Below are 52,146 nucleotides of genomic sequence, written 5' to 3' on the forward strand. Positions count from 1 at the left end.
ACGTGGCCGGCTACTACACCACGGACGGCACCGGCTCGGGCTACAAGCCGATCACACCGACCCGGCTGATGGACACGCGCGAAGGACTGGGCGTACCAAAGGCGAAGGTCGGCGCGGCAGGAACCGTCACCCTCCAGGTCACCGGCACCGCCGGAATCCCGGCCACCGGGGTCACGGCCGTCGTCCTGAACGTCACCGCCACCTCCCCCACCGCCCCCAGCTTCGTCTCCGTCTACCCCAACGGCACCACCCGCACCAGCGCCTCCAACCTCAACTTCACCGCCGGACAGACCATCCCCAACCTCGTCGTCGTCCCCGTCATCAACGGAAAGGTCAGCTTCTACAACCACGCCGGAACAGTCGACCTCATCGCCGACGTAGCCGGCTACTACACGTCGTAACGCCGCGTGTCGTGCCGACACGGCACGGCACGGCACGACCCCGGACCTCCGGTCCGCCAACCCGAGCCAACGGCCCGCCCACACGGCGGGCCGTTTGGCGTTAAGGGGGCCAGCCCCGCATCGCTCCAGACGGCCGCCAGGCCGACCAACTAGGCGGCGGCTGTGTCGGTGTCCGGCGGGCAGTCGCGGCAGCGGCCCGGTTCGGGGGCTCGGTAGGCGCGGTCGCAGCCGTCGCAGTTCTGGAGCGGGTCCGGCCGTCTGACCGGCCGCACGGGCGGGGCCGCCGGGAGGTGGGGCGGGAGCTGCGTCTTGAGGCGGTACGCGATCAGGGCCGCCGGGCGGCGCAGGTCGGCGGGAAGGTCCGCGCTCAGGACATGGCGTACGGCCTCGGGCGCGGCCCCGCGCTCCAGCCAGGCCGAGACCCCGGGCGCGAGCTGCTTCACGTCGCGGTCGGCGAGCAACAGCCGGGGGTCCTCGCACCGCAGCACCGCGAGCAGGTCCGCGGCCTCCGGCCGGACCCGCGCGGGTGCGGGTGCCGCCACCGGCTCCGGTGGGGGCGCGGGCTCGGGCGCGGGCTCCTCCGGCGGCGGGAGCGGGGGCGGCGGCGGGGGCTCGGGCGGCGCTCCGCGCGGGCGGTTGTAGGACACCGTCCGGGTCACGACCTGCCCGGTGTCCAGCCGTACGCGGCTGCGCTCCAGGTACCCGTACGCCTCCAGCTCCCGCAGAGCGGAGGCGATCCGCACCTCCCCCTCCGGGAACCGTTCGGCGAGCCGCTTGATGCCGACGCGGGCACCGGTCGGCAGCGACTGGATGTGGAGCGCGAGCCCGATCGCGACCAGCGACAACTCACGGTGCTGGGCGAGGTGGTTGCCCACCACGGTGTATTGATCGGCGTGCCGGACGTTGACGTGAATGACACCGGATTGGGGGGTCCCGGCAGGAACACGGGACGACGCGCGCGAGGGCGCGCTAAGCTTCTGAAGAGCCATTGGGAAGCCGCTTACTTCCTAGTTGGTCAGGCCCTCGACCGGGATGCCAGTCCCGCCGGGGGCCGTCTCATGTCTGATGTTGTGCGGCGAGCATATGCCCGCCAACCCACCCGAAATCCAGCCCAGTTGGCACAGTTCACCCATGTGAGTGAGTGGGGAGCCGGAGGGGTGGGTTGGTGGGTTGGATTTCCCTCCGGGCTTTCAAGCAGTGACGTCCGAGCGCACCGGGTCACGGGCCCCCGCGTCACGGTTCCCCCCGCCCCACCCGGGCACATCCAATTCCGCCCAGACCGCCTTGCACGGCGGTAGCCCCTGGTCCACACCCCAGCGGTCCGCGATCGCGTCCACCAGCACCAGCCCCCTCCCACCCTCCGCGTCCCCGTCCGCGTCGCGGATACCCGGGATGCGGTCGCCACGGGTATCGACCACCTCGATGCGGAGCCTGCCGTCGGCCAGGGCGAGGACGAGGCGGAAGTCCCGTCCGCGAACCCGGCCGTGGGTCACCGCATTGGCCGCCAGCTCGGCCACGATGAGCGCGGGCCCTTCGGTCGGCAGACCCCAGGAAGCGAGCGTCTCGATGGTCAGCTGCCGAGCCTGCCGGGCGCCGCGCGGGGTGGCGGCGAGCTGGGCGCCGAATCGGCCTGGGGAGTACCAGATGTGCGTAGTCACGTCACTCAGCGTGGTGCCGCGTGCGTACCGTGAGAAGCGGAAACGCCCGCGCGTCCGGCCTTTGTCCGGCGCTTGTCCGGTGCTGTCCCGGCTGTCCCGCGCGGCCTCCGGGCAGAGGGCGTTGAGGACATCGGTACGTCGGAGGTGGGCGCGCATGAGCGTGGACAGTGACGGTACGGAAGACGCGGGCTGGGACGTCGACCCCGAGGACGAACAGGGAGTCGCGGTACTGGCTGTCTTGGGGCGCCAGCTCCGCGCATGGCGAGAGGAAGCGGGCATGCGGGCCGCCGACCTCGGCACGGCCATCGGGTACGGGGAGGACCTCGTCCGCAAGGTCGAAGCGGGCAAGCGCATCCCCCGCCCCGAGTACCTGGACAGGGCGGACGAAGCGCTGCGCGCGGGCGGAAAGATCGCAGCGATGAAGGCGGACATGGAGCCGATCCGCTACCCGAAGACCGTCCGGAACCTCGCCAAAATGGAGGCCAAGGCCGTCGAACTCTCGGCCTACGGGAACCACAACATCCACGGCCTGCTGCAGACCGACGACTATGCCCGGGCCCTCTTCGAAATGTGGCAGCCGCCTCAGACGAAGGAGCAGGTGGAGCGTGGTGTGGCTGCACGCATGGCCCGCCGGTCCATCTTCGACCGCTCCCCCGCACCTGCCCTCAGTTTCGTCCAGGAAGAGGTGACCCTTCGGCGGCGTATCGGAGGGACAATGGTGATGCGCAGGCAACTTGAACGCCTTCTGGAGGTGGCTCAGTTGCGGCATGTGACGATCCAGGTGATGCCAACGGACTGCGAAGAGCACGCCGGAATGGGCGGGTTGATCCAGGTGCTGAAGTTCGCGGACGGGACGGCGGTGGGACGCTCGGAAGGAGCGTTCAACGGTCGGCCCGTCTCGAATCCGCGGCAGCTCCGGATACTGGAGCAGTGCCATGCCATGATCCGCTCTCAGGCCCTCGGTCCACGGGAGTCGGTCGCATTTATCGAGCAAGTGCTGGGAGAGACATGATCCACCAACCCGAGCTGGAGTGGTTCAAGAGCAGCTACAGCGACAGCGGCGACATCAACGACTGCGTCGAAGTGGCCCACACCCCCGCCACGATCCGCGTCCGCGACTCCAAGGACATCGCACTGCCCCACCTCACCTTCGCACCTGGGGCATGGTCGAAGTTCGTGGGATGCGCCTCATGACCGCCGCCCCCGAGCTGGAGTGGTTCAGGAGCAGCTACAGCGACAGCAGCGACATCAACGACTGCGTCGAGGTGGCCCGCACCCCCGCCACCATCCACGTCCGCGACTCCAAGGACCTCCAGATTCCCGCCCTCGGCTTCGCCCCTCACGCCTGGGCGGGATTCGTAGCGCACACCTCCGGCCACTGACACGCACGCGCCGGCATGAGACTCCGACACGAGAACATCGACCTGCCGCAGGACCAGGGCTGCCTGCGGTGGGTGCTCGGCGTGCCGCTCGTCCTGGTCTACGTCCCGGCGGTGTACTTCTGCGGCATCGCCCTGGCCATGCGGCCGGACTCGCCGTACGACCAACTGCGCGAGGACGTCCGGTTCACCGCCGGCGTCTCGCTCACCCTCTGTCTCCTGGGGCTGCTGATCACCATCACCCCGGTGTACCGGCGGACCATGGGCCGCTGGTGGTTCGCCGTACCGTTCCTGCTGGCGACGGTCGCGTACGTCCGCGCGCAGACCGCCTGACGACGCTCCAGGTCGCCGCTTCGCAGGCAGCCCGCTACGGTCGAATTGCCCCGTTCTCTGGAAGGGGATGCCCATGCGGACCAAGCGATCCCTCGCCCTGCTGGTGGCCCCGGCCCTCGCGGCCTCGGCCCTGGCGTTCACACCGGCAGCGGTGTCACGAGCCCCCGCCGCGACCGTCCCTCTTACGGCGATGGCCGTGCCAGGGACCGTGAGCCTCCCCGTCGTGACCCAGTGGGAGTACGCGACCGTGCCGCTGACCGCGCACGCGACCAAGCAGACTCTGGACACGTGGGGCTCGGACGGCTGGGAGCTCGTCGCAGTGCTGCCCAGTCCGGACAACCCGGATCAGCTCGTGGCCTATCTCAAGCGCCCGGTCGAATCGTCCTGACTCCACCTCGGCCACGGTTCGAGACGGGCGCCCCCGAACCCGGATTCCTCCCACGCATTTCCTCGCCACTCTCTTCGGTCGGTGGTGACTCCCGCGCTGTAGACGTCCCGCATCTCCAAGGGGGCCGCCGTGTGCCGGGCGGGGTCCGGGAGTTCAGAGAAGTCCGGTGCGTTCTGCGTCATCTCGAGCCTTCCTCGGGATCGGCGCGCGGCCACCACAACATCACGCCGGTCCTAGGTCTTTGGTGCCGGTGCGATCGGGTCCGTGGTCGGATTCGCCGGGCTTCGGCCATGGTTAGCGTCGCACCATGCGAATAGGACTACTTGGCACCGGAAACGTCGCTCGGGCACTGGCCCAGGGGTGGAGCGCCGCAGGACACGACGTGCTTCTCGGTTCGCGCCTGCCCGAGGAGCGGACGGACCTCGGTCTGCCCGTGGCGGGCCTGAGCGAGACAGCCGCCCACGCAGAGGTACTGGTCAACGCCACCCCGGGGGGTGTTTCCGTGGAGCTGCTGCGCTCCATCGGGGCGCCGGCGCTGGCCGGCACCCTGCTGATCGATGTCGGGGTCGGTCTCTCCGACGACTACAGCGAGCTCTCGCATCCCAACAGCAGCCTGGGTGAACAGATCCAGGAAGCCTTCCCCCTGACCCCCGTCGTCAAGACGCTGTGCACCATGGACTCCACCGTGATGACCGCCCCGGACGCGCTCCAGGGCCCGAGCACCGTTTTCCTCTCCGGCGACGATGCCGAAGCGAAACGGACCACCGGCCGGCTGCTCACCGACCTCGGCTGGCCGCCCTCCTCCCAGCTGGACATCGGCGGCATCGTCACCGCGCGCGGACAGGAGCACTTCGCCCTGCTCTTCATGGGCATCGCGGGCGGTCTGGGGGCCCACACGTTCAACATCCACGTGGTCACCCGCCCGTCGGCGGCCTAGGACAACGCCACAGCCCCCGCCCGGACGGGGGCGGGGGCTGCGGCGAGTGCGGCGGCCGGACGATCGGCCGGGCGGCGGATCAGGCGACCGCGGGGACCGGCTGCGGCGCGGCGTCGGACGGGGCCGGGTCGTCCAGCGGGGAGGCCGAGGCGGAGGCGTAGGCCTCCTTGTCCAGGATTCCCTCGCGGGCCGAGACGATGACCGGGACCACGGCCTGGCCGGCCACGTTGGTGGCCGTGCGGATCATGTCCAGGATCGGGTCGATCGCCATCAGCAGGCCGACGCCCGCCAGCGGGAGGCCCAGCGTGGAGAGGGTCAGCGTCAGCATGACCGTCGCGCCCGTCAGACCGGCCGTCGCGGCCGAGCCGATGACCGAGACGAAGACGATGAGCAGGTACTCCTTGATGCCCAGCTGCACGTCGAAGATCTGCGCGATGAAGATCGCGGCGAGCGCCGGGTAGATCGCGGCGCAGCCGTCCATCTTGGTGGTGGCGCCGAACGGGACGGCGAAGGAGGCGTACTCCTTCGGGACGCCGAGGCGCTCGGTGACCTTCTGGGTGACCGGCATGGTGCCGACCGAGGAGCGGGAGACGAAGGCCAGCTGGATGGCCGGCCAGGCGCCCTTGAAGAACTGGAGCGGGTTGACCTTGGCGACCGTCGCGAGCAGCAGCGGGTAGACGACGAACATCACGAGGGCGCAGCCGATGTAGATGTCGGCGGTGAAGGTCGCGTACTTGCCGATCAGGTCCCAGCCGTACGTGGCGATCGCGGTGCCGATCAGGCCGATGGTGCCGATCGGGGCGAGGCGGATGACCCACCACAGGGCCTTCTGGAGCAGCTCCAGGACGGACTCGGCCAGGTCCAGGACCGGCTTCGCCTTGCTACCCAGCTGGAGGGCGGCGATACCGGCGACGACGGCCAGGAAGACGATCTGGAGGACCTTGAGCTCGGTGAACGGCGTGACGATGTCCGTCGGCACGATCCCGGTCAGGAAGTCGATCCAGGAGCCGGTCTTCTTCGGGTCCTTGCCGTCGGCCGCGGTGAGGCCGGTCCCGGAGCCCGGGTCGGTCAGCAGGCCGATCGCGATGCCGATGCCGACCGCGATCAGCGAGGTGATCATGAACCAGAGCAGGGTGCGGGTGGCGAGCCGCGCGGCGTTGTTCACCTTCCGCAGGTTCGTGATCGACACCAGGATCGCGAAGAAGACGAGCGGGGCGATGGCCAGCTTCAGCAGCTGGACGAAGATGTCGCCGGTCTTCTCCAGCGTGGTGGCGAGCCAGCTGATGTCCTGGCTGCGGGCTATCCACCCGAAGAGGACACCGAGGGCGAGACCGGCGACGATCTGGGCCCAGAAGGGGAAGGTGAACGAGGCCTTGGCAGGGGCCTGGGGGGTCGCGGACACGGACACTCTCCGGAGGTGGCGCACGAAAGACAGGGGGGAAGTACTGCGGTGGTGATGCGGTGCGGCAACAGCCGGGAAAGGCCGGCCGGGACCACCGGGACCGCTGCTGTATCGATTCAGCTCAACAGCAACAGGCCGCGGACGCGCGGCGGCAGAGGTCGACGTGCAGGCGCATCACGAGCACGAGGCTCGTGGTCATCGGGCGCGCAGCTGGGGTCAACATGTTGAACACGCTAACACCCCTCCTTTGAGAATCTCAAAGGGGCACTTTGAGACAACGGCGCACGAGGCCCTCTTGCGCCGAGCCGGAAAACACCAACGCCCCAGCGCTGCGGGCGGTATTCCCGGGGCTGGGGCGGTTCGTGTGTGATGAAGCCAACTGGGGCCGACGGTGCGACTGGGGCCGAACGGAGCCGACGGAGTCGACCGGGCGTTACGAGCTCGCGCGCGCCCCGTCGTCGACCTGGTCCTCCTGGCTGCGGTTCGCGGCGAGCTTCTGCTTCGCACCCGCGACGCGCCCGGCGATCTGCTGCGACATCTCGTCGCGCTGCTTGCGCAGGAGGACGAAGGAGAGCGGGGCGGAGAGCATGAGGGCGAGCAGCACGACCCAGGCGGCGTTGGCGTCCCCGAGCCCGGCCGGCACCCAGCCGACCTGGACGAGGATCGCGACGGCGACGAGGCATCCGACGAAGATGCCCAGGCGCATCGCGGTGTAGCGGATCGTTGCGCTCGGCTTGCGGGACACGGTGACCCCTTCTCTCTCGTCGTGGTCGTACGGCGGGTCGTACGGCGGCTGGTGCCCGTCCAGTGAAGCACGCCGGGACCCCGCCACGGCCCTCCGGGGTACGGCGACGGCCCGTACGGCGGCCCGTACGGCGGCCCCTACGGCAGCCCGTACGCCGACTGGCGCGGCCACCACCTCTCCCGGCACCCATCCCGCTGCCGTAGGTCAGTACAGCGGCAGCAGCATCGTGATGTCGTCGCGGTCGTCGCCCGGGGCCACCCGGACGGCGCCGGGGACGCGGCCGACCTCCTTGTAGCCGCAGGCCGCGTAGAAGTGCTCCAGGCCGAGCCCGCCGCGGCAGGTGAGGCGGATCGCGTCGATGCCCCCGATGGAGCGGGCCGCGGCCTCCGTCGCGGCCATGAGCTCGCGCCCGTAGCCCTTGCCCTGGTGGCGCGGATGGACCATCACCGTGTAGGCCCACAGCCAGTGCAGCTGGAGCCGGTGCGCGTTGTGCGTGAGGAAGGCGGTCGCGGCGACCGAGCCGTCCCCGTCGTGTCCGACGAGCAGTCGGCAGCTCCCGTCGGCGACGCCGGCGAGGTGCTTGTCGAGCGCGGGGCGTACGTCGTCGAAGGTGACCGGCGGTACGAAGCCCACGGCGCCGCCCGCGTTGGAGACGTCGGCCCACAGCTCCAGGATTCCCTCACGCAGGGAAGGGCCGACGACCGGGTCCAGGGTGAAAGTAAGGGTCATTTCGCAAGGTTACCCATTACCTCATCTGCCCGTCCAGAAAAAGTTAAACCCCGGCCCATGGGCCGGGGTTAACTCGCTGGGAGAAGGTCGGACGGAGCGTCAGACGCGCATCGCCTGCGGGGTCTCGCGCAGGCCCGCGTCCGGACCGGGGTACTCGCGGATGATCTCGTAGCGCGTGTTGCGCTCGACCGGGCGGAAGCCCGCCTCCCGGATCAGCTCCAGCAGATCCTCACGGCCCAGCTTGTTCGGAGTGCCGTAGTTGTCCGCGTCGTGCGTGATCTTGTACTCGACGACCGAGCCGTCCATGTCGTCGGCGCCGTGCTGCAGGGCGAGCTGGGCGGTCTGCACGCCGTGCATCACCCAGAAGACCTTGACGTGCGGCACGTTGTCGAAGAGCAGACGCGAGACGGCGAAGGTCTTCAGCGCCTCGGCGCCGGTCGCCATCGTCGTGCGCGCCTGGAGCTTGTTGCGTACCTTGCCGTCCTTCATGTCCACGAAGTCGTGCTGGTAGCGCAGCGGAATGAAGACCTGGAAGCCGCCGGTCTCGTCCTGGAGCTCGCGCAGCCGCAGTACGTGGTCCACGCGGTGGCGCGGCTCCTCGATGTGCCCGTACAGCATCGTCGAGGGGGTCTTGAGACCCTTCGAGTGCGCGAGCCGGTGGATGCGCGACCAGTCCTCCCAGTGGGTGCGGTGGTCGACGATGTGCTGGCGGACCTCCCAGTCGAAGATCTCCGCGCCGCCGCCGGTGAGCGACTCCAGGCCCGCCTCGATCAGCTCGTCCAGGATGTCGGAGGCCGACATGCCGGAGATCGTCTCGAAGTGGTGGATCTCGGTCGCCGTGAACGCCTTCAGCGAGACGTTCGGCAGCGCCTTCTTCAGCTCGGAGAGCGAGCGCGGGTAGTAGCGCCACGGCAGGTTCGGGTGCAGGCCGTTGACGATGTGCAGCTCGGTGAGGTTGTCGTTCTCCATGGCCTTGGCCAGGCGCACGGCCTCCTCGATGCGCATCGTGTACGCGTCCTTCTCGCCCGGCTTGCGCTGGAACGAGCAGTACGCGCACGAAGCGGTGCACACGTTCGTCATGTTGAGGTGGCGGTTGACGTTGAAGTGGACGACGTCACCGTTCTTGCGCGTGCGCACCTCGTGGGCGAGGCCACCGAGCCAGGCCAGGTCGTCCGACTCGTAGAGGGCGATACCGTCCTCACGGGTCAGCCGCTCGCCGGAGCGGACCTTCTCCTCCAGCTCACGCTTGAGCCCAGCGTCCATGTACCGGTCGCCTCCTCTAGATGCCTCTGCCTGTACTGCGAACTGCGAACTGCGAAACCCTGCCCAACCGTACTCTCAGACTTCTTCGGGCAGTTCCCCGACCCGGTTCTCCCACTTGGTGGAGAGCACGATGGTGGTGCGGGTGCGCGAGACGCCCTTGGTGCCGGAGAGCTTGCGGATGATCTTCTCCAGGCCGTCCACGTCGTTGGCGCGCACCTTGAGCATGAAGGAGTCGTCGCCGGCGATGAACCAGCAGTCCTCGATCTCGGCGAGGTCGCGCAGCCGCCGGGCCACGTCCTCGTGGTCCGCGGCGTCGGAGAGGGAGATGCCGATCAGCGCCGTGACGCCGAGGCCGAGCGAGGCCGAGTCCACCGTCGCGCGGTAGCCGGTGATGACGCCGGCCGTCTCCAGCCGGTTGATGCGGTCGGTGACGCTGGGGCCGGAGAGGCCCACGAGACGGCCCAGCTCCGCGTACGAGGCACGACCGTTTTCCCGGAGTGCCTGGATGAGCTGCCTGTCCACCGTGTCCATTTACGTGGGGCCTTCCATTATTCGGTGATCTTCCAAGTCTAGGTATAGAATCTAAGGTGCACAGGGTCAACACCCTGTGAATCTTTTCAGCAGATCAGTGACGATCTTCAGGAGTGGTACACCGTGTTCACGATCGAGATGGCCCACGCACACATGCGACAGCTCCAGGAGCTGGCCAACCGATCCCGTGCCCACCAGCCCGCCGCGGCCCACCGCGTCGACCGGATCCGCAAGCCGCTGGGCGCCAAGAAGGCCAAGTAGGCCACGTAGGCTCCGGAGGCTCCGGACGCCGAGTAGGCCCGGAAGGCCTAGCCACCCCCGCTCGCCCGCTGGGCAGAGCGGGACCCTCCCAGCTCCCCTTCCCAACGGCGGTACAGCCGGTGCGGCACCCCTGCCGCGTCCAGCACCCGCCCCGCGACGAAGTCCACCAGATCCTGGATGTGCGTCGCGCCCGCGTAGAACGCCGGAGAGGCGGGCAGCACGACCGCGCCCGCCTCGTCCAGCGCCACCAGGTGCTTGAGCGTCTGCCCGTTCAGCGGGGTCTCCCGCACCGCGACCACCAGCCGGCGCCGCTCCTTGAGCGTCACGCTCGCCACGCGCTGGAGCAGGTCCTTCGACAGTCCGAGCGCCACCCCCGCCACGCAGGCCGTGGACGCGGGGACGATGAGCATCCCCTTGACCGGGTACGAGCCCGAGCTCGGGCCGGCGGCCAGGTCCCCGGCGCCCCAGTACCGTACGTCCGCGTCGCCCGCCGGGACCTCGAAGGTCCCCGGCTTGCCGTCGGCGCCGCGCGCCAGCCACTCCGCGAGGTCCTCGCGCCAGTGCGCGTCGCGGAAGGCGATCCCGGTCTCGTCCAGCAGGGTCAGGCGCGAGGCCCGGCTCACCACCAGGTCGACGCTCTCCCCCGCGGCGAGCAGTCCGCGGAGCACCGCCGCCGCGTACGGCGTCCCGGACGCCCCGGAAACCCCGACCACCCACGGGGTGCGCTTGCGCTCAGTCATACCTCCGAGACTATCCGGCCACCACGGGCCGGGCGCGGGTCAGGTGCGGTGTCCGGCGCGGACCCGGCGCCAGTCGTCTGCCCTAGAAGGTCAGGCCGCGGACCGCGAGGTCCAGCAGGGCGCACACGAAGAGGGCGATCCCGATGAAGCCGTTGACCGTGAAGAAGGCGCGGTTCAGGCGGGACAGGTCGTGCGGCGTCACGATGCTGTGCTCGTAGAGGAAGGCGCAGACGACGATCAGCAGGCCCGCCCAGAAGAACATCCCGGCGCCCGTGGCCAGGGCGTACCAGACCAGCAGGGCCGTGGTCACGACGTGCGCGCCGCGCGCCCCCCAGAGCGCGGCCGCGACTCCGAAGCGGGCCGGGACGGACTTGACGCCCTCCGCGCGGTCCGCGGCCACGTCCTGACTGCCGAAGATCAGGTCGAAGCCGCCGATCCACACGCCCACCGCGAGGCCCAGGATCACCGCGTCCGAGGACCACTCGCCGGTGACCGCCAGCCAGGCCCCGACCGGGCCCATCGCCTGGGCCAGTCCCAGGATGGCGTGCGGGAAGTTCGTGAACCGCTTGCCGTACGGGTACACCACCATCGGGATCACCGCGATGGGCGCCAGCGCCAGGCAGAGCGGGTTCAGCAGCGCCGCCGAGCCGAGGAAGACGGCGACCGCGATCCCGGCGCCGGTCCAGGCCGAGCGGACGGAGACCGCGCCGGTGACCAGCTCGCGGCCCGCCGTGCGCGGGTTACGGGCGTCGATCTCGCGGTCGATGATCCGGTTGGCGGCCATCGCGAAGGTCCGCAGCCCCACCATGCAGACGGTGACGAGCAGCAGCTTGCCCCAGTGCACGTTCCGGTCGAGCTGGAACATGGCGGTGAGCGCGGCGATGTAGGCGAAGGGCAGCGCGAAGACCGAGTGCTCGATCATCACGAGCCGAAGAAAGGCCTTGACCTTGTTGGTGGCCTCGGGTGCGGGGCCGGGTCCGATCACGCCGTCGGCGGTGGTCATCATGTGAGGCTCCTGCGGAACTCTTCGAGGTCGGTCAGGAGAGTGGCCGTGGGGACCGGTTCCGGTTCCAGGGTCACGGGGTCCGCGTCCTCGCCCTCGGGCGGGGTGACGCGGGCGGCGAAGGCGTACCCGCCGGCACCGGCGGGGCCCGCGTCGAGGCGCAGGACGTCGCCCGCCTCGACCGTGAACGCCTCCCCCGTGCCCAGCGCGAGACGCAGGCGCTCCGCGAAGTCCTCCGCCTCGGCGTCCCGCAGCCCGGGCAGCTCGAAGCCGCCGCCCTCGCCGTCCTCGTGGTCCCACATCAGCGCCCAGACGTTCCCCGGACCCGCGAACTCCTCGGGCGAGGCGCCCGCCGCCGCGGCGGCCTCCCGCACGCCCGGGTCCGCCGGGTCGAGCTCCGGGCGCACCAGGGCCACGTACGCCGTGTCGCTGCCGATGTAGAGGGCCGGGCCGCCCATCACGATCGGGCTCACAGGCCGTACTCCTTCCAGCGGCGGTCCACCAGGGCCGCCGTCGCAGGGTCGGACTCGACCATGTCGGGCCAGCCGCCGTCGCGGGTGTAGCCCTCCTCGGGCAGCTTCTTCGTCGCGTCGATGCCCGCCTTGCCGCCCCAGAACTGCTGGTACGAGGCGTGGTCCAGGTGGTCGACCGGCCCCTCGACGACCGTCAGGTCACGGGAGTAGTCGGTGTTGCCGAGCGCCCGCCAGGACACCTCGTGCAGGTCGTGGACGTCGCAGTCCTTGTCCACCACGATGATCAGCTTGGTCAGCGACATCATGTGCGCGCCCCAGATGGCGTGCATGACCTTCTGCGCGTGCTTCGGGTACTTCTTGTCGATCGAGACGATCGCGCAGTTGTGGAAGCCGCCCGACTCGGGCAGGTGGTAGTCCACGATGTCCGGCACGATGATCTTCAGGAGCGGCAGGAAGAACCGCTCCGTCGCGCGGCCCAGCGGGCCGTCCTCCGTCGGCGGCCGGCCGACCACGATCGACTGGAGGAGCGGACGCTTGCGCATCGTCACGCAGTCGATCGTCAGGGCCGGGAAGGGCTCCTGCGGGGTGTAGAAGCCGGTGTGGTCGCCGAAGGGGCCCTCCGGGAGCATCTCGCCCGGCTCCAGCCAGCCCTCGATGACGACCTCCGCGTGGGCCGGGACCTGGAGCGGGACGGTCTTGCAGTCCACCATCTCGATCCGCTTGCCGGCGACGAAGCCGGCGAAGAGGTACTCGTCGATGTCGCCCGGCAGCGGCGCGGTGGAGGCGTACGTCACGGCCGGCGGGCAGCCGAAGGCGATCGCGACCGGCAGCCGCTCACCCTTGGCCGCGGCGACGGCGTAGTGGTTGCGGCTGTCCTTGTGGATCTGCCAGTGCATGCCGATGGTGCGCTTGTCGTGGCGCTGGAGGCGGTAGAGGCCGAGGTTGCGCACGCCAGTCTCGGGGTGCTTGGTGTGGGTCAGGCCGAGGTTGAAGAAGGAACCGCCGTCCTTGGGCCACGTGAAGAGCGCCGGCAGCTGGTCGAGGTCCACGTCGTCGCCGGTGAGGACGACCTCCTGGACGGGCGCGGAGTCGCCCTTCACCTTCTTCGGCGGCACGTGGACCATCGAGCCGAGCTTGCCGAAGGCCTCGCGGACCCCGATGAAGCCCTGCGGCAGCTCCGGCTTCAGCAGGCCGCCGATCTTCTCGCTGATCTCGCCGTACGACTTCAGGCCGAGGGCCTTCAGGAGGCGGCGGTCGGTGCCGAAGACGTTCATGGCCAGCGGCATCGCCGAGCCCTTGACGTTCTCGAAGAGGAGCGCCGGGCCCCCCGCCTTGTTCACTCTGTCGACGATCTCCCCGATCTCCAGATACGGGTCGACTTCGGCCTTGATGCGCTTGAGGTCGCCCTCCCGCTCCAGAGCCCGGAGCAGCGAGCGGAGATCGTCGTAAGCCATAGGGGTCAGTATCGGTCACCGGCTACGCTGGACCTGTCACCGGGGCCGTCGAATCGAACCCCGCCATTGTTTCCAGGGGGCTGTTCCGCATGATCAGGGCGCTGATGTTCATCCTGCCGCTGGCGCTGACGATCTACGCGTTCATCGACTGCCTCAACACCCCCGAGGACGAGGCCAAACACCTCCCCAAGGTCGTCTGGGTCATCATCATCCTGCTCTTCTGGATCGTCGGCCCGATCGTCTGGTTCGCCGCGGGCAAGATGCGCCGCGCCCCGGCCAACGGCCGCACGCCGTCCGAGTGGCACCGCAACCACCGCCACGAGTGGGTCGCCCCCGACGACAACCCGGAGTTCCTCACGTCCCTTCGCGAGGAGAACAAGAAGGACGAGGCCCTCCTCAAGGACTGGGAGGCGGACCTGCGCCGCCGCGAGGAGGAGATGAAGCGGCGCGAGCAGGGCGAGGACAAGGACGGCTGATCGGCCGGCCGGCGGGTGTGCGCGGGGGCGTGGTGCTCGGGCCGGCTTACTCCGCCCAGGGCAGGACGCGGGTGCCCTCGGTGTCCGGGACGGAGACGACCCCGTCCGCGCGCATGGCCACGTACGCCTGGAAGGACTCGGTGGCGTGGATCCGGCGCATCACGTCGGGGGGCAGGACCAGGGTCTGGCCGGTGGTCACCTTCTCGGTGCGGCCGTCGCAGGTGACCTCCAGGGAGCCGGCGGTGAGCGTCCAGACCTGTTCGCGGCTGACGGAGTGCTCGGGGCCGGTGATGCCGGCGGCCATGTCGACGTGCCAGGTGCTGAGCTCGGAGCTGCCCCGGCTGGGGGCGGCGAGTCCGGTCATGGTGGCGTTCGTGGTGACGGTGACGTTGTCGGGGGAAGCGGCGATCACGTGCAAGAGGAGCCCTCGTTCCACTTGAGTCAAGTAGCTTTACTCGGATGAGTAAAGCAGCTTGTCCCGCTCGTGTCACCATGTTTCCGTGACCCATCACCGAAACGACGAGGGCATTGAGCTGACCTTCCTCATGGGACTCGGCTTCCAGCTCCTCCTGGGCGAGTTCACCCGGCGCCTCGCCGAGGTCGGCTACACGGACCTGCGCCCCCTGCACGGCATGGCCTTCCAGGCCCTCAAGGGGCCCGGCGCCACCGCCAGTGAGCTCGCCGAACGGCTCGGGGTGACCAAGCAGGCCGCCGGACAGATCGTCGACGACCTGGAGAAGCGCGGCTACGTGCGCCGCGAGCCGCACCCCGAGGGGGGCCGGCGCAAGCTGGTCGTGCTGACCGCGGCGGCCACCGAACACCTCGCCGTCGCGGGCCGGATCCTGCACGATCTGGAGGCCGAGCTCGGACGCACCGTCGACCTCGGCACCCTGCGCGGGGAGCTCGGACGCCTGGTGCGCGCGCTCCACGGGGAAGGGGGACTTCCGCCCCTGCGTCCGGTGTGGTGAGCGGCGACTCCACCCGCCGGTTGTGACGGGGGCGTGCGGCGCCGCCCCGCAGGGCTACGCCCTGGAGAAGGACGCGTAGGCCTCGCGCAGCTGCGTCCGGCGGGTGTCCGTCCAGGCGGCCCAGTCCGCCGGCCGTCCGGCCAGCGCGGATTCCAGCAGCTCGAAGTGCTCGTGCCAGCCGGCGAGGCAGTCGAGGCGCTCGTCCTCCGATCCGCTTCGCTCGTTCACGAACCGGATCACCGTGGAATCCGTCCCCACCGCCTCCAGGTGGAAGCGGATCCGCCCGAGCTCACCGAGCGTGTACTCGACGACGCGCTCCACGTCCCAGGCGCTGACGTGGCCGCTCGCCACCGTCCCGGTGTTCGGCCAGCGCAGCGTGACCGCCCCGCCGAGCCTGCGTTCCAGGACGTCCGCCGCGGCCAGCCAGCCGCGCAGGCCGTCCGCCGTGGTCACGGCGGGCCAGAGCACCTCGTAGGAGTACGGCAGGTGCAGCTCGAAGCGGAGCAGCCAGCGGTTCTCGCCGCGGCGCTCGCTGGTGGCATGGCTCACGAGAGACATGCCACCAGCGTCCCACTCCCGTCGGTCGGACGCCCGGCGGTCAGACGCCCGGCGGTCAGACGCCCGCGTAGGAGTGCTTGCCGCTGAGCAGGATGTTCACGCCGTAGTAGTTCCAGATCCAGCAGGCGAAGGCGAAGAGCGCCAGGTACGCGGCCTTGCGGCCCTTCCAGCCGGCGGTGGCACGGGCGTGCAGGTAGCAGGCGTACGCCACCCAGGTCACGAAGGACCAGACCTCCTTGGGGTCCCAGCCCCAGTAGCGGCCCCAGGCGTCGCCCGCCCAGATCGCGCCCGCGATGATCGTGAAGGTCCACAGCGGGAAGACGGCGGCGTTGATGCGGTACGAGAACTTGTCGAGCGAGGCCGCCGAGGGCAGCCGCTCCATCACGGACGCGGTGAACCGCCACGTCGTACGGCCCTCGGCCAGCTTGCCCTCGTAGGCGTCGCGGAAGAGGTAGAGGACCGCGCCGGCCGCGCCGAGGTAGAAGACGGCGCCGCAGAAGATCGCGGTGGAGACGTGGATCCACAGCCAGTACGAGTGCAGGGCCGGGACCAGCTGGTCGCTTTCGGTGTAGAGCCAGGTGACCGCGATGCCGAGGTCCAGCAGGACGGTGGTGACCAGGATCAGGCCGAGCCAGCGGACGTTCTTCTTCAGGGCGAGCAGCACCAGGTACGCGCCGACGGCCACCGTGGAGAAGGTGATCGAGAACTCGTACATGTTGCCCCAGGGGGCCCGCTGCACCGACATCGCGCGGGCGACGACTCCACCCGCCTCGACGAGGAAGGCGAGCGCGGTGAGCGAGACCGCGATCCGCCCGTACAGGTCGCCCTGTACGGTGCCGCCCGCGGCGCCCGGGCCGTCCGGCACGTCGCGCGTGCCGGCGGCGGAGCGGGTGACGACCTTCGGCCGGTCGAGGACGGCGGTGCCTGCCTTGCCGCGCACCTGCACGGCGGGGGCAGGGGCCTGCTGGGCACCGGTCAGCGCGGCGGCCGTACGGGCCACCTTGCTGCGGCTGCCGAAGGTCCACTCGGCGATGTGCGCGAAGAAGGCGAGCGTGTAGACCGCCATCGACGAATAGATCAGGTAATTGCTGATCTCAGCCAGGTTCTCGTTGGCTGCGGCTGCGAGCGGCGTCATCCGCGCTCTCCTTCGGGGGTTTCTTCGACAGGTTCGGCGGGCGTCGCGGTCGGCGCCTGCTCGTGCAGCGTGGCGGCGAGCTCCGCCAGCTCCTCGGGGAGCTTGGCGGACTCGCTGCGGCCCAGGCCCGCCATCTCGACGACGGTCACGCCGTCCTTCCCGGTCACGGCGCGGACCCAGATCCGCCGGCGCTGGATGAACAGCGAACCGGCCAGGCCCGCGATGGCGGCGATCGCGCCCGCGAGGGCGAGGCCGCTGCCGGGCTGCTGGGTGACGGAGAAGGTGGCCCACCGCTCGATGCCCTCGAACTTCACGGTGCCCGCGCCGTCCGGCAGGGTCATCGTCTCGCCGGGTGCCAGCTTCTGCTTGAACAGCTGGCCCGACTCGTCCTTGAACGACTGCATCTTGGTCGTGTCGAGCTGGTACACGTTCTGCGGCAGGCCCGAGTCCACGCCGAGGCTGCCGTGCCAGGCGTTGAGCATGAGCCGCGGCAGGAGCGGGGCCGGGAACTGCGAGAACATCGTGCCCTGGCCCTCGCCGGCGAACGTCGGCACGAAGACGGCGTTGAAGCCGAGCTGCTCCTTCTTGCCGTCCTTGTCCCGGTAACCGTCGGTGACCTTGATGGCTCCGGTGGAGGTCAGGTTGGCGTCCTGCGGGAGCACCGGCACGGCGTCCTTGAAGATGACCTTGCCGGTGGGGTCGGTCACCGAGATGATCGGCGCGTAGCCGTGACCGAGCAGGTAGATCTTGGAGCCGTCGACCTCCAGGGGCTCGTTGACCTGGATCTCCCGCTTCTGCGGGGTGCCGGCGGCGCCCTCGGTGAAGGTGACGTACGCCTTGAAGTCGCGCGGGGTGCCCTTCTGCGGGCCGCTCATCTCGTACGACGCGTCGAACCTGTCCAGCGTGAAGCTGAACGGCGGCAGGTCGTCCGGGTGGAACAGGGTGCCCGGCTTGAAGTCGTCGTACTGCGTGAGCGTGTTCGAGAAGCCGCTGCCGCGCAGGACGAGCTTGCCGCCCTCGGACTTGAAGTACTGGCCCCAGGCGAAGGCCACGAGCATCACGATCAGCGCGACGTGGAAGATCAGGTTCCCGGCCTCGCGGAGGTAGCCCTTCTCCGCGGCGACGTGGCCCGCGCCGCTCTCGGTCCGGAAGCGGCGCCCGCCGAGCAGCGTCCGGGCGTACGAGAGGACCTCGTCCGGGGTCTTCCCGGTGCGCCAGGTGGTGTAGGCGGGCAGCCGGTCCAGCCGCTTGGGGGCGGCGGGCGGGCGGCCGCGGAGCTGGCCGACGAACTGCCAGGCGCGCGGGACGATGCAGCCGATCAGCGAGACGAACAGCAGCAGGTAGATCGCGGAGAACCACACCGAGCTGTAGACGTCGAAGAGCTGGAGCGTCTCGGCGACGCTCACCCAGGACGGGTTGTCCCTCTTCCAGACGGCGACCTTCGTCACGTCGACGTTGGTCTGCGGGATGAGGGAGCCGGGGATGGCGCCCAGGGACAGCAGGAACAGCAGGATCAGCGCCACCCGCATGGAGGTGAGCTGCCGCCAGAACCAGCGGGCCCAGCCGATCACGCCTATGCCGACGGCCGGCCCGGTGGGGCTGTCCTCCTGCGGGGCGGTGGAGAGCTGGGCACCGGCCGCGCCGAGTTCGGGCTCGGCCGGCTCGGCGGATTCGTGCGGCGCCGTGGACGCGTCGGTGGGCGCCTTGGTGGACGCCTTGTCTGTCGTACTCATGTGCGTTAAGTCCTCAGATCCCCACCGTGAAGCCTTGGGTCCAGCTCTGCATGTCGCTGACGATGCTGTCCCACAAACCTGTGACGAGCAGCAGACCGGTGAGGATCAGCATGCCGCCACCGATGCGCATCACCCATGCATAGTGCTTCTTCACCCAGCCGAATGCACCGAGCGCCTTGCGGAAGGCGATCGCGGCGAGGATGAAGGGCAGGCCGAGGCCAAGGCAGTAGACGACGGTCAGCAGCGCGCCGCGGCCGGCGCTCGCCTGGTCGATGGAGAGGGTGTTGACGGCGGCGAGGGTCGGGCCCATGCAGGGGGTCCAGCCGACGCCGAAGAGCACGCCGAGCAGGGGCGCGCCCAGCAGGCCCGCCGTCGGCTTCTTGTGGAAGCGGAACTCCCGCATCGTCAGACCCGGGATCGCCCCCATGAAGAAGAGGCCGAGAACGATCACGAGGGCGCCCAGGACGCGGGAGATGATCTCCTTGTTGTCCTGGAGCTCGGCCCCGAAGTAGCCGAAGAGCGCACCGGTGGAGACGAAGACCGCGGTGAACCCCGCGATGAACAGGCTCGCGCCCGCCAGCATCCGCCCGCGGCGGGCCTCGGCGAGGTCGGCGCCGCTGACGCCGGTCACGTAGGAGAGGTAACCGGGGACCAGCGGCAGCACGCAGGGCGAGAAGAAGGAGACCAGGCCCGCGAGGAGCGAGATCGGCAGCGCGAGCAGCAGCGCCCCGTTCAGGACCGTCTCGTTCACACCCGTGACCTCCGCGGCGAGGACGTACTCGACCACGAGGTCACTGCTCCGCGAGGAGCGGGTCGATCATCGAACGCAGCGTCTCCTCGCCGACCGGGACCAGGGCGCGGGCAGCGATCTTGCCCTCCTTGTCGAGGACGATCGTGGTGGGGATGGCCTGCGGGTTGAGGGTGCCCTTGGGGAAGCGGAGCATCAGCTTGCCGTCGGGGTCGTACAGGCTCGGGTAGGTGATGGCGAAGTCCGTCTCGAAGGCGGTCGCGCTCTGCTTGCTGTTGTCGCGGGTGTTGATGCCGACGAAGGCGACGTCCTTGCCCGCGTCGGCGAGCTCCTTGGACACCTTGGCGAAGGCCGGGGCCTCGCCCCGGCACGGCGGGCACCAGGAGCCCCACACGTTGAGGACGACGACCTTGCCCTTGAGGGTCGTGGTGTCGAGGGTCTTCCCGTCGAGCGTCTCGCCGTCGAGCTTGGGGGCCTCGGTGCGCTCACCCCGGGAAGCGGTGGAGACGCCGGCCTTGCCCGTGACGTAGTTGCCGCCGGAACCGCCGGAGGGCCGGCCGCCGTCCGAACCCGTGCACGCCGTCAGGGTCACGGCGCTCGCAAGGGTCACCGCGGTCAGCAGGAGGGCGCGGGCGCTGGTCGAGCGGCGGCTACTTCGACGGACACGGGCGCGGCTGTGGCTCATGTGAAAAGTTTCGCATGAGCAATTCGGGGATCTACCGCGCCCCCCGCACGGATGTCAATGCTCCTGGTCAGGCGATGGCTGGGCGGCGGTCAGGCGGCGGACAGGTACGCGTTCCAGCCGCCGGCCGGTGACCGGCCGGGGCCCAGCCCCCGCAGCCTGGCGAGCACCTTGGGGTCCTGGACGTCCAGCCAGTCGGTGAACTGCCGGAAGGATACGAGGCGTACGTCCTTTTTGTCCGCCATGCCCTTGAGTGCTTCCTCGACGGCGTCCATGTAGATGCCGCCGTTCCACTCCTCGAAGTGGTTGCCGATGAAGAGCGGCGCGCGGTTGGTCTCGTAGGCGCGCCTGAAGCCGCCGAGGTAGGTGGCCGTGGCCTGGGTGCGCCAGCCCGGGTAGTTGGCCGGCACGCCCCTCGTGGTGTTCTTCGACTGGTTGGCGAGGATGTTGTAGTCCATCGACAGCACCTCGAAGGAGTGCCCGGGGAAGGGCAGGGACTGCAGCGGCAGGTCCCAGACGCCCGACTTGCGCACCGGCCAGACCTGGAGGCCGCCGGGCGAGCTGGAGTCGTAGCGCCAGCCCAGTCTCTGCGCGGTCGCCAGCAGGCTGTCCTGGCCGAGGAGGCAGGGGGTGCGGGCGCCCGCCAGCTCCTTGCGGTAGTCGAAGGGCAGCGGTTCGAGGTCGGTGAAACCGGTGTTCGTGCGCCAGTTGGTGACGAACGACACGGCCTGGTCGATCTCGCTCTGCCAGTCGGCCGGGGTCCACTTGCCGACGGAGCCGGAGCCCGCGCAGAAGTGGCCGTTGAAGTGCGTGCCTATCTCGTGTCCGTCGAGCCAGGCCTCGCGGAGGTGACGCAGGGTGGAGCGGACGTTCTCGTCCTTGAGGTAGCCGATGTCCGAGGCCCCGACGGGGTTGTTCGGCGGCCGGTAGAGGCTCCGCTTCGACTCGGGCAGCAGATAGATGCCGGAGAGGAAGAAGGTCATGGCCGCGCCGTGGTCTTTGGCGAGCTTGAGGAAACGCGGGAAGAGACCGTTACCGATCTCACCCGCGCCGTCCCAGCTGAAGACGACGAACTGCGGTGGCGTCTCGCCCGGCTGGAGGGGCACGGGCTTGGCCGGCTGGCGGGGCTGCGGGCCGGTGTCGGCGGTGGAACCGTCGCCGATGACCCTGGCCGGGGGCCCGGACGTGGCGGGGGCCAGCGGGCCGGGCTTGCCCGGGCCGGATCCGCCGCCGCCGCCACAGCCCGCTATGCCCGCGGCCGCGGCACCCAGCCCCAGCCCGAGCACTCCCCTTCGACTGAAGTCGCGCATGTCACCGTCCCGTCGTCAGACCCGAAGTGCCTGACACGGTGATTCCCGCACGTCTTGTATTTATTTAGGCAAAGCTGTAACGGATCGTCACAGAATGCCGATCATGGGCGGGGGGGGGATCACGCGCCGAAGGCCTTGGACTTGCCCTTCACAGGCTTCGCTCCGGCCAGGAGATGCGCCGGGACCAGGTCCCGGGCCGGCTCGCTGTAGCCCACCGACACCAGCTTGTCGCCCTGGAAGGTGAAGGACGTCAGCGAGGCGAGCGTGCACTGGCGGCGGCGCGGGTCGTGCCACAGCCGGCGCTTCTCGGCGAAGCTGCGCACGATCCAGATCGGCAGCTGGTGGCTGACCGCCACCGCCTCGCGGCCGCGGGCCGCGTCGCGCGCGGCCTCCAGCGCGCTCATCATCCGGACCACCTGCTCGACGTACGGCTCGCCCCAGGAGGGCTTGAACGGGTTCGTCAGGTGCTTCCAGTTGCCGGGCTTGCGCAGCGCGCCGTCACCGACGCCGAAGGTCTTGCCCTCGAAGACGTTCTCCGCCTCGAGCAGCCGCGCGTCGGTCGCCAGGTCGAGGCCGTGGGCCTTGGCGATCGGCTCCGCCGTCTCCTGCGCCCGCTCCAGCGGGGAGGACACCACGTAGGCGATGTCCCGGCTCTTGAGGTGCTCGGCGACCCGGTCGGCCATCTGCCGGCCCAGCTCGGAGAGGTGGTAGCCCTCACGGCGCCCGTACAGGACCCCGTCCGGGTTGTGCACCTCACCGTGGCGCACCAGGTGCACGACGGTGATGTCGTTGCCGTCGCCGCTCATGCGGTGGCCTCCGCGGCGGCTCGGGCGGCGGCGGGCAGCGCCGCCGCGATGCGCTCGATCGCCTTCTCGTCGTGGGCGGTGGACACGAACCAGGACTCGAAGGCGGACGGCGGCAGGTAGACGCCCTGCGCCAGCATCGAGTGGAAGAAGCCGTTGAAGCGGAAGCCCTCCTGCTTCTTGGCGTCGTCGTAGTTGCGCACCTCGTCCTCGGTGAAGAAGACGGAGAACATGTTGGACGCGGTCTGCAGACGGTGCGCCACGCCCTCCTTGGCGAGCGCCGCCGTGACCAGGCCCTGGATCTCGGCCGACACCGCGTCGACCTTCTCGTACGCGGCCGGGTCGAGCAGCCGCAGCTGCGCGAGGCCGGCGGCGGTGGCGACGGGGTTACCGGAGAGCGTGCCGGCCTGGTAGACCGGCCCGGCGGGCGCGAGGTGGCCCATGACGTCGGCGCGGCCACCGAAGGCGGCTGCGGGGAAGCCACCGCCCATGACCTTGCCGAAGGTCATCAGGTCGGGCTTGACCCCGTCGACGCCGTACCAGCCGGCGCGGGAGGTCCGGAAGCCCGTCATGACCTCGTCGGAGATGTAGAGCGCGCCGTTCTCGCGGCAGAGGTCGGCGAGCCCCTGGTTGAAGCCCTCGGCGGGGGTCACCACACCCATGTTGCCGGGCGCGGCCTCGGTGATCACGCAGGCGATCTCGCCGGGGTGCGCGGCGAAGGCCGCCCGGACCGCCCCGAGGTCGTTGTAGGGGAGGACGATCGTGTCGCCGGCCTGCGCACCCGTCACACCGGGGGTGTCCGGCAGCGCGAAGGTCGCGAGCCCGGAACCGGCGGCGGCCAGCAGCGCGTCGACGTGACCGTGATAGCAGCCGGCGAACTTCACGACCTTGGCGCGGCCGGTGAAGCCGCGCGCCAGCCGGATCGCCGACATCGTGGCCTCCGTCCCGGAGGACACGAGCCGCACCTGCTCGACGGGTTCGATGCGCGCGACGATCTCCTCGGCGAGCGCCACCTCGCCCTCGCCGGGCGTACCGAAGGAGGTGCCGCGGGCGACGGCGGCCTGGACGGCCTCGATCACCTCGGGGTGGGAGTGCCCGAGGATCATCGGCCCCCACGAGCACACGAGGTCGACGTATTCACGACCATCGGCGTCCGTCAGGTACGGACCGGTCCCGGACACCATGAACCGGGGCGTACCGCCCACGGCGCGGAAGGCGCGGACGGGAGAGTTCACGCCGCCGGGGGTCACGAGGGAGGCGCGCTCGAAGAGCGTCTGCGAAACTGGGGCTTCATACGGGTACGGGTAGCTCACACCAGCCATGGTCTCAGAGGCCGCGACAGACTTGCGGGCGGGCGTTTCACCGCGTCGCCGCGGGGGAGGTCACTGCCATGATGATCAGGCTGCGTGGCGGGGGTCACGGGGCCGGGGCGAGCAAGACCAGTCGGGTGGAGATATGCAACGCGGTGGTGGACCGGGCGAGGGTACGGATGGCCTCGATCCGCAGCGCGCCCGCGAGGCCCGCCGCCGGGGCAAGCACCGCCGCCGATCCACCGAGGCGGCCGACGCCGTGGCGCCGCCCGCGACGCCCTCGGAGGACCTGCCCAAGGGCCGCGGCATGGGAGTGACGTACAAGTACTTCGGCGCCCCGGACGGCGCCACGGCGGCCCGGGTCCCCGTCACGATGCGGCCCGAGGAGCTCGGCGGCGACGAGCTCGGCATGGGCGGCCTCTTCACCAAGATCAAGCCGGAGACGGTGGCCGCGATGGTCCTGACCGGGATCGAGGGCATACCTCTCCACAAGGTGCCCCCGCTGGAGCTGGTCGTCCTCCACCCCGACTACGCGGTGGTCAAGCTCCCCATGACGGTGGTCGACCCGCTCCGCGGAATCGGCGAGGAATCGGTGGGCGCGGCCGCCTTCATCTGGTCCACGGTCCCGGACCGCGGCGGCCCGAGCGACGCCTTCAACGTCTACCAGCTGCTCCACGAGTGGCAGGACTTCTCCCACAGACTGCACGAGGCGGGCCACCAGCCGTACTGCCTGGTCTGGCCCTGACCTAGTCTTCGTCCACGCCTTCCCGGGCACGGACCACGCGGCGTCCAACGCGGTGTGCCGGCGAGCGGGGTTCGAGTGTCTGGGCGAGGTCGACTTCGAGTACCCGCCGGGGGTGCGCCGCCCGAGCTACGACTGGCGCTACCGGGTGCGGTAGCCGCCGGGGGCGGGTGCGAGGGCCGCGGCCGCTGCGCGGAGCTGGTCCCCGACCCGCCCTTTCGCCGTTTCCCGGGGCTCCGCCCCCGACCCCGCGCCTCAGACGCCGGCGGGGCTGGGTGGGGCGCCTCAAACGCCGGCGGGGCTGGGGTGGCCGGCGGGGCCGGAGGAAGTCAGGACGATGCGGCCTCGGACGCCCGGCGTCGCGAGGTGGGCGTGTGCCTTCGCCGCCTCGTCGAGGGGGAAGGTGTCCGCGACCCGCAGGGTGAGCTCGCCCGCGTCGACCAGGGACACCAGGCGGGCCAGGTGCGCCCCGTCCGGTGCGACCTCCTGCTCCTCGACCCGGATCCCGCGCTCCGCGGCCGGCGCGGCGCCGGGGATCAGGCCGATGTAGACGCCGCCGTCGCGGACGAAGGACAGCGCGCCCTCCCCCAGGACGGCCGTGTCCAGCACCCCGTCCACCGGCCCGGCCGGAGCCCCGCCGCGCGGTACGAAGCCGGCCGCGCCCAGCGAGCGTACGAAGGCCTCGTCCGCCGCGCCCGCCAGGGCCGTCACGACCAGGCCGGCCCGCGCCGCGAGCTGGACCGCGAGCCCGCCGACCACGCCCGCGGCGCCCGTGACGAGCACCGAGGAGCCGGGGGCGAGCCCCAGCAGGTCCACCGCGCGGGCCGCGGTGAGCCCGGCGAGCGGGAGCGCCGCGGCGGCGACGGTGTCCACGGTGGTCGGAGCGGCCGCCACCGCGGTGGCGTCGAGCACCGCGTACTGCGCATGCGTGCCCAGCGGCTTCACCGGCCCGTAGTGCAGGCCCACGACCTGGTCGCCCCGGCTCCAGCCGGTCACGTCCGGGCCGATCTCGTCGATCTCTCCGGCCACGTCCCAGCCCAGGCCGAGCCGCTGTCCGGCGCCGCCGAAGACGCCGGCGCGGACCGCGCCGTCCACCGGGTTGACCCCGGCGGCCCGGACCCGGATCCGGACCTGGCCCGCCGCCGGCCGAGGCACCGGGACCTCGGCCAGCTCGACCCGCTCCGGGCCGCCGAACTCCGTCACCACGGCCGCCAGCATCGTCTGCTCGCTCGTCTGCTCGCTCATCGTCGTCTCTCCCCGTTCGTTCGTTCGCTCGTTGGATCGCTCGTTGGATCGCTCCTGGCGAGCACTAACTTAGGGAGAGGTACTCTCCTTTCGTAAGTACGCACTCCAAGGTGCGTACCCGACCCGGAAGTGGGGTACCCATGGCCACCAGCACCGCCGCGGCCCGCCGCGAAGAGGCCCGTCACGCCTACGACGCCTTCCTCAAGGAATGCCCCACCGGCCAGCTGCTGGCGCGGATCAGTGACAAGTGGGTCGGCCTCATCGTCAGCGCCCTCGGCCAGGCCGAAGACCGCTCCCTGCGCTACAGCGACCTCGGCCGCAAGATCCCCGGCGTCAGCCAGAAGATGCTCACCCAGACCCTCCGCTCCCTCGAACGCGACGGTCTCGTCACCCGCACCGTCACCCCCACCGTCCCCGTCCGCGTCGACTACCGGCTCACCGACCTCGGCAGCAGCCTCGGCTGCCTCCTGTCCTCCGTGAAGCGCTGGGCCGAGAACCACTTCGACGAGGTCAGCGCCCACCGCGAGAGCTACGACGAGGCCGCCGCCTAGACCGCACAATTCGGCGGCGTCCCCACCCCGGCAATGGCATGCTGACAAGGTGAACGGACCCGGCATTCAGCTCACCCTCGCCCCCGAACTGCGCCTGTTCGCCGCGCCCAGCCGGCGCGCCGAACGCGTACCGACCGCGACCGACGGCGCGTCCAGCCTCGGCCACGTCGTCGAGTCGGCCGGCGTCCCGCTCACGGAAGTCGGCCGGCTGCTCGTCGACGGCCACGAGGTACCCGTCTCCTACGTGCCCCAAGAAGGCCAGAACGTCGAGGTCTTCGGAGTCGACCGGCCCCAACAGATCCCCGGCGCCCCGCTCCGCTTCCTCCTCGACGTCCACCTCGGCACCCTCGCCCGCCGCCTGCGCCTGCTCGGCGTGGACGCCGCCTACGAGAACGAGGACATCGGCGACCCCGCGCTCGCCACCCGCTCCGCCGTCGAACGGCGCGTCCTGCTCTCCCGCGACCGCGGCCTGCTGCGCCGCCGCGAGCTCTTCGCCGGTGCGTACGTCTACAGCGACAACCCGGACGAGCAACTGCGCGACGTCCTCAGCCGGTTCGCGCCCACCCTCGCGCCGTGGACCCGCTGCACCGCCTGCAACGGCCCGCTCCACGAGGCCGACAAGGACAGCGTCGGCGACCGCCTGGAAGGCGGCACGCACCGCACGTACGACGTGTTCGCGCAGTGCGCCGCATGCGAGCGCGTCTACTGGCGCGGCGCCCACCACGCCCGCCTGGAGCGGATCGTCGACGAGGCCCTCGTCGAATTCGGCACCGCCTGAGCCGGGCCCGAGCACCGCCCGAACACGCCCTGCCCAGCGCGGGCACGCTCTAGCTAGAACGCGTAGGCGTCACCAGTGTCCAGCGCCAGCACGACATGGTCGTTGTTGATGTGGTTCCGGTCCGTCGCACCGCCGTTCCACCACGTGTCGACCTCGACCACCACCTCCGGCGCCCGCTCCCGCAGCGCCAGCGCCAGCCCGATGTGCCGGCCCCGGCCGTGCAGCGGCAGCGGCCCCGTCTCGCACACCACCTCGCGCAGACCGGCCCGCGCGCAGCCCTCCGCCAGTCGCTGGCGGTCCGCGAGGTCGGCCGACAGCCGCACCCGCAGCGTCGCGTTCGCCAGCGCGGCCGGTCCGTCGTTCTCCGGGACCAGCCAGATCCGCAGCTGCGCCCCGGCCAGGGCCACCAGGCCGTGGTACGCCACATCGGCCTCCGGACCTGCCCACGCCGGCCCCGACGCCACCGCAGGCCCGGGGACCGGCCCCGACCCCGACACCGGCCCCGACACCGGCCCCGACACCGGCCCCGACGCCCCCGCGGGCGAAGCCGCACCAAGCGCCAGCAACCCCGCCACCACCACACTCCGTACGGCACCACGGCGCACCGCCACCACCTCCTCGCGCGGAGGCTAGCCACCAGCGGCGCCGACCGGTCGGACCATCACACGAACGAGGGCGCGCCCACCCCCGTATGCCCCGCGCCGCGCTGCGTACCTTTGAGCCATGTTGATCGCCCGCTCCGCCCTGCTCTTCTCCCTCGCCGCCCTCCTGGAGATCGGCGGCGCCTGGCTCGTCTGGCAGGGCGTCCGCGAGCACAAGGGCTGGGCCTGGATCGGCGCCGGGGTGATCGCCCTCGGTCTCTACGGTTTCGTCGCCACCCTCCAGCCACAGGGCGACTTCGCCCGCGTACTGGCCGCCTACGGCGGGGTCTTCGTCGCCGGATCCCTCGCCTGGGGCGTCGTCGCCGACGGCTACCGCCCCGACCGCTGGGACGTCGTCGGCGCCCTCGTCTGCCTCGCCGGAATGGCCGTGATCATGTACACCCCGCGGGGCCGCTGAGCCGCGCCTATGCTGGCGGGGAATCGCCCGTACGAACGACCGAGGAGCCCGCACATGAGCACGGCCGCCACCCGAACCGCCGTAGTCACCGGCGCGAGCAGCGGCATCGGCGCGGCCACCGCCCGGCAGCTCGCCGCAGCCGGCTACCACGTCGTCCTCACCGCCCGCCGCAAGGACCGCATCGAGGCCCTGGCCGCCGAGATCACCGAGGCCGGCCACTCCGCGGCCGCCCACGCCCTCGACGTCACCGACCGCGCCGCAGTCGACGCCTTCGCGGCCTCCCTCGACGGCTGTGACGTGCTGGTCAACAACGCGGGCGGCGCCATCGGAGCCGAACCCGTCGCCACCGGCGACCCGGCCGACTGGCGCACGATGTACGAGGTCAACGTCATCGGCACGCTCAACGTCACCCAGGCCCTGCTCCCCGCCCTCACCGCCTCCGGCGACGGCACGGTGGTGGTCCTCTCCTCCACCGCCGGCCACTCCACCTACGAGGGCGGCGCCGGCTACGTCGCCGCCAAGAACGGCGCCCGGGTCCTCGCCGAGACCCTCCGCCTGGAGATCGTCGGCCAGCCCGTGCGCGTCATCGAGATCGCCCCGGGCATGGTCAAGACGGAGGAGTTCGCGAAGACCCGGTTCCGCGGCGACGCGGAGAAGGCCGAGAAGGTCTACGCGGGCGTCGCGGATCCCCTGTCCGCCGACGACGTGGCCGACACCATCACGTGGGCGGTGACCCGCCCCAGCCACGTCAACATCGACCTCCTGGTGGTCCGCCCCCGCGCCCAGGCCTCGAACACGAAGGTCCACCGCGAGCTCTGACCCCCTCCGAGGGGGGACGGCCTGGCGAGGAGGGGCGGCCCCGCTGCTGTCAAGCCACGAATTCCCGAGACATGACGTGCGGCCCTTCGATCATGCCTAGTGGGATCTCCCCCACGACATGAGAGGGAGGGTGGCGATGACCTCTGAGAACAGCACGACGCGATGCTCGCAGGACATGGCCACGAGCTGCGGCCGCGGCTGCGCGCTCCGCGAGACGTGCGGAGCGCGTACGTCGACCCGCCGGGTGGTCAAGCGCTGGGTGGCCGCCGATCAGATACCGGTGGAAGCCGACGGCATCGCCCTGGCCCGGTCCGTCACGGAACACGTCCGGCGGACGGGAAAGCACTTCCTGCCGGAGCGGATGCTGGTCCAGCTGAGCGACGTCCGGCGTCGGCACGCCGCGGACCGCCCGTTCCTCGACGCCTTTCTCGACTGCTTGCTCGACAAACACGAGGGACGTTTCTGGAACCGCACCTACCTCGCGCTGCCCGTCCTGGAGCTCCTCATGGACGGTCCGCCGGACGCTCCGCCGGACGGTCCGCGTTCCGCGTCGAGCGCGGACCGGATGTCCACCCTGCTCCTGTCCGACATCGCGCGTTTCGAGATCAGGGCGGCAGGCGGATCGCGCGAGGGCCCCCGCCGGGGCCGGCCCGATCCGGCGAAGCTGGGTACGCGGCTGCGGCACGCCCTGCGGCTCGTCGCGAAGGGACTCGGCCACGAGGAGGCCGGCGACCTGCCGTCACGGATCGCGCACACGCCCCAGTCCCGCCTGCAGGACCTCCTCGATGACCTGCCCCGGCCGCCGGCGACGGATGCCTGGCAGTGGTTCGACGTCACCGTCCAGCCCGTCTACGTCCTGCACGACGAGTACTTCTTCATGCGCGCCCTCCAGACCCACGAAATGCTCTTCACCGCGATCGCGGCGGACACGCGGTCGGCCATCGGTGCCCTGCGCGCAGGGCGCCTGGAAGAGGGCGCGGAGCGCATGGACCACGCGGCTGCCCTGTTCGAGCGCGCCGCCGCCCTGTTCCGCACGGTCGCCACGATGCGGCCGGAGCAGTTCGCCGGTTTCCGGCAGTACACCGACGGCGCCAGCGCCATCCAGTCCGAGCAGTACAAACGGTTCGAGATCCTGTGCGGCGTCCCGCCCGCGCCCCGCTTGCGCTCGGCCGCCTTCGCGCACGTGCCCGCCGTACGGGCCGAGGCGGAGGACGCCGGCCACGACACGGTCACCCGGGCCTATCTCGACCTCCGCCGCGCGGGAGGACCCGGCCGGCCGGAGTGGGAGCGCCTCGACGCGGCGCTCGGCCGGCTGGAGAGCCGGCACCAGCGGTGGAAGGCGGCCCATCGCAGCCTGGCCGCGCGCATGCTCGGCGACGCGCGCGGCTCGGGGCACACCGATGGCGTTCCGTACCTGACGCAATGCCTCGGGAACCGGCTGTTCTGGCGGCTGGGCCCGGGCGTCAGCCCTTGACGCGTCAGCCCCCGACGCGTCAGCCCTTGACGCAGATGACCTGCTTGAGCTTGGCCACGACCTGCACGAGGTCGGTCTGCTGGTCGATGACCTGCTCGATGGACTTGTACGCGCCCGGGATCTCGTCCACGACGCCCGCGTCCTTGCGGCACTCCACGCCCCTGGTCTGCTCCGCCAGGTCGCGCGCCGAGAACTTCCTCTTCGCCGCCGTACGGCTCATCTTGCGGCCCGCGCCGTGCGAGGCCGAGTTGAAGGACTTCTCGTTGCCGAGCCCCTTCACGATGTACGAGCCCGTGCCCATGGAGCCCGGGATGATCCCGTAGTCACCGCTGCCGGCGCGGATCGCGCCCTTGCGCGTGACCAGCAGGTCCATGCCGTCGTACCGCTCCTCCGCCACGTAGTTGTGGTGGCAGCTGATCTCCCGCTCGAAGGAGACCTTCGCCTTGCGGAACTCCCTGCGGACGACCTCCTTGAACAGGCTCATCATCGCGGCGCGGTTGTACTTGGCGTACTCCTGCGCCCAGAAGAGGTCGTTGCGGTACGCCTCCATCTCGGGCGTCTCCGCGAGGAAGACCGCGAGGTCCCGGTCGACGAGGTTCTGGTTGTGCGCGAGGCCGCGGGCCACGTCGATGTGGTGGGCGGCGAGTTCGTTGCCGATGTTCCGGGACCCGGAGTGCAGCATCAGCCACACCGCACCGGACTCGTCGAGACAGAACTCGATGAAGTGATTGCCGGATCCGAGCGTTCCGATCTGCTTCACGGCGCGCTCATGACGGAACTTGACCGCATCGGTGAGGTAGTCGAAGCGCTTCCACAGGCGCTCGTACCCCTCCACCGAGAAGCCGTACAGGCGCGCCGGGTCCACGGCCTCCTGGTGCAGGCCGGCGCCCACCGGAATCGCCCGCTCGATCTTCGACCGCAGCCCCGACAGGTCCCCCGGCAGGTCGTTCGCCGTCAGTGAGGTCTTGACCGCCGACATGCCGCAGCCGATGTCGACGCCCACCGCCGCCGGACAGACCGCGTCCTGCATGGCGATCACCGAGCCGACCGTGGCGCCCTTGCCGTAGTGGACGTCCGGCATGACGGCCAGGCCCTTGATCCACGGGAGGGTGGCGACGTTGCGGAGCTGCTGCATCGCGCCGTCCTCGACCGACGCCGGGTCGGTCCACATCCGGATCGGAACCTTCGCCCCGGGTACCTCTACATACGACATATTGAATCAATCCCCCGAAAACCACAGAAAACTCAGAATGCGCAAAAAGCCTCGCTCTTGATCCCAAATACGACAGAGGACCGGCGCCGGCACCAGCGTGTGCGATAGACATTGTGTCCAGCCGCGCCCGAGCCGCGGCAACGCATTTTCCTGACCGTCGGGGACCCGCCGGTCGAAGGGAGCCAGTGGACGTGCAGCGCAAGGCGGTACGGCGAGTCCTGCCAGGCATCGCGATGCTCACCGCGCTCGCGGCCGGCGGCGCAGCCCTGACCGGGTGCACCGGCGGGAGCGGCACCGGAAGCACCAGCGACTCGAAGGCGGGCGGCAGCTCCGCCGCGCCCGCCCAACCGGGGAAGTACCGCAGTCTGCCCGCGCCCTGCAAGGCCGGCGTCGACAGCAAGAAGCTCAAGGCCATGCTCCCGGCCGCGGACACCCTCACCCCCGAGCAGCGCGACCAGCTGTACGCCGGCGTCGCGGACGCCTCGTACGACGGCGACCGGCACGTCGGCTGCCGCTGGACCGCGCAGACGCCCGAGGAGACGCGGCTGCTGTCGGTCGGCTTCGAGCGCGTGGTCTCCTACGACCGGAGCGCCGCCAGCGACGACGACAAGGCGAAGCAGGTCTACGTACGCCGCCTCACCGACGCGAAACTGCCCTTCCCCGGCCCGACCGCGAGCCCGACCCCCACTCCCGCCGGTCCCCCACCCGCAGGCACGCCCGCCGCCGGAGCCGGAGCCGGAGCCGGAGCCGGAGCGCCCTCCCCCGGCGCCGGCCCGTCCACCCAGCCCGAGCTCGGCTCCCGCGTCCTGGAAGGCCTCGGCACCGAGTCGTTCCTGGAGGACAAGCTCAGCCCCGCCGGGGCCACCGCGGCGCAGGCGCGCACCGTGCGGATTGTGTTCCGTACCTCGAACGTCATCGTCACCGTCGAGTACAGCGTGCAGCCGGCCCTGCCCGGCACGGTCCCGCCGAGCACCGAAACCCAGGACAGGACACGGCAGTTGGCCCAAGCCCTGGTCGAGCGCTTCAACGAGTGAGCGGTGCGCGCCGCGGCCGGGCGTGACGGCCCGCACAGCAGGCGGGCGCCCGCTCGGGCTACCGTGGCACGGGTCCCGTGTCCGAAGAACACCCACCAACGCACTGAAGGAATCATGCACCGATCAGCCTCGCGCCTCACCCGCGTTCTCGCCTGCGCAGCCGTCCCGGTGATCCTCACCGTCGCCGGGTGTTCGTCCGACTCGGGCAAGGACTCGGGCTCGAACGGCGGCAAGAAGTCCGGTTCCTCCTCGTCGGCCAAGCCCAACGCGAAGTCCTCGCCGGCCCTGGAGAAGGCGGCCTTCGCCACGCTTCCGGACCCCTGCAAGGCGCTCCAGACGCAGACGATAGAAGCGATCGTCCCGGAGACGAAGGACAAGAACGGTACGGCGACCAAGTCGAACGACCTGACCAGCCGCGCCAGCTGCTCCTGGAACGGTCTGGACGAGGACGGCCTGAAGGGCTCGCAGTACCGCTGGCTCTCCCTCTCCTTCTTCCGCTACGACTCCCACGCCTCGCTCGGCAGCGCCAACAAGCGCGCCGAGGAGCAGTACAACAAGCAGGTCGAGACGGCCAAGACGACCGAGGGCGCGCAGGACCCGAAGGCGGAGGCGGCGGGCGGGATCGGTGACCAGGCGACGTCGGTCGTCTACACCGTGAAGAAGGACGTCGACTTCTTCAACACGACGATCGTGGCGCGCACCCAGAACGTGGTGATCACGCTCGATTACAACGGCGCCGCCTACGAGGGTGCCGGCGCGCCGGACCGGGCCAAGCTGCTCCAGGACGCGATCGCGGCCGCCAAGGAGGCCGTGACCTCGGTCGACACCGCCAACAAGCAGCCCGCGGAGCAGCCGCAGTCCCCCCAGCCCCAGCAGTAGCGGTGGCGGTCCGGGGCCTCCTGGGGCACTGACATCCAGTCACCCGTACGCTGTGCCTGCCGCAGTCCCGTAAAGGCTCGGTAAGCACTCAGCGCTCGGTATGTGCTCGACAAGAGGAGGGGATCGCGGGTGGCCGCGATGCAACTGACTCGTACCCACCGAATACTCATCGGCGTCGTGGTCGCGGGAGCCGTGGTCATCGCGGGTATCGGCTTCGCGGGCTCGTACGCCGCCGTGCGCGAACTCGCCCAGCAGAAGGGGTTCGGCAGCTTCTCGCTGGTGTTCCCGATCGGCATCGACGCGGGCATCTGCGTGCTGCTCGCGCTGGACCTGCTGCTGACGTGGATGCGGATCCCCTTCCCCCTGCTGCGCCAGACGGCATGGCTGCTGACGGCGGCGACGATCGCCTTCAACGGCGCGGCCTCCTGGCCGGACCCGCTGGGTGTCGGCATGCACGCGGTGATCCCGATCCTCTTCGTGGTGACGGTGGAGGCCGCCCGGCACGCGGTGGGCCGGATCGCGGACATCACCGCCGACCGGCACATGGAGGGCGTCCGCATCACCCGCTGGCTGCTCTCTCCGATCCCCACCTTCAAGCTGTGGCGCCGGATGAAGCTGTGGGAGCTGCGCTCCTACGAGCAGGCCGTGACCATGGAGCAGGACCGGCTGATCTACCAGGCCCGTCTCCAGGCGCGGTACGGGCGCTTCTGGCGGCGCAAGGCCCCGGTGGAGGCGCTGATGCCGCTGAAGCTGGCCCGGATCGGCGTGCCCCTCTCGCAGACGGCCCCGGACGCGCTGGCGGCGACGGGCATCGAGCCGGCGCTGCTGCCCCCGCTGGCGCAGCAGGCTCCGGCCGCGACGGGAGCCCCGGCCCTGGCGGCCGCGGCGGCCACGCCGGCCGCGCCGGAGCTCGCCCAGGAGCTCCAGGAGCTCCAGGAACTCCAGCAGGCCCAACAGCCCCAGCACCCCCACGACCCGGCGCAGGGCCAGGCCCAGGACCACCCCCAGGCCCCGGCACAGCTCCACCCCCAGACCCCGCCCGCCGTCACCCACGCCCCGCCGCCCTTCGCGGTGGAGCCGACGGCCATGCCCGCCGCCCACAACAGCGCGTGGTTCGCCGCGCCGCTGGCGCCGCAGGCGGCGTACGAGGGCGGCTACAACCCCCAGTACGTCGAAGGCCTGGAGCCGACCCCGGTCCTGCCCCCCACGGGCCCGGAGGACCAGCAGCAGGCGCAGCAGGCGCAGCAGGCGCCGCAGGAACACCCGGTCCCGGCCCCCCGCCAGGAGGAGGCCCCGCAAGCCCCGCAGGCGGACGGCCCCGAGACCCCGGACGAGGCCGAGTTCGCCGAGGTGGCGTACAAGGTGTTCTGCGCGCTGGCCGACGAGAAGCAGGACTACCCGTCGGCCGAGGCCCTCGACATACACCTCTCGGACGGCTACGGCGTGACCCATCCGCGCAGCGGGTCCCTGCTCCGCCGGATGATCCCGGCGTTCAAGCTGCGCTACAACAAGGACCGGGAGGCCGAGCACATCGCGTAGGCCAGGCCCCAGGCAGCGGAAAGGGCCCGCACCCCGAGGGGTGCGGGCCCTTTCACATGCCTGCGGGACCTCAGACGGCGAGCAGCTTGCGCACCCGGTCCGCGCCCACCGCCAGCAGCAGCGTGGGCAGGCGCGGCCCGGTCTCCCGGGTCACCAGGAGCCGGTACAGCAGCGCGAAGAACGTCCGCTGCGCGACCTTGAGCTCCGGCGTCGGCTTCGCGTCGGGCTCCAGCCCCGCCATGACCTTCGGCACGCCGTAGACCAGCGTGGTCAGCCCGTCGAGCGACCAGTGCGTGTCGAGCCCGTCGACAAGCATCCGCAGCGACTGGCGCGCCTCCTCGTCCAGCGAGGACAGCAGCTCCATGTCGGGCTCCTCGCGCACGAGGGTCCGCTGGTCGGCCGGGACCTGGGTGGTGATCCAGTTCTCGGCGCGGTCCAGGCGCGGCCGTACCTCGTCGAGCGAGGTGAGCGGCTTCTCCGGATCCAGCTCGCTCAGGATGCGCAGGGTCTGCTCGTCGTGCCCGGCGGTGATGTCCACGACCGAGGCGAGCGTGCGGTAGGGCATCGGCCGCGGCGTGCGCGGCAGCTCACCAGCCGCGGTGCGCACGGCGCGGCTGTGCGCGGCCGCGTCGGCGGGCAGCACGGAGCCGTCCGCGACCTTGGCCTCCAGCTTGTCCCACTCGTCGTAGAGCCGCTGGATCTCCTGGTCGAAGGCGATCTTGAAGGACTGGTTGGGACGGCGGCGCGCGTACAGCCAGCGCAGCAGCTGCGGCTCCATGATCTTCAGCGCGTCGGCCGGGGTCGGGACCCCGCCCTTGCTGGAGGACATCTTCGCCATGCCGCTGATGCCCACGAAGGCGTACATCGGTCCGATCGGCTGCTCGCCACCGAAGATGTGCACGATCTGGCCGCCGACCTGGAAGGACGAGCCCGGCGAGGAGTGGTCGACGCCCGAGGGCTCGAAGACCACGCCCTCGTAGGCCCAGCGCATCGGCCAGTCGACCTTCCAGACCAGCTTGCCGCGGTTGAACTCGCTGAGCTTGACCGTCTCGGTGTACTCGTCCTCGGTGCAGACGTAGGTCATCTCGGTCGTCTCGTCGTCGTACGAGGTGACCTTGGTGAAGTCCTTGCCGCACTCGCCGCAGTAGGGCTTGTACGGGAAGTACCCGCCCTCGGCGCTGCTGCCGTCGTCCTCGGCGGCCGCCCCGGAGCCCTCGGCGGCCTCCAGCTCGGCCTCGTCGACCTGCTTCTGCTGCGGCTTCTTGCCGCCCGGCTTGATCTTCGTCCGGTACTGGTCGAGGACCGCGTCGATGTCGCCGCGGTGCTTCATCGCGAACAGCACCTGCTCGCGGTAGACACCGGTCGTGTACTGCTCGGTCTGACTGATCGGGTCGTACTCGACGCCCAGCTCGGCCAGTGCCGAGGTCATGGCGGCCTTGAAGTGCTCGGCCCAGTTCGGGTACGCCGACCCGGCCGGGGCCGGTACGGAGGTCAGCGGGCGCCCGATGTGCTGGCCCCACGACTCGTCGACGCCGGGCACGCCCGCCGGCACCTTGCGGTACCGGTCGTAGTCGTCCCACGAGATGAGGTGGCGGACCTCGTAGCCCCGGCGGCGGATCTCGTCCGCGACCAGGTGCGGGGTCATGACCTCACGGAGGTTGCCCAGGTGGATCGGACCGGAGGGGGAGAGTCCGGACGCGACGACAACAGGTTTGCCGGGTGCTCGGCGCTCCGCCTCGGCGATGACCTCGTCCGCGAAACGGGAGACCCAGTCGGTCTCGGTGCTGCTCTGAGCCACGACACGTCCTTCTATCTCGAATGCTGGCTTCAGCCATTCTCCCAGACGGAAGAGGTCGCTCCGGGGTTGCTTCCTCCCGCCGGTCCTCCCGCCGATTCTCACGGGAAACGGAGGGGCCCCGCGTGGGATACTCGGCACTTGTCGGAACAACCAAGTGCATCCACCGGCACGACCTCACAGGAACGGCAGCTCATGGCCTCGGTCCCTTCCCTCGCTTCTTCCGTCAATCAGCGCGTCGCGGACGCCCTCGCCTCCGCCCTGCCGGAGGCCGGTGCCGCGGACCCGCTGCTGCGACGAAGCGACCGGGCCGATTTCCAGGCCAACGGCATCCTGGCGCTCGCGAAGAAGGCCAAGGCCAACCCGCGCGAGCTGGCGACGACCGTGGTCGAAGGCATCCCGACCGGTGACCTGATCCAGGAGATCGAGGTCTCGGGCCCCGGCTTCCTCAACATCACCATCACCGACAAGGCGATCATCGAGACGCTCGCGGCGCGGGCGCTCGACGACCGCCTCGGCGTGCCGCTCGCGGCGAACCCGGGCACCACGGTGATCGACTACGCCCAGCCGAACGTCGCCAAGGAGATGCACGTCGGCCACCTGCGCTCGGCCGTCATCGGCGCGGCGATGGTGGAGATCCTGGAGTTCACGGGCGAGAAGGTGGTCCGCCGCCACCACATCGGCGACTGGGGCACCCAGTTCGGCATGCTCATCCAGTACCTGCTGGAGCACCCGCACGAGCTGGACCACAAGGCCACCGACGCCGACGTGGAGGTCTCCGGCGAGGAGGCCATGTCCAACCTCAACCGCCTCTACAAGGCCTCGCGCGCGCTCTTCGACTCCGACGAGGAGTTCAAGACGCGGGCCCGGGCCCGGGTGGTGGACCTCCAGGCGGGCGAGCCCGAGACCCTGGCCCTGTGGCAGCGGTTCGTGGACGAGTCGAAGATCTACTTCTACTCCGTCTTCAACAAGCTGGACATGGACATCCAGGACCCCGACGTGGTCGGCGAGTCCGGCTACAACGACATGCTGGTGGAGACCTGCAAGCTGCTGGAGGAGTCGGGCGTCGCCGTCCGCTCCAACGGCGCGCTCTGCGTCTTCTTCGACGACATCAAGGGCCCGGACGGCAACCCGACCCCGCTGATCGTGCAGAAGTCGGACGGCGGCTTCGGCTACGCGGCCACCGACCTCTCCGCTATCCGCGACCGGGTGGCCCACCTCAAGGCGACCGAGCTGATCTACGTGGTCGACGCCCGCCAGTCCCTGCACTTCAAGATGGTCTTCGAGACGGCGCGCCGGGCGGGCTGGCTGAACGACGAGGTCAAGGCCGTACAGCTGGCCTTCGGCACGGTCCTCGGCAAGGACGGCAAGCCGTTCAAGACCCGTGAGGGCGAGACCGTCCGGCTGGTGGACCTGCTGGACGAGGCCATTGACCGCGCCGCGGCCGTCGTACGCGAGAAGGCCCAGGACCTGTCCGAGGCCGAGATCGGTGAGCGTGCCGTCCAGGTCGGCATCGGCGCGGTGAAGTACGCGGACCTCTCGACCTCCGCCGCGCGCGACTACAAGTTCGACCTGGACCAGATGGTCTCGCTGACGGGTGACACGTCCGTGTACCTCCAGTACGCGTACGCCCGTATCAAGTCCATCCTGCGCAAGGCCGGGGACGCGAAGCCCGCTGCGCACCCGGAGCTGGCGCTCGCGCCGGCCGAGCGCGCGCTGGGCCTGCACCTGGACCACTTCGGCGAGCTCATCGCCGAGGCCGCGTCGGAGCACGCGCCTCACAAGCTGGCGGCGTACCTCTACCAGGTGGCGTCGCTCTACACGACCTTCTACTCGGAGTGCCCGGTCCTGAAGGCGGACAGCCCGGAACAGGTGGAGAACCGCCTCTTCCTGTGCGACCTGACGGCACGCACCCTGACCAAGGGCATGTCCCTCCTCGGAATCCGCACCCCCGAGAAGCTCTGACCGCATCCGGCCACGCGACGGCCCCGTCTCCCGGTGGGAGGCGGGGCCTTCCGTTGCCCTACACCGCGCCGAAAACCTCGACCTTGCACCGGGCACTCCCGGACCGGCCGATCCGTGCGTCGCACGTGACGAGCGGTACCTGGAGCCCTTCGGCCAGGGCCACGTAGGTGGCGTCGTACGCGGAGAGGTTCGCGTACAGCTCTCGCACCCGGGGCAGCACCGGCAGGTGCTCCATCCGCCTGACCGGAAGTGCTCCGAAGTCGTCCCATGCGGCGTCCAGCTGACGGTCGGAGAGCTTGCCTCCCCGGAGGCGGCCGAGCAACGCGTGCGCGACTTCCACATCGAGCAGATGCGGAGCGGCGAGCCGTTCGCCCACCACCCGCTCACGCACGGCCTCGCCCACTGGACCCGCGTCGGCGACCAGCATCACGACCGCGCTCGCGTCGATCACGATCATTCGCGCCGCCGACCCGCGTCGAGGTCGCCGAGGACCTCGTCCACGCTCAGCTCGGCCGACACACGAGAACGGATCCGCGCGACGACGTCCTCCACGGACGGAGTCGCGGCCTCCTCCTCCAGCAGGGTCCGGGCATACGCCTGAAGCGACTGGCGACTACGGGCGGCCCGTATCTTCAGCTCGGCGAGCGCCTCGTCGGACAAGTCACGGACATACAGGGTGGCCATGCGACAAGACTAGTCGCAGTGCGAGCATTCTGCTAGCACGCACCCACCGGTTCACCCGAACAGCCCGGTTCCGGCCGTACGGGTCGGGTAGGGGACGGCCCGTCCTACCCGACCCGACCCGACCCACCGGAGACCTTCGTGCCCGACATGAACGGCCCCTACAAGCCCGGCACTCCGTGCTGGATCGACCTGATGGTCCCCGACCAGCAGGCGGCCCTCGACTTCTACTGCGGCCTCTTCGGCTGGCAGGGCGAGATCGGCCCGCCCGAGCAGGGCGGGTACTCCGTCTGCACCCTCAAGGGCAGGCCGGTCGCCGGCATCATGCAGGCGATGAACCCGGACGGCACCGTGCCGGACCCGATGCCCCCGAGCGTGTGGACCACGTACCTCTCCACCGACGCCATCGACGCCACGCTCAAGGCCGTCAAGGACGCGCACGGCACGGTCATGACGGGCCCGATGGAGGTCATGGACCTCGGACGGATGGCCGTCGCGGCCGACCCGACCGGCGCCGTGTTCGGCCTGTGGCAGCCGGGCTCCTTCGACGGCGCGGGCATCGTCAACGAGCACGGCGCCCTCATCTGGAGCGAACTGAGCACCGGCGACGTCCCCGCCGCGGCCGCGTTCTACTCCGCCGTCCTGCCGATCACCACCACCGCCTCGAAGGAGGAAGGCGCCGAGGGGTACACGGAGTTCATGGTCGGCGGCCGCGCGGTGGGCGGGATGATGAGCCTGGACCAGATGCCGCCGGGTACGCCCCCGAACTGGCTGCCGTACTTCCACGCCGACGACGTCGACAGCGTCCAGGCCGCCGCCGAACGGGCCGGTGGCACCGCCCTCGCCCCCGCCTTCGACATGGTGGCGGGCCGCATGGCCGTCCTGGCCGACCCCCAGGGCGCCCCCTTCGCGGTGATCACGGCGAAGTCCCCGGAGCAGCCCGCCTGATGTGACCGGGCACACGGGGAATGTTCTCCCTGTGTGCCCCCCTCCTTCGGGGCATGAAGACCATCACACGGCACCGCTCCGGCCACGCGCTGGCCGCCCTGCTCACCGCCGACGCACTGCTGCACCTGTACTGGGCCACGGGCGCGACCTGGCCCGCCGCCGACGAGCGGGCCCTGTCCCTCGCCGTCCTCGGCACCGAGACCTCCTTCGGCCCCGCGACGGTGCTCCCCCTGGCCGCCGTCCTCCTGACGGGAGCCACCGCCGCCCTCGCCCACGCGTACGGGCGCGGCGGCCGGCTGACCCGCGCCGTCACCGGGGCGGTGGCCGCCGGCCTGACCGTACGGGGCCTCGCGGGCCTGGCCTGGGCGACCGGCCTCCTCGCCAGCCCGCCCGACAGCCCCTTCTACGCCCTCAACCTCGCGCTGTACACCCCCGCTTGCCTCGCCTTCGCCTGGGCGGCGGCCCGGCTAGCGAAACTCGCACCAGACGACCTTGCCGGGCGTCCGGGGCAGGACACCCCAGTCGTCGGCGAGCGCGGCCACGAGGGCGAGCCCCCGGCCGTGCGGCCGGCCGGTGATCCGTGACAGCCCGGGCCCGCTGTCGTGCACCTCGACCCGGACGGTCCCGTCGAAGGTGAGCAGCCGCAGGAGATATCCCCGGCCGCGCGGGACCCCGTACCGCAGGGCGTTGGTCGCCAGCTCGCTCACGCAGAGCAACAGGTCGTCCTGCCGGGCGGGGCGCCCCCACGCGTGCAAGGTGTCACGTGTGAACTGGCGTGCAGCTGCGACTGTTCGGGGATTGCGGAGGTAGAGCCGGTCCTGCACGAGGGCGGCCTGAGTATGCAGATTCACCCCACGATGGTCGCTCGCAGTGACTACCGTGTGGCTGAGCGCCAACCCGTACTCATTGATGAGTACGGGTTGGCATGGGGTAGTCCACGTGCTGGGGCGGGGAGTTCGCTGTCATGCCACCGAGGAAACGCGCACGGCCGAACGCGACGACCATGAAGATGGTCGGAGCGCAGGTGGCCGCAGCCCGGATCGCCAAGAACCTGACCCAGAAACAGCTCGGAGAGCTGGTCCGGCTGGACGCGGAGACCATCGCGTCGATCGAGCAGGGCCGCCGGGCGTTGATGCCGAATGTCGCGGAGCTGATGGACCAGCATCTGGGCCTGCCAGGCCTTCTGGTCGTGGCAGCCCTCGGAATGCCCGAGAGGGACCCAAGTACCCCTTGGGCAGAGGAGTACATGGACCTTGAGAAGCGCGCGATCGCGCTCAATTGGTACGAGTCCATGGTCATCCCGGGGCTCCTCCAGACCGAGAGCCACGTGCGGGCCCTCCTCCGCTGTCGCGTCCCGGCGTTCCTTCCGGAGGAAATGAACAGGCTGACCGCTCGGCGACTTGCCCGGGCACCTATCCTGCACCGCAAACATCCCCCGAACCTCGCCTTCGTGATCTCGGAAGCAGCTCTCCGCGACCGGATCGGCGGCGACGCCGTCTACGCCGAACAGTTGCGCCATCTGCTGATCTGCATGGACCTACCGCACGTCACCCTCCAGGTGCTGACACTCGGCCAGACGTATCACCCGGGCCTGTCCGGCGCATTCACCATGCTGGAAACACCCGAACATGAACACATCGGCTACTTTGAAGGCCAGCGCAGCAGCAAGCTCGTCACCGACCCGGACGAGGTCAGTATCCTGGCCCAGCGATATGCCATGCTGCGGACTCAGGCCCTCAATCCCCAGGAAACACGTGGGCTGTTGGAGCGCATGCTAGGAGAGCTATGAGCACCACACTGAAGTGGTTCAAGTCCAGCTACAGCAGCCCTGACGGCGACAAGTGTGTCGAGGTCGCGGCCTGCGCCGACACCGTCCACGTCCGGGACTCCAAGGTCACAGACGGCCCGATCCTGAACGTAACCCCCGCGGCCTGGGCCGCTCTTACGGAGTGGACCGCTCATTGATCAGTACGGCCAGGCCGTCCAGCAGGCGGTCCAGGCCGAAGCGGAACTGGAAGTCCGGCTCGTCGGAGCCCGCAAACGCGTCGGAGCCCAGCAGCCGCGTCACGGCCGGGTGCGTGTCCGGGCCGGTCATCAGCCGCAGCGTGCGTACGTACTGACCCATCACCTGGTCCGGTGAGACACCGGACTTCACGATGGCGTCCATCATGTCGGCGGCCATCGTCGCCTCGTTGCGCACCAGCCCGCCAATCAGGATGATCGCGGAGATCTTCTCGCCCTCGGTCAGGCCGGTGTCGGCCAGCGCAGCGAGCCCGCGTTCCATCCAGGCGAGCTGGTTCGGGCTGACCGGCGCCCCGGTGATCGGGATGCGCAGGATCCAGGAGTTGGCCATCAGCACGGCCCGCTGCGCGTACGCCCAGTCCGCGAGCAGTTCCCGCCAGCCCCAGCCCTCGGCCTCCGGCGGCAGCGGCGCCGGGGCGCCGACCCCCGCGTCCGACATCAGGATGTAGAGCTCTTCCTTCGCCGTGACGTACCGGTAGAGGGACATGGTCGAGACGCCCAGCTCCTTGGCCACCCGGCCCATGGAGACGGCCTCCATCCCCTCCGCCGCGGCCAGTGCGACCGCCGCGTCGACGATCTTCGGCAGCGTCAGCGTGGGGCGCGGGCCCTTGCCGGGGCGTTCGCGCAGGCCCCAGGCCATTTCCAGGCTCGCCGGAAGCCCGGTCCCGCCGTCCTCGTCCGCCATCGCGCCGCCCTCCCTCCACCACTGCTGATTGACCCACATCCTAGTTCTGTGTATTACTTACACAGAAGCGCGTACCGCATACGCAGAAGGGAGTGTGGTCCCTGATGACCACGAACGACCTCGGTATCCACGCCATCGGCCTCACCAAGTCCTACGGCGCCCTGCGCGTCCTCGACGGCATCGACCTCGCCGTCCCGCGCGGCACCGTCCTCGCCCTGCTCGGCCCCAACGGCGCCGGCAAGACCACCGCCGTCCGGATCCTGGCCACCCTCACCGAGCCCGACTCCGGCACCGCCCGCGTCGCGGGACGCGACATCTCCGCCGAGCGGGGGCTCGTACGCCGGGCCATCAGCCTCACCGGGCAGTTCGCGGCCGTCGACGACCTCCAGACCGGCTCCGAGATGCTCCGCATGATGGGCCGGCTCTGCGGGCTCGCGCCGCGCGCGGCCCGTGCCCGCGCCGACGAACTCCTCGCCCGCTTCGGCCTCACCGAGGCCGCCGCGCGCACGGCGAAGACGTACTCGGGCGGCATGCGCCGCCGCCTCGACCTCGCCGCGAGCCTCGTCTCCCGGCCGGAGGTGATCTTCCTCGACGAGCCCACCACCGGGCTCGACCCGCGCAGCCGCCAGGACCTGTGGGACCTCGTACGGGAACTGCGCGCCGACGGCACGACCGTGCTGCTCACCACCCAGTACCTGGAGGAGGCCGACCGGCTCGCCGACCGCGTCGCCGTCCTGGCCGACGGCAGGATCGCGGCCGAGGGCACCCCCGCGGAGCTGAAGTCGCGCGTCGCGGAGCACCGGCTGGACCTCACCCTCACCGACCGGGCCGCCTACGAGGCGCTGGCCCCCCGCGCCGTCCACCTCGACCCGGACGCGCTCACGCTCGGCCTGGGCACCGACGGCAGCGCCGCGCACGTCCGCGCGCTGCTCGACGAAGCCGACCCGGACCGGACCGCCGTCGCACGCTTCACCGTCCGCGGCGCCACCCTCGACGACGTGTTCCTCAGCCTGACGGGAGCCGGCCGATGACCACCTCCACCGCCGCCCTCGCGCTCGCCAGCCGCAGCGTGCGCATCAGCCGCCGCAATCCGGACGCGCTGGTCACCGCGCTGATGCTGCCGGTCGTCCTGATGCTGATCTTCGTCTACTTCTTCGGCGGCGCGATCGACACCGGGACCGCGTACGTCACGTACGTGGTCCCCGGCGCCATGCTGCTCTGCGCGGGCTTCGGCGCGGCGAGCACCGCCGTCAGCGTCACCGAGGACATGAAGAACGGGGTCATCGACCGCTTCCGCGCCCTGGACATCGGCGGCATCGCGATCCTGGCCGCGCACGTCACCGCCTCCGTGCTGCGGAACCTGCTGTCCACCACCCTGGTGCTCGCCGTCGCGCTCGCCATCGGCTTCCGCCCCCAGGCGGGCCCGCTCGCCTTCCTCGCGGCGGCCGGCCTCCTCGTCACGTACATCACGGCGATCTCGTGGCTGGCCGCCGTGCTCGGCCTGCTCGCCAAGTCCCCGGAGGCCGCGGGCGGCTTCACCTTCCTGATGATGTTCCTGCCCTACCCGTCCAGCGCCTTCGTCCCCATCGAGACCATGCCGAGCTGGCTGCACGGCTTCGCCGACCACCAGCCGCTGACCCCGGTGATCGAATCCCTGCGCGCGCTGCTCCTGGACCAGCCCGCGGGAAACGCCCCCTGGGTGGCCCTGACCTGGTGCGCGGGCATCACGGCCGTGGCCGTGACCCTGGCGGCGGTCCTGTTTCACAGGCGGACCCGCTGAGGGGCTCCGGCCGGAGCCCGTCAGCGGGCCGATGGTGCGCCTGCCCGCTCATTGATTGAGCGGGTAGGAATGACGGCCCGTCACCTCATCGATCTCCGTGTGGGCCTTCTCCAACATCTGCTGCGCGAGATCCATGAGCGCGCGAGCGCCCGCGATCTCTTCCCCGACCCTCAGCTGCTCCGGGTCGGAGGGGTGACGCAGGGCATAGCCCCGCGCCCTCAGCTCGGTACCGTCGCCGAGCCTGACCAGAGCCGCCGCACTGGTGCGGTGGCCCTCCTCGCTGAATTCGAGTTCCACATGCCACCCGACGAGCGTGGACATGGTGCATCACCTCCAGGGGCTCACCCTCCCTCCAGGTTGCGCCTGCGGAGGAGGGAGCGCGAGCCGGAGCGATGCCCGGATTCACTGGATCGGGGAATCCGACGGGGGGATCCGGTTGATGTACTCCCGGTCGACGGAATCGACGCCGTCGACCGCCTCCAGAGCCGCCACCCGGTCCTCCGGAACGGTGCCGGAGAGCGTGCCGAGGACCGGCTGCTCGCCCGTGACCGTCAGCCCGGCCCGGCGCAGGGCCCCGACCACTTCCGCGAACCGGGCGGGGTCGACCGCGAGGATGACCCCGACCGGCTCCGACGACCCGCTCACGGGGCCTGGAGCAGACCCGCACCGACGTCCCGGGCGGGCTGCGTCAGCGGGAACGCACCGGACAGCAGCGTGGCGGTGAGTTCGGCCGCGGAAGCCTCGGGGTTCGCCTCGGCGAGCATGGCGAGGACACCCGCCACGTGCGGCGTGGCCATGCTGGTGCCCGACATCGTCGCGTAACCGCCGCCGGGGGCAGCCGAGTGCACGGCCACGCCGGGGGCCGCGATGTTGACCTCGCCGCCTTGGCCGTTGATGCCTCCGCAGGAGTCGAACGCCGTCCTCAGCGCCTTGTCGAGCGAGCCCACGGAGAGGATGGAAGGGCAGTTGGCGGGTCGCTCGACGGGCGAGACGATCCCGGGCCGCAGGCTGCTGTTGCCCGCCGCCGCGACGATCACCGTCCCCAGTTGGAGCGCGCGTTGGGCCAGGATCTCGTACGTCTGCGGGAAGAGCTCACCCACCTGGACCCGAGCGCCGAGCGACAGGGAGATCACCTTCGCGCCGCGGGCGATCGCCCACTCGATGCCCGCGAGGATTCCGCCGTCGGGGCCGCGGCCCCTCCGGTTGAGCACCTTGCCGGCCAGTACGCGCGCCTCGCTCGCCACGCCGTAGCGGGGCCCCTGCCGGGGGCCGGCCGGCCCGGCGACGGTGCCGATGCAGTGCGTGCCGTGGCCCTGGACGTCCTCGGGCGTCTCGCCGCGCACGAAGGAGGCGGTCTCCTCGATGCACCCGACCAGATCCGGGTGATCGGTGTCCACACCGGTGTCGAGGACCGCGACCTTCACTCCGCGTCCGGTCAGACCGGAGATGTTGGCCCTGATCGCCTGCAGGCCCCAGGTCATGCTCTGCTCGTCCAGGGCCGGACCACCCTGGGACACGGCGGCTTCGACCTGGGAGTGGCGGGTGACCACGTCCCCGTCGCTGCGGTAAGCCGGAAAGAACTCGGTCGGTGCCCGGTTCGGGGCGGTGATCGGCGAGGCGTAGACCCAGCGCTCCGGCTCAGCCGCGAGGATCGACCCCTCGGCCTCGGCCGTGGTCACCAGCGCGAAGCGGTTCTCGGGCCGTACTTCCACGACCGCCACGGCGAGGTCTTCGAAGAGCACCGAGACGTCGGGGCGTTCGAGGAGTTCGGAGGCGTTCGCGGCCGCCGCTCCTCGGACCCGTTCCACGGGCGCGATGTCGGCGGAGGAACGCAGTGCGTTCAGCCCGCTCTCCTGGTCACTCTGGTCGAGCAGCACCACGTACCGACCGGTGTACTCCGCGCCGTGGTCGATGCCGGTGCCGTTGGGCCGTTCGGGCGGCTCGCCGAAGGCGCGCCGCTCCATGGGTCCGTTCGCCATTGGGTTTCCCGCTTTCTGTGCGCTTCCCCCCGGTTCGTGGACGCGCGCCGATTCACCGAGTGGCAGGCGCCGGGGATGGTGGGGCGAGGCTCAGCCGTGTACGGCCCGCAGTGCCGTCGCCCGCAAGCCCGTCGGCATCGCCTCTCGCCCCTCGAACACCGTCGCACTGGGTAAGCGGCCCCGCAACACAGCGCAGCCGGCCGAGAAGCCCCGACGCCACCGACCATTACCCGCCGGCCAGGCCCGTCGCCACCGACTGGAACCACGCCCCGTACGAGAACGGCTCTGGCGGGCCCACTTCCATGCCGAGCTCCGCGGCGGCCAGGGCGTAGTCGCCTTCGTCCAGCGGCAGGGCGAGGAGTTCGTGGAGCTCACCGACGAGGCGGGCGACGAGCTGGGGATCGGTGGTCGCGGCATAGTCCGCGACCGCCGCCTCGTGGTCGGGGAACTGATCGACGATGTCCTGCGAGAACCAGCCGCCCAGCAGCTGCGCGGTCTCCGGGAACCGTGCGTGCCACTCCCAGTGGGTCTGCGGGGTGGTCGGCGGCGGCACCTCGCCGTCCTCGACGCTCTGCTTGAGGTGGTCGGCGAGCAGGAGGAGCCAGTCACCGATCGCGGACTGGGGGATCCCCACATCGGGGACGGCGTAGAACTCGCCGAGGTCGATCCGCAGGCGTCCGGGGGGGTTGCGGCTGTACTCGCGCAGCTGACGCTCCGCCTCCGCGATGGCCCAGGGCCGGGTGTGCCAGGTGTGGCGCAGATAGGCGTCCAGGGCTTGGCTGCGCTGGTCGGCTGTGTCGTCGGCGCTCTGGCCGAGGTAGGCGCGCAGTACCTGATCGAGCTCGCCGTAGCGCCGGTCGTGCTCGAGGGGCTTCATGGACACGGTCGGACTGCCTCTACGGGTAGAACGGGACGGTGGTCTGGACGACGAATCCGTACGGGCTGTCGGGCTCCCGCCTCAGTACGACGCGCGCGGCGCGGACGTCGAGCGGTTCCTGTCCGGCGAGCAGCATCGCCTCCAGCAGCACCCGGCCGACGGGCTCCTCACGGGACGGCCAGGCGGCCTCGATGGCGAGGCGGGCCCGCGTCCCCTGGGCGAGCCAGCGGTGGATGACCTGCTCGTTGGCGGTCACCACCTGCTGGGTGGCCCACTGGGCGGTCTCCCGGTCGGGGTAGGTGGCAGATCGGGTCAGCATCGGATCATCCTCACTGCGCGTTGAACGACCAGAAGACGCCGACCTCGTCCGCGGACACCGCGATCAGGCCGAGGTCCATCATGTAGCCGGTGAAGGGGTGGCCGCCTTCGAGGTCCCGCGCCAGGAAGTGGGGCGCGTCGGAGCTGCGGGCGAGGTCGGACGAGGTCCAGAACGTCGCCTCGGCGCCGAATCGGTCCAGCACGGTCCGGGCGTCCGCGAGCACCGCGTCGCGGTCCTCCCGCGACCGGACCGGGGAGCCCTCGAAGAACCACTCCTGCGCGAACGAGGCGAGCAGCTCGACGGCGGCGCCGGCGGTGATCGGCCGGAGCCCGGCGCGCAGGTCCTCGGCGGTCACCGCACGGAACGGGTAGGAGGGGAAGCCGGCCTCCCGCCCCTCCTTGAACGTCTCCGGATCCAGGGCGGACCAGCCCCGTGGGTCGGCGACCGACCGCTCCATGACGGCGCGGACATCCTCGGCCCAGTGCTCGTGCAGCCGGGGACCGCTCCTGGCGAAGGTGAAGACGTCCTCCAGGAGCCGTAGCAGTGCACCTTCCCAGGTGCTGCTGTCGAGGGTGTTCATCAAAGTCCCTACGGGATCGGTCGGGGCGCGGGCATCGACGTGTAGATGATGTACGGCGGATCGAGGCTGGAATCGTACTTGAGGACGGTCTTGACGTAGTTGACGTCGACCGCCTTCGCATTGAGGCCATGGTCCTTGTAGCCCGTCCCGGGGATCGTGCCCGCGGACCCGTCCTGGTTGGGCGTGGGCTGCTTGGAGACGTAGCTGCCGCTGACCTCCCCGTTTGGCGTCTTGCTCACGAAGTCCTTGTTCTGGCCGTCCTGCGGGTTGGAGGCGAGCCAGGCGTCGATCTCGGACTGCGTCAGCCGGAGGTTCTGCTCGGTGAGCCGCTGCGCGTCCCCGATCGTCTTGAAGCTCGACGAACCGCCGATGGTGGGCCTGCTGTTCTCGGGCCACGAGGCGGCCGGGTTGGACTGGTCGCGCAGGCGCTGCGCGAGCTGCTCGTCGGTCTTGCCCACGTGCTTGTCCAGGGTGTGGCCGCCGCCGAGGTACTCGTTGGCCGCGAGGTCGAAAGCCATGTTGCCGTTCGAGCCCGGAACCGTCCACTGCTGCTCGTGCTTGAAGTCGTTGAGCGAACGGGCGCCGAAGCCGTGGGCGCGGGCGACGCCGGCCTCGAACTTCGGGGCGCTCCGGTGCGCTTCGTCCAAGACGTCCTGGAGCGCGTCCATGCGCGTGGTGAGACCGTTGAGAATGCCGGTGTACTTGTCCACGATCCGGTTGAGCTTGGCCTTGTCCAGGTTCAGGACCGTGTTGACGTCGAACTTCAGCAGCAGTCCGGTGGCCCCGCCGACACCGCTGGCCACGCTGGTGACGGCGCCGGCGATGGTCTTGAGGCTGGGCTTCTCCTTGGCCTTCTCGATGTCGTCGAGGATGCTCGCGGCGGCCTTCCTCATGGCCCGCTTGAGCTCTTCGAAGACATCGTGGTTCAGCTCGACGGCGGCTTCCGCGTACTCGCGCAGGCAGTCACTGATCTTGATCGCCACGTCGTTCAGCACGCCCATCACCGGCTGGCTGCCCGTGGCCACCCGCGCCCCGTGCCCGCCGCTGCTGTGCCCCCACTGGTAGCCGAGCCGGGACTGGCCCCAGTCCGTGCCGCCCCACAGCGCACTGCAGAACGTCTGCATGGCGGCTTCCCAGTCGGCCTTCTGGTGATTGGTGATCGTGCCGATGATCCTGCTGAGGTCGGCCGCCGAGCCCGTGACGACGGTCGAGACGTTCATCCAGCTGTGGCAGTGCGAGTTGAGGTAGTGCTGCTCCGGAAAGGGGTGTACGTCCGCCACCTTGCCGACGCGGAACACGTTCTTCGCCACGGGCTGCAGGATGTCCCGGACGATCTCCGGTATGCCCTCCATCGCGCCGCGTATCAGGTCGTCGCCACCGTCGTCGTCACCCCACTTGATGTCGGGGAAGCTGTCGAACTTGGGCTCCTTGTCGATGACCGTGGGCAACGGGCGCTGCTCCGGGGCCTGTCCGGGCTTGGGGTGGGCCGCCGCATCGGCCTTGGTGAAGGCGTTGGCGGTCTCCGTGAAGCCGACGGCGACGCCGCCGACGCTAACCACGCTCTTGGCCCACACCTCCAGCCAGCGGTTGCCGATCTTCTTGTAGGCCTGCGCGAACTTCGCGGCCTCATCGCCCGCGCCTCCGGCATCCGGGTGCTCCTTCAGCTCCCGCAGGAGCCTGTTCGCACCGCGCATCATGCCGTCCTGCTCCTTGGCGACCTGCCCGGAGACGGTCCACAGGCTCGACGGCTTGACGTCGATGTTGCCGGCTCCCGCGGGCGGCTGCGCCGGGGTGGGGCCCGGAGTGGGTCCGGCCATCAGGCGCCGCCTCCCCAGCCCTGGAGCACGGACTTGTTCGCCGCGGCGTAGTTGAGGTGACCCTTGACCACGATCTCGTGCAGCCAGGCCTGCGCGGCCTTGAGGTCCTGGGCCGAGCGGTCCCACTTGTCCAGCTCGTCGATGAAGGCCTGCCGGGCCTCGCCGTCCCAACTCAGAACGGCCTTCTTGGCCCGCCCGTACAGCAGGTCCAGCTTCTCGTTGAGGTCCTTGAGGATCTCCTCCAGGTCCCCCGACAGGCGCTGCAGGGTGGCGAAATCAACGGTTATCCGGTCGTCCTCCGACATGGTGGTGCTGATTCCCCCTGCTCTCAGATGTCCTGCAGTCGACTGTGCGGAGCCGCTGGAGCCTGGTCGGGCACGGTCAACTCCTCGGCGGCCGCGGACACGTCCTCCCGGCTCTGCACGCGCTTGAACGCGGCCAGGACCTCCAGCTCCTGGGCCGTGAATCCGTCACGCGAAGCCCTGGTGGCCTCTTCGAGGAGGGAGAGCACCTGCCGGATCCGCACGGCGTCCTCGGCGGCTCCCCGGTGCAGGGCGCGGTACGCCGTGGCCGTGGGCCCTTGCCAGCCTGCCGCGATGCTGTCGACCACCCGGTCCATCTCGCGGATCTGCCGCTCCAGATGACCCTGCATCTCATCGAGGTCGTCCGCGAGCTTGGTGAGGCCGTCCTTCGAGACCCTGAGATCGCCGTCCTGCATGTCCACCCCCTCTTGGCACTGTCGTGCCAAGTACGCACGTACGCCTACGATATTCGCAGGTCATCGAGCCGGACACCTGAGTACGCGCACTCATGTCCGGGCTCTCATAGCGGAGTTCACTGGGCGCATGACCACCGACCACCTGCCCCCGGACACCACACGGCACCCGCGCGCGTTCGTCGCGCCGCTCGTCTCCACCCTGCTCACGCTGCCGATGGCGGCCGTCGCGTTCTTCTTCGCCGGGCTGTCCCCGATGGCCTGCGACTCCTGCGACGACGCCGCGAGCGACCGGTTCGACGCCTCCTACGAGGTCGCCTTCCCCATCTTCGGGAGCGGCCTGCTGGCGGTCCTGGTCCTGCTGGTCGCCGCCTGGGGCCTGCCCTGGCAGCGGCGGTACGCCGCCGCCAGGGTGTGGCTGGCCGTCATCGCCCCGGCGGCGGTCGTCCTCGACGTCCTCGTCTTCCACGGCCTCGTCGACTGGCCGTAGAGCAGATCAGGCGTTGCGCAGCCAGCCCGCGACCTCCGTCGCCCAGTACGTGAGGATCGTGTCGGCGCCCGCGCGCTTGATGCCCAGCAGGGTCTCCAGAATCGCCCGGTCCCGCTCGATCCAGCCCTTCTCCGCCGCCGCCTCGATCATCGCGAACTCGCCGCTGATCTGGTACGCCGCCACCGGCACGTCCACCGCCTGCGCGACCCGGTAGAGGATGTCGAGGTAGGGGCCGGCCGGCTTGACCATCACCATGTCCGCGCCCTCCTCCAGGTCGAGGGCCAGCTCCCGCAGCGACTCCCGCGCGTTCGCCGGGTCCTGCTGGTACGTCTTGCGGTCGCCCTGCAGGCTCGACGCGACGGCCTCGCGGAAGGGACCGTAGAACGCCGACGAGTACTTCGCCGTGTAGGCGAGGATCGAGACGTCCTCGTGGCCCGTCTCGTCCAGCGCGTCACGGATGACGCCGACCTGCCCGTCCATCATCCCGCTGGGCCCGACCACGTGGACGCCCGCGTCGGCCTGGACCTGCGCCATCTCCGCGTACCGCTCCAGGGTCGCGTCGTTGTCGACCCGCCCGTGCTCGTCCAGCACCCCGCAGTGCCCGTGGTCGGTGTACTCGTCGAGACACAGATCGGACATGATCACCAGATCATCCCCGACCTCGGCCTTCACATCGCGGATCGCGACCTGCAGGATCCCGTCCGGCTCGGTGCCCGCCGTGCCCAGCGCGTCTTTGTTCT

Annotated in this window: 64 protein-coding genes and 1 pseudogene (1 of these 65 cut by a window edge); 27 read left to right on the plus strand and 38 right to left on the minus strand. The window is 70.5% G+C overall.

The genetic code is table 11. The features are described from left to right. Positions 1-401: pseudogene (locus ACZ4TV_RS02275) on the plus strand (PKD domain-containing protein); the annotation flags it as partial. A gap of 149 nt (positions 402-550) precedes the next feature. Here ACZ4TV_RS02275 and ACZ4TV_RS02280 read toward each other — a convergent pair. Beyond that, positions 551-1,390, minus strand: a complete 840-nt coding sequence (locus tag ACZ4TV_RS02280; protein ID WP_468129719.1) for a helix-turn-helix domain-containing protein — start codon at positions 1,388-1,390, stop codon at positions 551-553. A 201-nt stretch (positions 1,391-1,591) separates the two neighbouring features. Then, the gene (locus ACZ4TV_RS02285; protein ID WP_468129721.1) at positions 1,592-2,059 is read right to left on the minus strand and encodes an ATP-binding protein; all 468 of its coding nucleotides are present in this window, start codon (positions 2,057-2,059) and stop codon (positions 1,592-1,594) included. Between the two features lie 154 nt (positions 2,060-2,213). Between ACZ4TV_RS02285 and ACZ4TV_RS02290 the strand changes: the two genes are divergently transcribed. From ACZ4TV_RS02290 to ACZ4TV_RS02315, 6 genes are all read left to right on the plus strand, one after another. Further along, positions 2,214-3,071 (plus strand): helix-turn-helix domain-containing protein, encoded by an 858-nt coding sequence (locus ACZ4TV_RS02290; RefSeq protein ID WP_468129723.1) that lies wholly within the window; start codon positions 2,214-2,216, stop codon positions 3,069-3,071. After that, complete coding sequence (locus ACZ4TV_RS02295; protein WP_468129725.1) at positions 3,068-3,253, plus strand: DUF397 domain-containing protein; 186 nt, start codon at positions 3,068-3,070, stop codon at positions 3,251-3,253. The genes ACZ4TV_RS02290 and ACZ4TV_RS02295 overlap by 4 nt, the downstream gene beginning before the upstream one ends. After that, positions 3,241-3,441, plus strand: coding sequence for a DUF397 domain-containing protein (locus tag ACZ4TV_RS02300; protein WP_468129727.1), 201 nt, complete (start codon positions 3,241-3,243; stop codon positions 3,439-3,441). The genes ACZ4TV_RS02295 and ACZ4TV_RS02300 overlap by 13 nt, the downstream gene beginning before the upstream one ends. A gap of 15 nt (positions 3,442-3,456) precedes the next feature. Continuing rightward, complete coding sequence (locus tag ACZ4TV_RS02305; RefSeq protein WP_468129729.1) at positions 3,457-3,771, plus strand: hypothetical protein; 315 nt, start codon at positions 3,457-3,459, stop codon at positions 3,769-3,771. Between the two features lie 223 nt (positions 3,772-3,994). Continuing rightward, positions 3,995-4,159, plus strand: a complete 165-nt coding sequence (locus tag ACZ4TV_RS02310; RefSeq protein ID WP_468129918.1) for a DUF4177 domain-containing protein — start codon at positions 3,995-3,997, stop codon at positions 4,157-4,159. 307 nt (positions 4,160-4,466) lie between these two features. After that, positions 4,467-5,096, plus strand: coding sequence for an NADPH-dependent F420 reductase (locus ACZ4TV_RS02315; protein WP_468129731.1), 630 nt, complete (start codon positions 4,467-4,469; stop codon positions 5,094-5,096). Positions 5,097-5,175: 79 nt separating this feature from the next. Here the strand turns inward: ACZ4TV_RS02315 and ACZ4TV_RS02320 are convergent, their stop codons facing one another. From ACZ4TV_RS02320 to ACZ4TV_RS02340, 5 genes are all read right to left on the minus strand, one after another. After that, positions 5,176-6,504 (minus strand): dicarboxylate/amino acid:cation symporter, encoded by a 1,329-nt coding sequence (locus ACZ4TV_RS02320; RefSeq protein ID WP_468129733.1) that lies wholly within the window; start codon positions 6,502-6,504, stop codon positions 5,176-5,178. 427 nt (positions 6,505-6,931) lie between these two features. After that, entirely contained in the window at positions 6,932-7,204 is a 273-nt protein-coding gene (locus ACZ4TV_RS02325) for a DUF4229 domain-containing protein (protein ID WP_468129920.1), read from the minus strand. 243 nt (positions 7,205-7,447) lie between these two features. After that, positions 7,448-7,972 carry a GNAT family N-acetyltransferase gene (locus ACZ4TV_RS02330; protein ID WP_468129735.1) on the minus strand — a complete coding sequence of 175 codons (525 nt, stop codon included), beginning with the start codon at positions 7,970-7,972 and terminating at the stop codon, positions 7,448-7,450. Between the two features lie 99 nt (positions 7,973-8,071). After that, entirely contained in the window at positions 8,072-9,235 is a 1,164-nt protein-coding gene (gene mqnE / locus ACZ4TV_RS02335; protein ID WP_360901644.1) for an aminofutalosine synthase MqnE, read from the minus strand. Between the two features lie 75 nt (positions 9,236-9,310). Further along, positions 9,311-9,766, minus strand: a complete 456-nt coding sequence (locus tag ACZ4TV_RS02340) for an Lrp/AsnC family transcriptional regulator (protein ID WP_468129737.1) — start codon at positions 9,764-9,766, stop codon at positions 9,311-9,313. Between the two features lie 123 nt (positions 9,767-9,889). Between ACZ4TV_RS02340 and ACZ4TV_RS02345 the strand changes: the two genes are divergently transcribed. Next, entirely contained in the window at positions 9,890-10,027 is a 138-nt protein-coding gene (locus tag ACZ4TV_RS02345) for a hypothetical protein (protein WP_468129930.1), read from the plus strand. 47 nt (positions 10,028-10,074) lie between these two features. Here the strand turns inward: ACZ4TV_RS02345 and ACZ4TV_RS02350 are convergent, their stop codons facing one another. The 4 genes from ACZ4TV_RS02350 to ACZ4TV_RS02365 form a co-directional block, all read right to left on the minus strand. After that, on the minus strand, positions 10,075-10,767 hold the full coding sequence (locus ACZ4TV_RS02350) for a UbiX family flavin prenyltransferase (protein ID WP_468129739.1): 693 nt from the start codon (positions 10,765-10,767) through the stop codon (positions 10,075-10,077). A gap of 82 nt (positions 10,768-10,849) precedes the next feature. Beyond that, a complete protein-coding gene (mqnP, locus tag ACZ4TV_RS02355; RefSeq protein WP_468129741.1) occupies positions 10,850-11,773 on the minus strand; it encodes a menaquinone biosynthesis prenyltransferase MqnP in 924 nt (307 codons plus the stop codon). Then, positions 11,770-12,243 carry a hypothetical protein gene (locus ACZ4TV_RS02360; protein ID WP_468129743.1) on the minus strand — a complete coding sequence of 158 codons (474 nt, stop codon included), beginning with the start codon at positions 12,241-12,243 and terminating at the stop codon, positions 11,770-11,772. Before ACZ4TV_RS02360 ends, mqnP begins: the two co-directional genes overlap by 4 nt. Next, positions 12,240-13,697 carry a menaquinone biosynthesis decarboxylase gene (locus ACZ4TV_RS02365; protein WP_468129745.1) on the minus strand — a complete coding sequence of 486 codons (1,458 nt, stop codon included), beginning with the start codon at positions 13,695-13,697 and terminating at the stop codon, positions 12,240-12,242. The genes ACZ4TV_RS02360 and ACZ4TV_RS02365 overlap by 4 nt, the downstream gene beginning before the upstream one ends. A gap of 89 nt (positions 13,698-13,786) precedes the next feature. Between ACZ4TV_RS02365 and ACZ4TV_RS02370 the strand changes: the two genes are divergently transcribed. Further along, positions 13,787-14,173, plus strand: coding sequence for a PLD nuclease N-terminal domain-containing protein (locus ACZ4TV_RS02370; RefSeq protein WP_468129747.1), 387 nt, complete (start codon positions 13,787-13,789; stop codon positions 14,171-14,173). A 46-nt stretch (positions 14,174-14,219) separates the two neighbouring features. Here the strand turns inward: ACZ4TV_RS02370 and ACZ4TV_RS02375 are convergent, their stop codons facing one another. Continuing rightward, the gene (locus ACZ4TV_RS02375; RefSeq protein ID WP_468129749.1) at positions 14,220-14,585 is read right to left on the minus strand and encodes a cupin domain-containing protein; all 366 of its coding nucleotides are present in this window, start codon (positions 14,583-14,585) and stop codon (positions 14,220-14,222) included. 133 nt (positions 14,586-14,718) lie between these two features. Here ACZ4TV_RS02375 and ACZ4TV_RS02380 point away from each other — a divergent pair, with 133 nt between their 5' ends. Then, positions 14,719-15,141, plus strand: a complete 423-nt coding sequence (locus ACZ4TV_RS02380) for a MarR family winged helix-turn-helix transcriptional regulator (RefSeq protein ID WP_468129922.1) — start codon at positions 14,719-14,721, stop codon at positions 15,139-15,141. Between the two features lie 54 nt (positions 15,142-15,195). Here the strand turns inward: ACZ4TV_RS02380 and ACZ4TV_RS02385 are convergent, their stop codons facing one another. The 8 genes from ACZ4TV_RS02385 to hemL all read right to left on the minus strand — a co-directional run bounded on the left by ACZ4TV_RS02385 (position 15,196) and on the right by hemL (position 23,432). After that, on the minus strand, positions 15,196-15,699 hold the full coding sequence (locus ACZ4TV_RS02385) for an SRPBCC domain-containing protein (protein ID WP_468129751.1): 504 nt from the start codon (positions 15,697-15,699) through the stop codon (positions 15,196-15,198). Positions 15,700-15,754: 55 nt separating this feature from the next. Continuing rightward, positions 15,755-16,834 carry a c-type cytochrome biogenesis protein CcsB gene (gene ccsB, locus ACZ4TV_RS02390; protein ID WP_468129753.1) on the minus strand — a complete coding sequence of 360 codons (1,080 nt, stop codon included), beginning with the start codon at positions 16,832-16,834 and terminating at the stop codon, positions 15,755-15,757. Continuing rightward, entirely contained in the window at positions 16,831-18,567 is a 1,737-nt protein-coding gene (gene resB / locus ACZ4TV_RS02395) for a cytochrome c biogenesis protein ResB (RefSeq protein ID WP_468129755.1), read from the minus strand. Before resB ends, ccsB begins: the two co-directional genes overlap by 4 nt. 13 nt (positions 18,568-18,580) lie before the next feature. Then, positions 18,581-19,354, minus strand: coding sequence for a cytochrome c biogenesis CcdA family protein (locus tag ACZ4TV_RS02400; RefSeq protein WP_468129757.1), 774 nt, complete (start codon positions 19,352-19,354; stop codon positions 18,581-18,583). A gap of 4 nt (positions 19,355-19,358) precedes the next feature. Beyond that, entirely contained in the window at positions 19,359-20,000 is a 642-nt protein-coding gene (locus ACZ4TV_RS02405; RefSeq protein WP_468129759.1) for a TlpA family protein disulfide reductase, read from the minus strand. Positions 20,001-20,089: 89 nt separating this feature from the next. After that, positions 20,090-21,307 (minus strand): polysaccharide deacetylase family protein, encoded by a 1,218-nt coding sequence (locus tag ACZ4TV_RS02410; protein ID WP_468129761.1) that lies wholly within the window; start codon positions 21,305-21,307, stop codon positions 20,090-20,092. 119 nt (positions 21,308-21,426) lie between these two features. Beyond that, positions 21,427-22,113, minus strand: coding sequence for a histidine phosphatase family protein (locus ACZ4TV_RS02415; RefSeq protein WP_468129763.1), 687 nt, complete (start codon positions 22,111-22,113; stop codon positions 21,427-21,429). Beyond that, entirely contained in the window at positions 22,110-23,432 is a 1,323-nt protein-coding gene (hemL, locus tag ACZ4TV_RS02420; protein WP_468129765.1) for a glutamate-1-semialdehyde 2,1-aminomutase, read from the minus strand. The genes ACZ4TV_RS02415 and hemL overlap by 4 nt, the downstream gene beginning before the upstream one ends. A gap of 133 nt (positions 23,433-23,565) precedes the next feature. Between hemL and ACZ4TV_RS02425 the strand changes: the two genes are divergently transcribed. Next, entirely contained in the window at positions 23,566-24,165 is a 600-nt protein-coding gene (locus tag ACZ4TV_RS02425; RefSeq protein WP_468129767.1) for a hypothetical protein, read from the plus strand. A 282-nt stretch (positions 24,166-24,447) separates the two neighbouring features. Here ACZ4TV_RS02425 and ACZ4TV_RS02430 read toward each other — a convergent pair whose 3' ends face one another. Beyond that, complete coding sequence (locus tag ACZ4TV_RS02430; protein ID WP_468129924.1) at positions 24,448-25,380, minus strand: NADP-dependent oxidoreductase; 933 nt, start codon at positions 25,378-25,380, stop codon at positions 24,448-24,450. Between the two features lie 167 nt (positions 25,381-25,547). Between ACZ4TV_RS02430 and ACZ4TV_RS02435 the strand changes: the two genes are divergently transcribed. Next, the gene (locus ACZ4TV_RS02435; RefSeq protein ID WP_468129769.1) at positions 25,548-25,958 is read left to right on the plus strand and encodes a winged helix-turn-helix transcriptional regulator; all 411 of its coding nucleotides are present in this window, start codon (positions 25,548-25,550) and stop codon (positions 25,956-25,958) included. A gap of 49 nt (positions 25,959-26,007) precedes the next feature. Beyond that, on the plus strand, positions 26,008-26,736 hold the full coding sequence (locus ACZ4TV_RS02440; RefSeq protein ID WP_468129771.1) for a Mut7-C RNAse domain-containing protein: 729 nt from the start codon (positions 26,008-26,010) through the stop codon (positions 26,734-26,736). 53 nt (positions 26,737-26,789) lie between these two features. Here the strand turns inward: ACZ4TV_RS02440 and ACZ4TV_RS02445 are convergent, their stop codons facing one another. After that, complete coding sequence (locus ACZ4TV_RS02445) at positions 26,790-27,161, minus strand: hypothetical protein (RefSeq protein ID WP_468129773.1); 372 nt, start codon at positions 27,159-27,161, stop codon at positions 26,790-26,792. Between the two features lie 298 nt (positions 27,162-27,459). Between ACZ4TV_RS02445 and ACZ4TV_RS02450 the strand changes: the two genes are divergently transcribed. The 3 genes from ACZ4TV_RS02450 to ACZ4TV_RS02460 all read left to right on the plus strand — a co-directional run bounded on the left by ACZ4TV_RS02450 (position 27,460) and on the right by ACZ4TV_RS02460 (position 30,088). Further along, positions 27,460-27,795 carry a YnfA family protein gene (locus tag ACZ4TV_RS02450; RefSeq protein WP_468129775.1) on the plus strand — a complete coding sequence of 112 codons (336 nt, stop codon included), beginning with the start codon at positions 27,460-27,462 and terminating at the stop codon, positions 27,793-27,795. A 54-nt stretch (positions 27,796-27,849) separates the two neighbouring features. After that, complete coding sequence (locus tag ACZ4TV_RS02455) at positions 27,850-28,614, plus strand: SDR family NAD(P)-dependent oxidoreductase (protein ID WP_468129777.1); 765 nt, start codon at positions 27,850-27,852, stop codon at positions 28,612-28,614. Positions 28,615-28,750: 136 nt separating this feature from the next. Further along, positions 28,751-30,088 carry a tryptophan 2,3-dioxygenase family protein gene (locus ACZ4TV_RS02460; protein ID WP_468129779.1) on the plus strand — a complete coding sequence of 446 codons (1,338 nt, stop codon included), beginning with the start codon at positions 28,751-28,753 and terminating at the stop codon, positions 30,086-30,088. 19 nt (positions 30,089-30,107) lie between these two features. On the opposite strand, the gene ACZ4TV_RS02465 is transcribed toward ACZ4TV_RS02460, so the two are convergent. Continuing rightward, positions 30,108-31,301, minus strand: coding sequence for an RtcB family protein (locus ACZ4TV_RS02465; RefSeq protein ID WP_468129781.1), 1,194 nt, complete (start codon positions 31,299-31,301; stop codon positions 30,108-30,110). Positions 31,302-31,492: 191 nt separating this feature from the next. Between ACZ4TV_RS02465 and ACZ4TV_RS02470 the strand changes: the two genes are divergently transcribed. The 3 genes from ACZ4TV_RS02470 to ACZ4TV_RS02480 all read left to right on the plus strand — a co-directional run bounded on the left by ACZ4TV_RS02470 (position 31,493) and on the right by ACZ4TV_RS02480 (position 34,753). After that, positions 31,493-32,335 (plus strand): DUF3558 domain-containing protein, encoded by an 843-nt coding sequence (locus ACZ4TV_RS02470; protein WP_468129783.1) that lies wholly within the window; start codon positions 31,493-31,495, stop codon positions 32,333-32,335. 114 nt (positions 32,336-32,449) lie between these two features. Beyond that, positions 32,450-33,214, plus strand: a complete 765-nt coding sequence (locus ACZ4TV_RS02475; protein WP_468129785.1) for a DUF3558 family protein — start codon at positions 32,450-32,452, stop codon at positions 33,212-33,214. A 129-nt stretch (positions 33,215-33,343) separates the two neighbouring features. Beyond that, positions 33,344-34,753 carry a DUF2637 domain-containing protein gene (locus tag ACZ4TV_RS02480; protein WP_468129787.1) on the plus strand — a complete coding sequence of 470 codons (1,410 nt, stop codon included), beginning with the start codon at positions 33,344-33,346 and terminating at the stop codon, positions 34,751-34,753. Positions 34,754-34,823: 70 nt separating this feature from the next. On the opposite strand, the gene lysS is transcribed toward ACZ4TV_RS02480, so the two are convergent. Continuing rightward, positions 34,824-36,551, minus strand: coding sequence for a lysine--tRNA ligase (lysS, locus tag ACZ4TV_RS02485; RefSeq protein ID WP_468129789.1), 1,728 nt, complete (start codon positions 36,549-36,551; stop codon positions 34,824-34,826). Positions 36,552-36,743: 192 nt separating this feature from the next. On the opposite strand from lysS, the gene argS reads away from it, so the two are divergent. Continuing rightward, on the plus strand, positions 36,744-38,513 hold the full coding sequence (argS, locus tag ACZ4TV_RS02490) for an arginine--tRNA ligase (RefSeq protein ID WP_468129791.1): 1,770 nt from the start codon (positions 36,744-36,746) through the stop codon (positions 38,511-38,513). 58 nt (positions 38,514-38,571) lie between these two features. Here the strand turns inward: argS and ACZ4TV_RS02495 are convergent, their stop codons facing one another. Both ACZ4TV_RS02495 and ACZ4TV_RS02500 read right to left on the minus strand, forming a co-directional pair. Next, positions 38,572-38,970 (minus strand): type II toxin-antitoxin system VapC family toxin, encoded by a 399-nt coding sequence (locus ACZ4TV_RS02495; RefSeq protein WP_468129793.1) that lies wholly within the window; start codon positions 38,968-38,970, stop codon positions 38,572-38,574. After that, a complete protein-coding gene (locus ACZ4TV_RS02500; RefSeq protein ID WP_468129795.1) occupies positions 38,967-39,197 on the minus strand; it encodes a FitA-like ribbon-helix-helix domain-containing protein in 231 nt (76 codons plus the stop codon). The genes ACZ4TV_RS02495 and ACZ4TV_RS02500 overlap by 4 nt, the downstream gene beginning before the upstream one ends. Before the next feature lie 147 nt (positions 39,198-39,344). Here ACZ4TV_RS02500 and ACZ4TV_RS02505 point away from each other — a divergent pair, with 147 nt between their 5' ends. Together ACZ4TV_RS02505 and ACZ4TV_RS02510 are read left to right on the plus strand one after the other, a co-directional pair. Continuing rightward, positions 39,345-40,142 (plus strand): VOC family protein, encoded by a 798-nt coding sequence (locus ACZ4TV_RS02505; protein WP_468129926.1) that lies wholly within the window; start codon positions 39,345-39,347, stop codon positions 40,140-40,142. 53 nt (positions 40,143-40,195) lie between these two features. Beyond that, complete coding sequence (locus tag ACZ4TV_RS02510) at positions 40,196-40,726, plus strand: DUF3995 domain-containing protein (RefSeq protein ID WP_468129797.1); 531 nt, start codon at positions 40,196-40,198, stop codon at positions 40,724-40,726. Here the strand turns inward: ACZ4TV_RS02510 and ACZ4TV_RS02515 are convergent. After that, complete coding sequence (locus ACZ4TV_RS02515; RefSeq protein WP_468129799.1) at positions 40,610-40,993, minus strand: ATP-binding protein; 384 nt, start codon at positions 40,991-40,993, stop codon at positions 40,610-40,612. The genes ACZ4TV_RS02510 and ACZ4TV_RS02515 overlap by 117 nt on opposite strands. A gap of 152 nt (positions 40,994-41,145) precedes the next feature. On the opposite strand from ACZ4TV_RS02515, the gene ACZ4TV_RS02520 reads away from it, so the two are divergent. Both ACZ4TV_RS02520 and ACZ4TV_RS02525 read left to right on the plus strand, forming a co-directional pair. Continuing rightward, positions 41,146-41,931, plus strand: a complete 786-nt coding sequence (locus ACZ4TV_RS02520) for a helix-turn-helix domain-containing protein (protein ID WP_468129801.1) — start codon at positions 41,146-41,148, stop codon at positions 41,929-41,931. Then, on the plus strand, positions 41,928-42,107 hold the full coding sequence (locus ACZ4TV_RS02525; protein ID WP_468129803.1) for a DUF397 domain-containing protein: 180 nt from the start codon (positions 41,928-41,930) through the stop codon (positions 42,105-42,107). Before ACZ4TV_RS02520 ends, ACZ4TV_RS02525 begins: the two co-directional genes overlap by 4 nt. On the opposite strand, the gene ACZ4TV_RS02530 is transcribed toward ACZ4TV_RS02525, so the two are convergent. Then, positions 42,085-42,888, minus strand: coding sequence for a TetR/AcrR family transcriptional regulator (locus ACZ4TV_RS02530; protein ID WP_468129805.1), 804 nt, complete (start codon positions 42,886-42,888; stop codon positions 42,085-42,087). The two genes, ACZ4TV_RS02525 and ACZ4TV_RS02530, sit on opposite strands and share 23 nt — an antisense overlap. 65 nt (positions 42,889-42,953) lie before the next feature. On the opposite strand from ACZ4TV_RS02530, the gene ACZ4TV_RS02535 reads away from it, so the two are divergent. Together ACZ4TV_RS02535 and ACZ4TV_RS02540 are read left to right on the plus strand one after the other, a co-directional pair. Next, entirely contained in the window at positions 42,954-43,880 is a 927-nt protein-coding gene (locus ACZ4TV_RS02535) for an ATP-binding cassette domain-containing protein (protein WP_468129807.1), read from the plus strand. Continuing rightward, positions 43,877-44,629: an ABC transporter permease gene (locus ACZ4TV_RS02540; protein ID WP_468129809.1), complete on the plus strand. Its 753-nt coding sequence runs from the start codon at positions 43,877-43,879 to the stop codon at positions 44,627-44,629. The genes ACZ4TV_RS02535 and ACZ4TV_RS02540 overlap by 4 nt, the downstream gene beginning before the upstream one ends. 48 nt (positions 44,630-44,677) lie before the next feature. Here the strand turns inward: ACZ4TV_RS02540 and ACZ4TV_RS02545 are convergent, their stop codons facing one another. The 9 genes from ACZ4TV_RS02545 to ACZ4TV_RS02585 form a co-directional block, all read right to left on the minus strand. Then, positions 44,678-44,950: a DUF1876 domain-containing protein gene (locus ACZ4TV_RS02545; protein ID WP_468129811.1), complete on the minus strand. Its 273-nt coding sequence runs from the start codon at positions 44,948-44,950 to the stop codon at positions 44,678-44,680. 81 nt (positions 44,951-45,031) lie between these two features. Continuing rightward, positions 45,032-45,274: a hypothetical protein gene (locus tag ACZ4TV_RS02550; RefSeq protein WP_468129813.1), complete on the minus strand. Its 243-nt coding sequence runs from the start codon at positions 45,272-45,274 to the stop codon at positions 45,032-45,034. After that, positions 45,271-46,608, minus strand: coding sequence for a S8 family serine peptidase (locus ACZ4TV_RS02555; protein ID WP_468129815.1), 1,338 nt, complete (start codon positions 46,606-46,608; stop codon positions 45,271-45,273). The genes ACZ4TV_RS02550 and ACZ4TV_RS02555 overlap by 4 nt, the downstream gene beginning before the upstream one ends. Positions 46,609-46,834: 226 nt before the next feature. Next, positions 46,835-47,491, minus strand: a complete 657-nt coding sequence (locus ACZ4TV_RS02560) for a contact-dependent growth inhibition system immunity protein (protein WP_468129817.1) — start codon at positions 47,489-47,491, stop codon at positions 46,835-46,837. Positions 47,492-47,504: 13 nt separating this feature from the next. Beyond that, positions 47,505-47,804 carry an RNase A-like domain-containing protein gene (locus ACZ4TV_RS02565; protein ID WP_468129819.1) on the minus strand — a complete coding sequence of 100 codons (300 nt, stop codon included), beginning with the start codon at positions 47,802-47,804 and terminating at the stop codon, positions 47,505-47,507. A 10-nt stretch (positions 47,805-47,814) separates the two neighbouring features. Continuing rightward, positions 47,815-48,384: a hypothetical protein gene (locus tag ACZ4TV_RS02570; protein ID WP_468129821.1), complete on the minus strand. Its 570-nt coding sequence runs from the start codon at positions 48,382-48,384 to the stop codon at positions 47,815-47,817. Between the two features lie 8 nt (positions 48,385-48,392). Beyond that, positions 48,393-50,201: an RNase A-like domain-containing protein gene (locus tag ACZ4TV_RS02575; RefSeq protein ID WP_468129823.1), complete on the minus strand. Its 1,809-nt coding sequence runs from the start codon at positions 50,199-50,201 to the stop codon at positions 48,393-48,395. Further along, positions 50,201-50,506, minus strand: a complete 306-nt coding sequence (locus ACZ4TV_RS02580; RefSeq protein WP_468129825.1) for a WXG100 family type VII secretion target — start codon at positions 50,504-50,506, stop codon at positions 50,201-50,203. Before ACZ4TV_RS02580 ends, ACZ4TV_RS02575 begins: the two co-directional genes overlap by 1 nt. Before the next feature lie 23 nt (positions 50,507-50,529). Continuing rightward, positions 50,530-50,919: a WXG100 family type VII secretion target gene (locus tag ACZ4TV_RS02585; protein ID WP_468129827.1), complete on the minus strand. Its 390-nt coding sequence runs from the start codon at positions 50,917-50,919 to the stop codon at positions 50,530-50,532. A 127-nt stretch (positions 50,920-51,046) separates the two neighbouring features. On the opposite strand from ACZ4TV_RS02585, the gene ACZ4TV_RS02590 reads away from it, so the two are divergent. Further along, complete coding sequence (locus tag ACZ4TV_RS02590; RefSeq protein WP_468129829.1) at positions 51,047-51,406, plus strand: hypothetical protein; 360 nt, start codon at positions 51,047-51,049, stop codon at positions 51,404-51,406. A gap of 6 nt (positions 51,407-51,412) precedes the next feature. On the opposite strand, the gene hemB is transcribed toward ACZ4TV_RS02590, so the two are convergent. Beyond that, positions 51,413-52,146: the 3' portion of a porphobilinogen synthase gene (gene hemB / locus ACZ4TV_RS02595; protein WP_468129831.1), read on the minus strand. The gene runs 265 nt beyond the window's last position; 734 of the gene's 999 nt are visible here — the last part of the coding sequence; the start codon falls outside the window, past its right edge; it ends in the stop codon at positions 51,413-51,415.

This window comes from Streptomyces sp. NPDC028910 (assembly GCF_055564955.1).

Excerpts from the sequence above, each read along its gene's own strand:
- ACZ4TV_RS02280 (WP_468129719.1), bottom strand. The coding sequence starts at position 1,390 with ATGGCTCTTCAGAAGCTTAGCGCGCCCTCGCGCGCGTCGTCCCGTGTT.
- ACZ4TV_RS02290 (WP_468129723.1), top strand. The coding sequence starts at position 2,214 with ATGAGCGTGGACAGTGACGGTACGGAAGACGCGGGCTGGGACGTCGAC.
- ACZ4TV_RS02295 (WP_468129725.1), top strand. The coding sequence starts at position 3,068 with ATGATCCACCAACCCGAGCTGGAGTGGTTCAAGAGCAGCTACAGCGAC.
- ACZ4TV_RS02300 (WP_468129727.1), top strand. The coding sequence starts at position 3,241 with ATGCGCCTCATGACCGCCGCCCCCGAGCTGGAGTGGTTCAGGAGCAGC.
- ACZ4TV_RS02305 (WP_468129729.1), top strand. The coding sequence starts at position 3,457 with ATGAGACTCCGACACGAGAACATCGACCTGCCGCAGGACCAGGGCTGC.
- ACZ4TV_RS02315 (WP_468129731.1), top strand. The coding sequence starts at position 4,467 with ATGCGAATAGGACTACTTGGCACCGGAAACGTCGCTCGGGCACTGGCC.
- ACZ4TV_RS02325 (WP_468129920.1), bottom strand. The coding sequence starts at position 7,204 with ATGCGCCTGGGCATCTTCGTCGGATGCCTCGTCGCCGTCGCGATCCTC.
- ACZ4TV_RS02330 (WP_468129735.1), bottom strand. The coding sequence starts at position 7,972 with ATGACCCTTACTTTCACCCTGGACCCGGTCGTCGGCCCTTCCCTGCGT.
- mqnE (WP_360901644.1), bottom strand. The coding sequence starts at position 9,235 with ATGGACGCTGGGCTCAAGCGTGAGCTGGAGGAGAAGGTCCGCTCCGGC.
- ACZ4TV_RS02340 (WP_468129737.1), bottom strand. The coding sequence starts at position 9,766 with ATGGACACGGTGGACAGGCAGCTCATCCAGGCACTCCGGGAAAACGGT.
- ACZ4TV_RS02350 (WP_468129739.1), bottom strand. The coding sequence starts at position 10,767 with ATGACTGAGCGCAAGCGCACCCCGTGGGTGGTCGGGGTTTCCGGGGCG.
- mqnP (WP_468129741.1), bottom strand. The coding sequence starts at position 11,773 with ATGATGACCACCGCCGACGGCGTGATCGGACCCGGCCCCGCACCCGAG.
- ACZ4TV_RS02365 (WP_468129745.1), bottom strand. The coding sequence starts at position 13,697 with ATGGCTTACGACGATCTCCGCTCGCTGCTCCGGGCTCTGGAGCGGGAG.
- ACZ4TV_RS02370 (WP_468129747.1), top strand. The coding sequence starts at position 13,787 with ATGATCAGGGCGCTGATGTTCATCCTGCCGCTGGCGCTGACGATCTAC.
- ACZ4TV_RS02380 (WP_468129922.1), top strand. The coding sequence starts at position 14,719 with ATGGGACTCGGCTTCCAGCTCCTCCTGGGCGAGTTCACCCGGCGCCTC.
- ACZ4TV_RS02385 (WP_468129751.1), bottom strand. The coding sequence starts at position 15,699 with ATGTCTCTCGTGAGCCATGCCACCAGCGAGCGCCGCGGCGAGAACCGC.
- ccsB (WP_468129753.1), bottom strand. The coding sequence starts at position 16,834 with ATGACGCCGCTCGCAGCCGCAGCCAACGAGAACCTGGCTGAGATCAGC.
- resB (WP_468129755.1), bottom strand. The coding sequence starts at position 18,567 with ATGAGTACGACAGACAAGGCGTCCACCAAGGCGCCCACCGACGCGTCC.
- ACZ4TV_RS02405 (WP_468129759.1), bottom strand. The coding sequence starts at position 20,000 with ATGAGCCACAGCCGCGCCCGTGTCCGTCGAAGTAGCCGCCGCTCGACC.
- ACZ4TV_RS02410 (WP_468129761.1), bottom strand. The coding sequence starts at position 21,307 with ATGCGCGACTTCAGTCGAAGGGGAGTGCTCGGGCTGGGGCTGGGTGCC.
- ACZ4TV_RS02415 (WP_468129763.1), bottom strand. The coding sequence starts at position 22,113 with ATGAGCGGCGACGGCAACGACATCACCGTCGTGCACCTGGTGCGCCAC.
- hemL (WP_468129765.1), bottom strand. The coding sequence starts at position 23,432 with ATGGCTGGTGTGAGCTACCCGTACCCGTATGAAGCCCCAGTTTCGCAG.
- ACZ4TV_RS02425 (WP_468129767.1), top strand. The coding sequence starts at position 23,566 with ATGCAACGCGGTGGTGGACCGGGCGAGGGTACGGATGGCCTCGATCCG.
- ACZ4TV_RS02430 (WP_468129924.1), bottom strand. The coding sequence starts at position 25,380 with ATGCTGGCGGCCGTGGTGACGGAGTTCGGCGGCCCGGAGCGGGTCGAG.
- ACZ4TV_RS02435 (WP_468129769.1), top strand. The coding sequence starts at position 25,548 with ATGGCCACCAGCACCGCCGCGGCCCGCCGCGAAGAGGCCCGTCACGCC.
- ACZ4TV_RS02450 (WP_468129775.1), top strand. The coding sequence starts at position 27,460 with ATGTTGATCGCCCGCTCCGCCCTGCTCTTCTCCCTCGCCGCCCTCCTG.
- ACZ4TV_RS02455 (WP_468129777.1), top strand. The coding sequence starts at position 27,850 with ATGAGCACGGCCGCCACCCGAACCGCCGTAGTCACCGGCGCGAGCAGC.
- ACZ4TV_RS02460 (WP_468129779.1), top strand. The coding sequence starts at position 28,751 with ATGACCTCTGAGAACAGCACGACGCGATGCTCGCAGGACATGGCCACG.
- ACZ4TV_RS02465 (WP_468129781.1), bottom strand. The coding sequence starts at position 31,301 with ATGTCGTATGTAGAGGTACCCGGGGCGAAGGTTCCGATCCGGATGTGG.
- ACZ4TV_RS02475 (WP_468129785.1), top strand. The coding sequence starts at position 32,450 with ATGCACCGATCAGCCTCGCGCCTCACCCGCGTTCTCGCCTGCGCAGCC.
- argS (WP_468129791.1), top strand. The coding sequence starts at position 36,744 with ATGGCCTCGGTCCCTTCCCTCGCTTCTTCCGTCAATCAGCGCGTCGCG.
- ACZ4TV_RS02495 (WP_468129793.1), bottom strand. The coding sequence starts at position 38,970 with ATGATCGTGATCGACGCGAGCGCGGTCGTGATGCTGGTCGCCGACGCG.
- ACZ4TV_RS02500 (WP_468129795.1), bottom strand. The coding sequence starts at position 39,197 with ATGGCCACCCTGTATGTCCGTGACTTGTCCGACGAGGCGCTCGCCGAG.
- ACZ4TV_RS02505 (WP_468129926.1), top strand. The coding sequence starts at position 39,345 with ATGAACGGCCCCTACAAGCCCGGCACTCCGTGCTGGATCGACCTGATG.
- ACZ4TV_RS02510 (WP_468129797.1), top strand. The coding sequence starts at position 40,196 with ATGAAGACCATCACACGGCACCGCTCCGGCCACGCGCTGGCCGCCCTG.
- ACZ4TV_RS02520 (WP_468129801.1), top strand. The coding sequence starts at position 41,146 with ATGAAGATGGTCGGAGCGCAGGTGGCCGCAGCCCGGATCGCCAAGAAC.
- ACZ4TV_RS02525 (WP_468129803.1), top strand. The coding sequence starts at position 41,928 with ATGAGCACCACACTGAAGTGGTTCAAGTCCAGCTACAGCAGCCCTGAC.
- ACZ4TV_RS02530 (WP_468129805.1), bottom strand. The coding sequence starts at position 42,888 with ATGTGGGTCAATCAGCAGTGGTGGAGGGAGGGCGGCGCGATGGCGGAC.
- ACZ4TV_RS02535 (WP_468129807.1), top strand. The coding sequence starts at position 42,954 with ATGACCACGAACGACCTCGGTATCCACGCCATCGGCCTCACCAAGTCC.
- ACZ4TV_RS02540 (WP_468129809.1), top strand. The coding sequence starts at position 43,877 with ATGACCACCTCCACCGCCGCCCTCGCGCTCGCCAGCCGCAGCGTGCGC.
- ACZ4TV_RS02545 (WP_468129811.1), bottom strand. The coding sequence starts at position 44,950 with ATGTCCACGCTCGTCGGGTGGCATGTGGAACTCGAATTCAGCGAGGAG.
- ACZ4TV_RS02555 (WP_468129815.1), bottom strand. The coding sequence starts at position 46,608 with ATGGCGAACGGACCCATGGAGCGGCGCGCCTTCGGCGAGCCGCCCGAA.
- ACZ4TV_RS02565 (WP_468129819.1), bottom strand. The coding sequence starts at position 47,804 with ATGCTGACCCGATCTGCCACCTACCCCGACCGGGAGACCGCCCAGTGG.
- ACZ4TV_RS02570 (WP_468129821.1), bottom strand. The coding sequence starts at position 48,384 with ATGAACACCCTCGACAGCAGCACCTGGGAAGGTGCACTGCTACGGCTC.
- ACZ4TV_RS02575 (WP_468129823.1), bottom strand. The coding sequence starts at position 50,201 with ATGGCCGGACCCACTCCGGGCCCCACCCCGGCGCAGCCGCCCGCGGGA.
- ACZ4TV_RS02580 (WP_468129825.1), bottom strand. The coding sequence starts at position 50,506 with ATGTCGGAGGACGACCGGATAACCGTTGATTTCGCCACCCTGCAGCGC.
- ACZ4TV_RS02585 (WP_468129827.1), bottom strand. The coding sequence starts at position 50,919 with ATGCAGGACGGCGATCTCAGGGTCTCGAAGGACGGCCTCACCAAGCTC.
- ACZ4TV_RS02590 (WP_468129829.1), top strand. The coding sequence starts at position 51,047 with ATGACCACCGACCACCTGCCCCCGGACACCACACGGCACCCGCGCGCG.